The sequence below is a fragment of the Hyphomonas sp. BRH_c22 genome (genome assembly GCF_000961795.1).
Lineage (GTDB): Bacteria > Pseudomonadota > Alphaproteobacteria > Caulobacterales > Hyphomonadaceae > Hyphomonas.
The window spans coordinates 1-57671 of sequence record NZ_LADU01000059.1 but is presented as its reverse complement, the minus strand read 5'-3'; the positions used below and the strand labels follow the sequence as shown (position 1 = coordinate 57671).

Sequence of the window (57671 nt, the reverse complement as noted above, 5' to 3'; positions counted from 1 at the left end):
GCTGCGCAGGCTCGCCGCGCTCTCCAACGGGCAGGATCCGGCATGAGCACGGCCCTCGACCGCATTATCGGCTACAAGCGCGATGAAGTCGCCGCGCTCAAGCGAACCGAGACCTTAGAAAGCCTCTCCCGCCTCGCAAGCGAAGCCGGCCCGGTCCGAAACTTTGGCGCGGCGATGAGCCGGATCGCTGCGACTGACGAAAACGCCCTGATCTGCGAGCTGAAGCGCAAGAGCCCCTCGGCCGGAGACATCCTGCCCGGCGCCGATCCGGTCGCCATCGCGGCCGAGTATGAGACCGGCGGCGCGGCCTGCCTCTCGGTACTGACCGACGGCCCGAGCTTTGGCGGCTCCCTCGCAGACTTTGCCGCCATCCGCAGCGCCGTCAGCCTGCCCATGTTGCGCAAGGATTTCCTGATCGACCCGATCCAGGTCGCCGAATCCCGGGCGCATGGCGCCGATTGCATCCTCATCATCCTGTCGGCGGTCGATGACGCGCTTGCCGCCGAACTCCACGCGGCGGCAGACGATTTTGCGATGGATGTTCTCATCGAAACCCATGACGAGGCCGAGGTGGAACGGGCGCTCAAACTCGCCTCGCCCCTCATCGGCATCAATAATCGCGATCTGAAGCGCATGGTGACCGACCTGTCGACGACCGAGCGCCTCGCCCCGATGATCCCGGCCGGCCGTCACATCGTCGCCGAAAGCGGAATATCCACAACAGATCACGTCGCGCGTCTTCGACGGACGGGCACCCGCCGCTTCCTGATAGGCGAAAGCCTGATGAAAATGAACCAGATGCGCGAATCTGCCGTGACGCGGTTAAGAAACGCCCGTTCTGATTGACCCGAAACATGAACACATGTAGAACATAAGAGAACATAGATTCGGACGGAAGGAATCACCCGTGCTGACCAGTAAACAGAAAGAGCTGCTGCTCTTCATCAATGAGCGGATCAAGGAGACGGGTGTCTCCCCCTCGTTTGACGAAATGAAGGAAGCGCTCAATCTCGCCTCCAAGTCCGGCATTCACCGCCTTATCTCGGCGCTTGAGGAGCGTGGCTTCATCCGCCGCCTCGCGCACCGCGCCCGCGCATTGGAAGTGCTGAAAATGCCGGAATCGGCCATTCCCACGCCAAATATGCGTGGCCGGAAAGACTTCAGGCCCGCACTCGTGTCGACCGGCCTGCCGTCCGAATCCCGGGCACCGCGCGCCATCCCCATTCTGGGCCGCATCGCAGCCGGTGTGCCGATTTCGGCCATCCAGCAGGACAATGGCCATATCACCGCCCCGGACGACCTTGCCGAGGGCGAGGAGCATTTCGCCCTCGAAGTCAAAGGCGACTCGATGATCGAAGCCGGCATTCTCGAAGGCGATCTCGTTATCCTGCGCCGAACGGAAGCGGCGAATACGGGCGACATCGTCGTGGCCCTCATTGACGGTGAGGAAGCCACGCTCAAGCGCCTGCGCCGCAAAGGCGCGTCCGTTGCGCTCGAAGCGGCCAACCCGGCCTATGAGACCCGCATTTTCGGCCCCGACCGCGTTCAGGTTCAGGGCCGTCTCGTCGCGCTCGTCCGCCGCTACGACTGACAGGGCTTCCAGGGCCGGTTGCGGCACACCGCGCCGACCCGGATACCCACCCCGTCTTTTTCTTCATGTGCGGTCAAACCGTCTGCTGCGGCGACGTCTGACCAGACAAACGTATTCGAGCACGGGCCCGTCACCGGTGATCTCGATAGCGTGAGGACGATGCCGGGATCTGCCCGGCAGTCCGCGCGATCCGTCAGCGGGACCGTTCCGGCCGGTGTGTCGAAACGGCATGGCACGGCGCCGCAAGCTGAGGCCTCCAGCGTGCTGTAGCACAGCGGGGCAAGTCCGTCGCCATCGGCAAATTCCACCCGCTGCATGCCCCCGGCCCCCGTATTGACGAAAACGTCTCCCGACGCAGACCAGTGCACCAGTACCTGCGGGCGCGCTGTCCACAGATACACGGCGGGCGCAAACGCCAGTCCGCCCAGCCCGCCGCCAGCCATGTCGCGAAACACGCAAGAAGGCCCGGCTCATCGGGCACCAGAAAGTAGGTAGCCGCACCGGCGCCAAGCGAAAAGGCGAACAGCAGGGGCTGCGCATCAAGCGAGGCGAGCGACCACATCCCCGCCCACGCGCTGCGCAGGTCCCGGCCCGCCCCCTTGCCTTCAGGCGCAACCTTGTGTTTGTGCAACGCAGAAGCGATTTCGACCCGCATTTACGAGGAGCCCACCACCCTGATGACCGTTGTCACGCGATTTGCCCCCTCTCCCACCGGCATGTTGCACATTGGAGGGGCAAGGACCGCACTTTTCAATTACTTGTTTGCCCGCCGTCATGGTGGCCGTTTCCTCCTGCGTATCGAGGATACCGACAAGGCCCGCTCCACCGATGCAGCCACAGCGGCCATTCTCGAAGGCATGGCCTGGCTCGGACTGGAGGCGGATGAGCCGCCGCTGATGCAGTCGACCCGCGACGCGCGCCATGCCGAAGTGGCGAGCGAGATGCTCTTCCGAGGCACGGCGTTCAAATGCTACGCAACCCCTGAGGAACTCCAGGCCCGCCGTGATCTCGGCGAGGAAAAGCGCCAGGCCGCCAGGGCCGACAACCTGTCTGATTCTGAGCGCGCGGCGCTGCTGGGTGAGGCCAATGCGCTCCTCGCCCCCTTCCGGTCACCCTGGCGTGACGGGGCCCCAGCGCCGTCGCCTGACGCACCCTTCACGGTGCGCCTGCGGGCCCCGGATGAAGGCGAGCGGATCGTCGAGGACGCTGTCCAGGGCACAGTGAAAATCCAGGCGGACGAGATCGACGACCTGATCATGCTGCGCGCCGATGGCTCGCCTACCTACATGCTCGCTGTGGTTGTCGACGACCATGACATGAACATCACCCACGTCATCCGCGGCGACGATCACCTGCGCAACACGTTCCGTCAGGTGCCGATCTATGAAGCCATGGGCTGGCCCGTCCCGCAATTTGCCCATGTCTCGATGATCCACGGCAATGACGGTGCCAAGCTTTCGAAACGCCACGGCGCGCTATCGACACTTGCCTATCGCGAGATGGGCTACCTGCCGGAAGCCTTGACGGCCTACCTGCTGCGCCTCGGCTGGAGCCATGGCGACCAGGAAATTTTTACGCGGGAAGAAGCGATTGCGGCTTTCGATCTGGAAGGCATCGGCAAGGCGCCGGCGCGCCTCGATCTTGAAAAGCTCGGCCAGATCAATTCGCACTTCATGCGCCTGGCCGACGATGACCGCCTTCTCTGCCTGTTGCGGCCCATTCTTGAGGCCGACTCTCCCCTCGATGACGCGGAACTGGCGCGTATCGAACGGGCGCTCCCGCACATGAAAGACCGGGGAACCACTTTGGCAGAGCTGGCATCCGCTTTTGCATTCCTGAGGGTCAAACGGCCGCTCGATCTCAACAAGAACGCCAGAAAGGCCCTTTCCGCAGAGGGACTTGACCGACTGGCCGGACTGCGCGACGAACTGCGGCGCATATCGCAATGGACGGCGGATCGAATTTCGGAGACGATCTCTTCGTATTGCACCACAAATGACCTATCTATGGGGCAGGTAGGACAACCCCTCCGTGCTGCGCTGACTGGCGGCCTTCCCGCACCTGATATTGCACCGGTGCTCGAATGGCTTGGGCAGGAAGAAGCACTCGCGCGGATTGATGATCAACTGGCCGGGGCTGGCCACTGAGCCAGCCGGGCCGAACATGAACAAGAAGGGCAAGAGCTGATGGAAAATAAGACGAAGAACGCCGGAACCGCCAAGCTGGAAGTGGCCGGAAAAACCTACGACCTGCCCGTACTTTCAGGCACCCACGGTCCCAATGTCATTGATGTGCGCAAGGTTTACGCAGAGTCAGACCATTTCACGTTCGACCCGGGCTTTACGTCCACAGCGAGCTGCGAGAGCCAGATCACATTCATCGACGGTGACGAGGGCGTCCTGCTTCACCGCGGCTACCCGATCGGACAGCTCGCCGAGAAATCGACCTTTCCCGAAGTCTGCCATCTCATCCTGAAGGGTGAGCTTCCGAACAAGAGCGAACTTGCCGAGTTCAGCAGCGAGATCAAGCAGCATACGCTACTCCACACACAGATGGACCGCTTCTTTGATGGATTCCGGCGCGACAGCCATCCGATGGCCATGCTGACCGGTGCAGTCGGCGCGATGGCCTCCTTCTACCCGGGTGCCATGGACAGCGAAGACCCCGACGAACGCCACCTCAGCTCGATCCGGCTCGTCGCGAAAATGCCGACGCTTTGCGCCCGCATCCTGAAATACAACATGGGCCAGAAATTCGTCGATCCGCGCAACGAATTCACTTACGCCGAAAACTTCCTCAACATGTGCTTCTCGGTGTCAGCCGAAGACTACAAGGTCGACCCGAAAATCGCCAAGGCGATGGACCGGTTCTTCATCCTTCACGCCGATCACGAGCAGAACGCCTCGACATCGACTGTTCGCCTGGCCGGTTCCTCGGGTGCCCACCCGTTCGCGGCCGTCGCTGCAGGCGTCGCATGCCTCTGGGGACCAAGCCATGGCGGCGCCAACGAGGCCTGCCTGAACATGCTTCACGAAATCGGCTCGGTCGACCGGATCCCGGAATTTGTCGAGAAAGCCAAGGACAAGACAAGCGGCTTCCGCCTGATGGGTTTTGGCCACCGCGTTTACAAGAACTATGATCCGCGCGCGACAGTCATGCGCGAGTCCGCTCACGAAGTGCTCGACCTGCTCGGCCTCAAGGACCAGCCGATCCTGAAAGTGGCGATGGAACTGGAGCGTATCGCCCTCGAGGATGACTATTTCGTCGAGAAGAAGCTCTACCCGAACGTCGATTTCTATTCGGGCATCATCCTTGATGCCTTGGGCTTCCCGAAGCAGATGTTCACCGTGCTGTTCGCCCTCGCCCGCACGGTCGGCTGGGTCGCGCAGCTCAACGAGATGATCGAGGATCCGACACAGCGCATAGGCCGCCCCCGCCAGATATACACTGGCGCACCCCAGCGCGACTATGTGCCGATGGCCAACCGCTAGGCACCCGCTTCCTTCAGGATCACGTCGGCGGCTATTTCAGCCGCGTCCCGGTCGCCCTCTCTCATCCGGGAGAGGGCGATTTGCTGTGCGGCCCTCTGTTCCGCAAGAACGTCAGGGTTCGTCAGCCAGTAAAGCGCGCGCGCGGCGATCAGCTCCGGCTTCTGTTGGGTCTGGACGTATTCGGGGACGATTTCCTGGTCGTCGCTGATGATGTTGAGCAGCGTGATGTGCCGTTTCTGGTAGAGAAACCCGCGCGCCAGCGACCACGTTACCCATCCCGTCTTGTAGGCAACAATCATGGGCGTGCCCTGCATCGCCACTTCGCTGGTCACGGTGCCGGAACAGGCAAGCGCAAGATCGGCAGCCGCCATCGCGTCATAGCGTTCTGACGCATTCGTCGACACCGTTGCCCAGTCTGCGACATCGGGAAAGGCGTCCGCAAACTCCGCTGCAACGCTGGCGGCCGGCGCCATGATGATTTCGCGATCCGGGTCGGAATCCTTGAGGATGCGCGCCGCTTCGACCAGGGCAGGCGCTACCCGCTTGATTTCGCTGCGGCGGCTGCCGGGCAGGACAAGGATGGTCGGAGCCTCCGCCGGAATGCCGTGCGCACTGCGAAACTTTTCCGGCTCGCCCCATTGATGACGGGAGAGGGCCGGATTGCCGATCACCGTCGTCTTCAGGCCATACGGCTCGTAATACGGCGCTTCGATTTCATGCATGCACAACAGGTGATCGACGGTTGACGCAAGCGTCTTGGCGCGACCGGGCCGCGTTGCCCAGACCTGCGGCCCGATCAGCTTGACCAGCCGGATCTGCGGCGCCCGCTGACGCACCCGCTGGGCCACACGCAGCATGAAGCCCCAGGAATCGACCAGCACGACAACATCCGGCGCATCGGCGATTATGGAGTCGGCGGCAATGTCGGCGAGTTTCACGACCGTCGCATAGACCTTCACGCCTTCGAACAGTCCCAGTATCGACAAGGGGGAAATGTCGATCGGCGAGTCGATGCCAATCGACGCCATTTCGGCGCCACCGATTCCTGAGACATGAATATCCGGCTTTTTGGCTCGGATCCTGTCGATCACTTCCCGCGCAAGGAGGTCGCCTGAGGATTCCGCCGCGACGAAATAGAGACGCGGCGCGGTCATGTGCCTTGTCCGGGATCAAATCCAAAGATGAAAACGCCCAGCCGGTCGGCTGCCGCCTGCATCTCGGCGCGGCCGAGCATCAGGGCGCCGCCCGCTTCGACTGCGAGGCCCGCGAGACCCGCCGCCGCGAGCTTCTCAACTGTGGAGACCCCCACCGTTGGCAGGTCGATCCGGCGCTCCTGCGCAGGCTTCGGCCGCTTGACCAGAACGCCGCGCCTGGCAGCTGGCATCCCGCGAATGGTTGCCGGCAGGCTTGCGCAGCGCTCCAGCATTGCATCGGTGCCTTCCTGCGCTTCAACAGCCAGGACCAGGCCATCGCACACCACGCAGCCCTGGCCGATATCGAGATCGCCCAGCGCTGACACTACATGCGCGCCACGCGCAATATCGTCCATGGCCTGGCCAGACGGCGCCGGACCGGCGATATGGCCTGCCGGCGCCCGCAGGGCCGCGTGAGCCGCATCGGAGCCTATTACATTGAACCCCTGCTTCTCGATTTCGGCGACGAGCAGGCGAAGCAGGGCATCATCGCCCTTGCCGGCCTCTGCCAGCACTTTCGGCAACAGGGCTGCGCCGCGCATGTCCAGTTTGATGTCCTTGAAGTTCGGGCGCTTCACTATTCCCGCAAACAGCACGTCCCGGCAGCCTGCAGCCTCAAGCTTGGCGTAGAGTTTTCCGACCTCGCCTAGGCCGATCACCGTACCCGGATACTGCGCAAGCCGCGGCTCCTCAAAGCCTTTCAGACGCAGGACATAAACGCCCTGCCCTGTCGCAACGGCATTCTCCGCAATGGCAACAGGCAGGTCACCCAGTCCGGCAATGAGTCCCAGGGGCGCGGTCATGCGATGCTCACCCCGGCTTGCAGATCGGACGGTCGCCACCGGCGCGGATGAAGTCGATCATTTCCATGGCGAGTGGCTTGTCCCTGAACGTCACAGCCGCTGCAGCCAGCCTGTCCTTGAACAATCCCTCGCCCGTGAACACGGCCTTGTACGCGCTGCGCACTTCCTGAAGCTGGGCCTTGTCGAAGCCGCGCCGCTTCAGGCCGACCATGTTAAGCCCGGACAGTTTAGCATGATTGCCGACCACCGATCCGAACGGGATCACGTCTTCGACCAGGATTGCACCGCCGCCGATGAATGCGTTGCGACCAATCCGCGTGAACTGGTGAACGGCAGCCTGGCCCCCGAACCACACATTGTCGCCCACGGTGATATGGCCGGCCAGCGCGACATTGTTCGCCATGACGACGCTGTTGCCGATATGATTGTCATGCGCGATGTGGGCGCCGACCATCACGAAACAATTATTGCCTACCCGCGTCAGGCCGCCGGATTTCGGAACGCCGGTATGGACCGTCGTGAACTCGCGGAACGTGCAATCATTGCCGATCTCCAGGCGCGATTCATCCGTCTCCTGAAATCCGATCACCTGGGGTGGTCCGCCGATCACCGCGTGTGGATGCAGCTGGCAATTCTCGCCGAGCCTGGTGTGGCCGGTCACGACGGCGTGCGAACGCAGCTGCGTTCCCCTGCCCAGCACCGCATGCGGGCCAACATGACAGAAAGGTCCGATACGAACGCCCTCATCAAGTTCAGCCCCGGGCTCGACACAGGCGGTGGGATGAATTTCAACGGGCATAGAAGGGTCCAGACGCTGCAATGGAGGAATGATAGCGTAATCGGCAGCTTGTCAGGACGTTTTCTTCGGATTTGCGTTTTTCTGCAACCATGCGACTTCGCGCAGATACTGGCGGTGAGGCTTGGCCGGCGTGCCGCCCCATATCCCGCCATCATCGATATCCCGGAAAACGCCGGAGGCTGCCGCGAGACTGACGCCTTCGCCGATCCTGACGTGATCCGCAATGCCGACCCGGCCACCCATGCGGGTGCCGTCACCGATCTTCACAGAGCCTGATATGCCGCCAAAGGCCGCCATCACCACGCCCCGGCCGAACACGACATTGTGGGCAACCTGGCAGAGATTGTCGAATTTCGTGCGTTCTCCGATGATCGTATCATCGAAGACGCCGCGATCGATGCAGGTATTCGCGCCGATCGTGACATGGTCCTGCAGGATGACCCGGCCGAAATGCGGCGCGTCTTCCATGCCCGACGGTCCGCCCATGACGCCAAAGCCCGCCTCGCCAATCCGCGCGCCCGAGAGGAGCGTGACATTGTCTCCGAGGAGCGCGCAGAAGACGGACGCATTCGCCCCGATCCGGCACTTGCGGCCGATCTGGACGCCCGGGCCGATTACCGCATTCGCCCCGATCACGCTGCCTTCGCCGACCGTCGCGCCCGGCCCGATGACGGCGCCGGGGGACAGGATGACGCCTGCATGCACCTTCGCGTCAGGCGAGATCCGCTCATTGCCGCTCCAGACAAGGTGCCTGGGCTGGAACAGGGAAAATGCCACGAGGCCATGATCGTGGCGTGGCAGGTGTGTCACCAGGTAAGGGATGCCATCCGGAACGTGCTTGAGATTGGCTTCATTGACGATCAGCGCGGACACTTCGGGACTGACCGGGACGTCACCCTTGCCATCGCCATCCAGAAAGGAAAGGTCCCCGGCCCGGCCATTGGCCGAAGCGGAGACCCCCTTGATTTCAACAGACGCGTCTCCGTGGAGCGCTGCGCCGGTCAATTCGGCAATCTTTCCAAGCGTCAGGGCCCCCAGGGGCGCGTAGAAACGTGGATCGATCGTCACAGTGCGTTCCTACTGGGCGGGTTGCGCAGGCACGCGCTGGCGCGTGACGGCAATCGTCGGTGTCTTGGCGTCGAGCTTGCTGATCACAAGCCCCGTCACATCGACCGTGTCTGCACTGTAGATGACCTGTCCCTTGGACATGACAACCTGAGCCTTCTTCTCGTTCACGACTTCCATCAGCGCAGGCTCGATCGCGCGGTTGAAATCAACCAGCGCCTTGCGTTCCGTCAGCTGGAATTCCTGGCTGACGATCTGGCGCTTCTGGGCGAACTCATTGGCGCGCTTCTGGTACGCCGTCAGCTGGGCCACGAGTGCCGTGTCTGCTGCCACCGCTTCGCGGGTCTTGCCTTCGATTTTCGTCTGCAGCGCCTTGCCGTCCGTTTCGAGCGTGGCGCGTGTTGGCTCCAGCTCATTCTTCATCTGGGTTTCAAGGCTGCTCAGCTTGGTCTGGATATCCTTGCCGGCTTTGGATTCTGTCAGCAAGCGACCTTCATCGATCATGACGACTGTCGTGCCCTGCGCTGCGGCCGCCGGCACTGCGACGGCAGCCCCTGTAACCATAAGTGAAAGGGCGACTAGCATGTGTTTGAGTGGGGACATTGTCCGTCTCCTGTTTGGCGATTCTGGATCAGAACCGTGTAGAGGTTGAGAACCGGAAAGTTTCGGTTCGGTCGTAATCTTCCCTGCGCAGGATCTGCGAGAAGTCGAAGCGGATGGGGCCGAATGGCGAGTCCCAGAAAACGCTCAGGCCTGCAGATGCGCGCAGAGCGGTGGCATCCTTGGTGACACGCACGGCCGGCAAGCCGGTTTGCGGGTCAGTGAAGTAAACCGTCGGGCTGATGTCCGGGCCCCGAAGGGTTCCGAGGGCGCCGACATCGGCGAACAGGGCGCTCCTGATGCCGTACTCTTCCGGGAAGACGCTTGGCATGCTGAGCTCGAATGTGCCCTGGTAGTACGTGTTGCCCCCTTGCGAGTTCAGGCGGCGTGTTGCCACGATTTCGCCTGTTGTCGGATCGACAACCCGCACGACTTCGCGCGGGCCGAGGCCCGCGACATCAAAGCCGCGGAACGAGTTGCCACCGCGGAAAAAGCGGTTGTTGATCCGGATGCCCTGTCCATTTTCAAGCGGAAAAACATATCCCGCCGACAAACGCGCGCTCGCGACGACTTCCTTCCAGATGCCGCGATACATGGAGGCGCTGGTTTCAGTACGCAGGTATTTTACGTCGCCGCCGAGCCCGGCGGCTTCCTGGCTCCACCTGAAATCAAATCCGCGCGTTGGCGTGATCGGATCGTTCGTCCGGTCCCAGAAGAAGCTGTAACCGACAATGCTCGAAATCTCGCTGCGTTCAGACCGGCAGTTTGAATCGCGCAGCAGGTAAAGCGGGTCACACTGGTCGACGATGATTTCACCCGCGACAGCACCGTCGGCCGCCCGCGCGACGCGGAAGATGTCGTCAGTCGCATCATCCGGCGTTTCAGCGCCTGCAATCTGGATGGTGCGTGTCGATGTAAACCGCGTGGTCGTATCGAGAAGGACATCGAAGTCAGGGATCTGGACGTCATCCGACTGAAGCTTGTAGCTCAGGCCCAGCTGCATGCGTTCAGTAAGCGGGAAACCGACACGCAAGCCGGCACCGACCGTTTCCGCAGTGTAGCTGCCGAAATCCTTGAAATCCTGCTTGGTCGCATACAGGTCGACACCAGCCGACAGGTTGCGGTCGAGGAAGCGCGGCTCGGTGAACCGCAGATCGACAACCTGCTGGCGGCTGGAGGTCGATACGCGCGCGACGATCGACTGCCCCCGTCCGCGCAGGTTACGCTGTGAGGCGCTGAGGTCGAACAGGTAGGAGTCGACTGACGAGAAGCCGGCCGCGAACGAGAGTTCACCGGTTGGCTGCTCGGTAACCTTCACGTCCACGATGCTCTTGTCTGCGCCCTCGCCCGGCGTTTCGACGATTTCAACGTCCTTAAAGTAGCCAAGCGCCCGTACGCGGTTTTTCGACCGGTCCAGCAGGATGCGGTTGAACGCGTCGCCTTCCGAAATACGCAGCTCACGGCGGATAACGCGGTCAAGCGTTTGCGTGTTGCCGACAATGTTGATGCGCTCAATATAGACCCGCGGGCCTTCGTCCACGGCAAATGTGACGTCGATGCGCCCCGTGTCGGGGTTCACGTCCAGCTGGGGACGAATATCCACGAAGGCATAACCGGCGATACCGGCCGCATAGGTCAGCGTATCAATCGTCGTTTCGATCAGATTGCCCTTGAACAGGTCGCCTTCCTGGATCGGCACGGCGCGGCGCAGGGCTTCTGCGTCCAGCTTTTCGAGAGCTGTCTCGACCTTGACCTCACCAAAGTCATATTGACGACCTTCGTCGATCGTCATCGTGATGTAGAAATCCTTCTGGTCCGGCGTCAGTTCAGCAACGGCCGACGTCACGCGGAAATCGTAATACCCGTTGTTCTGGTAGAATTCGCGCAGCTTCTCACGGTCATATTCAAGGCGGCCGGGATCATAGTTGTCGTTCGAGCTGAAAAAGCGCCACAGGCGCGACTGGCGCGTGACGATCTCGCTGCGAAGGCGCGAGTCCGAATATTCCTTGTTGCCGATGAAATTGATCGACCGCACACCCGTGACCGGTCCCTCTGTGATCTCGAACACGAGGTCGACACGGTTTTGCTCAAGCGGCTTGTATTGCGGCTCCACCTTCGCGGCAAAACGGCCCGACTGGCGATACAGTTCGAGGATGCGCTGCACATCTGCCTGAACACGCGCTGCGGTGAAGATTCCGCGTGGCGCCGCCTGGATTTCTTCCTTGAACTTGTCGTCCTTGAGGGCCCTGTTGCCTTCGAAAATCACGCGGTTGATGATCGGGTTCTCGACCACGCGCACCAGCAGGTCGTCGCCATTCCGGTCAATCGAGACGTCCGCGAACAGGTTGGTGGCAAATAGTGTCTTCAGCGACAGGTCGATCCGCTCGGCATCGAACGCATCGCCCGGTTCCACGAGCAGGTAGGACTGAACGGTCCGGGCCTCGATCCGCTGGTTCCCTTCCACGAGAATTGACCGGATCGTACCGCCATAGCGGTTGTCTTCCTGCGCCTCTGCGGAATTGGTCAGGCCCGGCAGCGACACCGATGCAAAAACACTGGTCGCCATAAGGGTTGCTGCAAGGAACTTACGCATCGTGGAATGATCTCTCTGATTAGCCTCGGGTCAGCCGGGTTAGCCGCCCACTCCCCCGAACAAGCCGGTCTCGATGATGTCACCCCACGTGATCACCACCACCATCCCCAATAACAGGATCAGGCCGAATGTCAGGCTCATCTCCTGCACTTTTTCGGGCAGTTCCTTGCCCATCACCGCTTCATAAGCATGAAAGACAAGGTGTCCGCCATCCAGCACTGGCAGTGGCAGCAGGTTGAAAAAGCCGACGCCGACCGAGATTGCGGCGCAGATGCTGAGAAGCATCCAGAACAGTTGTTCCACGCGCTGGCCCGTTGTCAGCTCCGGCTGGCTCCAGACCTTGTTGACGACACGGCGGGAAATGTCGCCAATTCCCACCGGGCCTGTCATGGCGTTGAACGACATCTTGCCGGTCACGATTCGCGACAGCATGGTGACGGTCCGGTCGATGGTTGCGCCGGTTTCGACAACGCCCGCGCCCAGAGCCTCGACCGGATTGTATCTGGTCCGCTCGCCAAGCGCGACGCCAGCCAGCATGATCCCGGCCGTGCTCTGCGGCACCATCTGGCCGAACTCGTTTTCCCGCACCACTTCGTTAGGCGTTACCTTGAAGCTCATGGCCTCGCCGTTGCGCAATACGTCGAATGTCATTTCCTTGTTGGGATTGAGCAGGATCGGGATGGTCACGGTCTGCGCGTCGGTCACCGGCTTGCCGTTCACTGCAACGAAAACATCGCCGACAGCCAGACCGCCCTGCTCGGCAGGAGACCCTTCAACGACGCCGCCGACACCGACGGAATAGTTGGCCTTGCCATGCACGCCCAGGATCAGCGCGAAAATCAGGCTGGCCAGGACAAAATTCGCAACCGGGCCGGCAACGCTGACGAGGGCCCGCTGCCAGACGGCAAGATCCTTGTAGGCCTTGCCTTGCGGCCCCTGCTCGATCTTGCCGACATCGCCGGCAAGCTGGCTCTCGCCAACAAATTTCACGAAGCCGCCCAGGGGGATCCAGTTAACGCGCCAGCGCGTTCCGACCCGGTCCTTGCGTTCATACAGGGGTTTGCCGAAACCGATCGAAAACGATTCAACGGCAGCGCCATAGAAGCGGCCGACAAGGTAGTGACCCAATTCATGCACGATCACGACAATGCCCATCATGAAGATGAGGCATGCAATAAATAGCGGACCCTGGCTCAGAACCTGACCCAAACGACTTACCCTCCTGCCCGGCTCGGGGCCTTCTTCAGCAACTCGGCCGCCATTTCGCGTCCGAACCGGTCCAGATAAGCTATTTCTTCCAGCGTGTCACAGGCCATTGCGGCCAGGTCTGTGGATGAAAAGCGACTCAATACTTCGTCTACGGCCCAGCTTATGTCCAGAAAACCGCATTGGCCCGCAATAAATGCAGATACCGCAGCTTCATTAGCGCAATTTAATACGGTTGTGCCAGCAGAACCCAGCGCGATCGCGCGACGCGCGAGTTTGATCGCCGGAAAGCGCGTCGCATCGACTTCCGCGAAGTCCAGCCGCCCCAGGGTAGCGAGATCCAGCCGGGCCACATTCGTCGCCACCCGGTCAGGCCACCCCAGCGCGTAGGCAATCGGCGCGCGCATGTCCGGCGCGCTCAACTGCGCGATCACCGAACCGTCATTGAAGTGCGCCATGCCGTGAATGATCGACTGTGGATGCACCAGCACATCTATCCTGTCGGCCGGGACATCGAACAGATAGGCCGCCTCGATGAACTCGAGCGCCTTGTTCATCAGGGTCGCGCTGTCGATGGAATTCTTTATGCCCATGTCCCAATTGGGATGCGCAGCGGCTTCCGCAGGCGTAGCCGCTGCCATCTGCTCAAGCGTTGCCGTTCTGAACGGTCCGCCGGAGGCCGTAATCGTCAGTTTCTCGAGCGATTTGCCGTCGCCCAGGGCCTGGAAAATGCCGCTATGCTCGGAATCCACAGGCAGGATCCGCGCACCTGTCCTTGCCGCTTCCGACAGGATCAGCTTGCCGCCGCAGACAATGCTTTCCTTGTTGGCAATGGCCACATCGGTTCCTCGACGAATGGCCGCCAGCGTCGATGACAGCCCGGCCGCGCCGACAATGGCCGCCAGTACGCGGTCACATGGCCGTGTGGCGGCTTCCGTCACAGCTTCCAGCCCTCCGGCTGTCTCTATGCCCGTGCCCGCCAGCCGCTGCCTCAGGTCATCCAGTCTGGATTCGTCCGCAATGACGGCAATCTGCGGCCTGAAGGCTATGGCTTGCCGGGCGAGGGTCTCAGAATCGCTGCCAGCGGCGAGCGCGACGATTTCAAATGGCGTGTCGCCTGCCGCATTGGCCTGGGCGACGACGTCGAGTGCCGACGTGCCAATGGAACCGGTTGAGCCCATGATGGAGATACGGCGAACGGTCACGGCTTAGAACCCGAGCGCGCCTGAAAGGCCCGGAATGAAGAACAGGGCCAGCGACCCGAAAATGCCGACGGCGCCGAGGCCGTCCACACGGTCGAGAACACCGCCATGGCCTGGCAAAAGGGTGCCCGCATCCTTGACCTTGAAACGCCGCTTGAGGCCGCTTTCAAACAGGTCACCGCACTGCGCGACAACAGAAATCGCGACGGCCGTTGCGATCCACACCGGAAAAGAGGCCATTTCGATGTCCGCCCCGGCAAGTCCGCACAGGGCGCAGGCGGTGACAGCGCCCAGCGCGCCGCTCCATGTCTTGTTGGGGCTCTCGCTGGGCAAAAGCCGGGGACCGCCAAGGCCGCGCCCCGTGAAATAGGCAGCAGCGTCGGAAACCCAGACAAAGGACATGAAAAACAACGCGGCCGCGCGGCCATCCCAGGGGCCTTCGCGCAGGAAAAACAGGCCAGCGGCCATCGCCGTGACGTAAAACAGGCCAAAAGCTGCAGTCCAGCGCACGCGCAGGCCGCCGACGGCTGTCATCGCGCAGAAAGCCAGGCCCGCGACGATGACGAGTGTGCTGAGCCACAGCATCCCGAGCGGCAGGGTCAGGCAGAACGCGGCTGTGGCGAGCGCCATGGCCCGGCCACGGGGATAGGCGCTGATCTGGCTCCATTCCAGGGCCATCGCCGCCGCAAATACGGCGCAACCGATTGCCAGCCACCAGCCGCCAGCCCAGACCATTCCAATGGCAACCGGTATCAGGACCAGAGCCGATATCAGCCGCAGCCCGAGTTCCGAGAAACGCTGGTCGCGCGGCGTCCAGTCTCCCATTACACGGCCCCTGGCAGAACAGCACCGAAGCGGCGTTCGCGCTCTCGATACTTGGTCAATGCGTCTTCCAGGCATGCCTGGTCAAAGTCCGGCCAGAGTACGTCCATGAAGACCAGTTCCGAATAGGCGCACTGCCAGAGAAGGAAATTGCTGAGCCGGTATTCACCACTCGTGCGGATCAGAAGATCGGGATCGGGCATTCCGTCCGTGTCCAGGAAGCCGCTGAACGTTGCCTCGGTCACCTCCTCCGCCTTCATTCGGCCCTCGGCCACCGCCTCGGCCACGCCGCGCGCCGCCCGGGCAATCTCTTCACGGCCGCCGTAATTGAACGCGATGGTCAGGAAAAACGTGTCATTCGCGGCGGTCTCCCGCTCCGCCTTGTCGACCAGAGCGGCCACGTCCGCCGGCAGGCCGTCCCTGAGGCCGATGATGCGGACCCGGACCCCTTCCCGCTTCAGGCGCGACAGGTCGCGCTGCACATAGGCCTTCAACAGGCTGAACAGCGCATTCACTTCAGCCGCAGGACGCCGCCAGTTCTCCGTCGAGAATGAAAATACGGTGAGATAGCGGATGCCCAGGTTGCCTGCGGCCTCCACCGTGCGCCTCAGGGCCTCGACCCCCCGCTCATGACCGGCCGCACGCGGCAGGCCGCGCGCCTTGGCCCAGCGGCCATTGCCATCCATGATGATCGCGACATGCGAAAGTCCAGGCTGCTGCCCCGACACAACATTTGTGACATCAGAGGCGGGCCCGGCAGACATCAGACTTGCATGATCTCCGCTTCTTTGGCTTTCAGCGCGTCATCGACACGGCCTACGAAGGCGTCAGTCAGCTTCTGGACTTCATCGGAGAGGCTGTGGAGGCGGTCTTCGCTGATCTCGCCGTCCTTTTCCATCTTCTTCAGGCTGTCCATGCCGTCGCGCCGGATGTTGCGCACGGCCACCTTGGCGGCTTCGGCATATTTGCCGGCAATCTTTGTCAGCTCGACACGGCGCTCTTCATTCAGCGGCGGGATCGGGATGCGCAGGGTCTGGCCGTCCATGACAGGGTTGAGGCCAAGACCCGACTCCCGGATCGCCCGGTCAGTGGCGCCGACGACGGTCTTGTCCCAGACGTTGACCGACAGCATGCGCATGTCGGTCACCGAAACCGAGGCGACCTGCGACAGGGGAACAGTCGATCCGTAGGCCGGAACCTGGATCGCATCGAGCAAGTTCACTGACGCGCGGCCGGTGCGCAGGCCGCTGAATTCCGTAGAGAGTGACGACAGCGCGCCTTCCATCCGGCGTTCGAGATCTTTCTTGCTATAGGTCATTTCGCGACCCCTCCCTTGTTGGAAATCGTGGTTGAGGTACCCCGCCCGTGCAGCACGTTCAGCAGCGACCCCTCCTCTTTCAACGAGAAGACCACAATCGGAATATTGTTGTCACGCATCAGGCTGACCGCAGAGGAGTCCATGACGCGGAGATCCTTCACCAAGAGCTCCTGGTAGGCAATCTCGTCATAGCGCATGGCGTTCTTGTCGAGCTTGGGATCCGCCGTGTAGACGCCGTCGACCTGCGTGCCCTTGAGCAGCGCGTCGCAATTCATCTCGATGGCCCGCAGCGCGGCGCCGGTGTCTGTCGTGAAGAACGGATTGCCGATGCCTGCGGCAAAGATCACGACGCGCCCTTTTTCCATGTGGCGCTGCGCCCGGCGGCGAATATAGGGTTCGCAGATCTGGTCCATCGCGATGGCAGACTGGACCCGCGTCGGCACGCCCTGGCTTTCAAGGACACTTTGCATTGCCAGCGCATTCATCACGGTGGCAAGCATGCCCATGCTGTCGGCCTGCGCGCGTTCCATGCCCTTGGCGGCCCCTGCCATGCCCCGGAAGATGTTCCCGCCCCCTATCACAAGGCATATTTCTGCGCCGGCCGTGCGCGCATTCGCAATCGCGCGGGCAAATTGTTCAACAGTGGGGATGTCGATGCCGAACTGGCCGGGTCCCATCAGGGCCTCGCCAGACAGTTTCAGGAGCACGCGCTTGTATTTCAGCGGGCTCGTCTCCGGATTCTCGCCTGGCATAGCTTTCTCCGTCAGTTGAAGCCCTGAATAGAGCTCCTAAAAGATTCCCGGCTGCCTGTCATGGGCAGCCGGGATGTTTAAGGCCTCAGGACGGGCCAATGGCAAGCCTGTTCAGCTGCCTTTTGTCAGGGAAGCCACTTCATCTGCGAAGTTATCCGCAGCTTTTTCGATGCCTTCGCCCAACTTGAAGTGAACAAAACCGTTCAGCGTTGCGCCTTCGCCCTTGAGATATTCTGCAACCGTCTGGTCAGGGTTCATCACGAATGGCTGTTCCAGCAGGACAACCTCCTTGAAGAACTTCTGCATCCGGCCCTTGATCATGCCTTCGATGATATTGTCAGGCTTGCCGCTTTCGCGCGCCTGTTCGGTCAGAACGCGCTTTTCGGTCTCGACCAGGTTCGGATCGAGCTCTGCCGTGGTAGCGGCAGCTGGCGATGTCGCAGCGATGTGCATCGCAATCTTGCGGCCGATATCTTCCAGATCACCCGAACCAGAGAGCGCAACCAGGACGCCAACCTTGCCCATGCCGGCCGTTTCGGCGTTGTGAATATAGGAAGCCACCTTGTCAGCCGACACCTTGGCCGAACGGCGAAGGGTCATGTTCTCGCCGATCGTGGCGATCATGCGCTTGATCATGTCGTCAACGCTGCCCTGGCCATCAGGCGCCGGCGCAGCCGCGAGGGCCTCAAGCGATCCGTCGGTTTCAAGCGCCGCTTTCGCGATGCCGGACAGGGCTTTCTGGAAGCCCTCGTTACGCGCCACGAAGTCCGTTTCAGCGTTCAGTTCGACAATCGCGCCCGACTTTCCGTCAGCCGATACCTGAACAGCCACGAGGCCGTCAGCAGCAGTACGTCCGGATTTCTTGGCGGCCTTGGACAGGCCTTTGGCGCGGAGCCATTCGATAGCGGCGTCTTCGTCGCCATCATTCTCGACGAGGGCCTTTTTCGCATCCATCATGCCTGCGCCGGTTTTCTCGCGCAGTTGCTTGACGAGCGCAGCTGTAATCTGGGCCATTGCGGTTATCCTTCAGTGTAAAAGTTCAATACCGAGGGCGATCAGGCGCCCGTTGCATCTTCCTTGGTTTCGCCATCGGCTGCAGCGACATCCGCCTCAACCATGCCTTCGAGGTCTTCAAGGGCACCGAGATCCACGCCTAGACCTGCAGTCGACTCTGCGAGGCCATCAAGCACCGCATCAGCGAACAGGTTGCAGTAGAGCGAAATCGCGCGGGCCGCGTCGTCATTGCCGGCGAAGCCGTAATCGGCATCGGACGGATCACAATTCGTATCCAGCACGGCGACGACAGGGATGCCCAGCTTGCGGGCTTCCATGACCGCGATGGCTTCCTTGTTCGTGTCGATCACGATCATTGCAGCCGGCAGGCCGCCCATGTCTGCGATCCCGCCGAGTGCGCGCTGCAGCTTGTCGCGGCGGCGATGCAGGTCGAGCAGTTCTTTCTTGGTGAGGCCTTCGCCGCCACCGGAATCGAACATCGCGTTGAGCTCTTTGAGCTGCTTGATCGACTTGGACACCGTGGTCCAGTTGGTCAGCGTGCCGCCAAGCCAGCGATGGTTCATGTAGTATTGTGCGCAGCGCTGCGCAGCTTCTGCAACAGGATCAGCCGCCTGGCGCTTGGTGCCGACGAACAGGACGCGGCCACCCTTGGCAACCGAGTCGCGCACGAATACGAGCGCCTGGTGCAGGGCCGGGACGGTCTGGGACAGGTCCATGATGTGGATGCCGGAACGCTCGCCGTAGATGTACGGCTTCATGCGGGGATTCCAGCGGTGGGTCTGGTGACCGAAGTGTACGCCAGCCTCAAGCAGCTCACGCATCGTGAAGTCAGGTAGTGCCATCTTTTTTCTCCATCCGGTTAGCCTTCGCAGGTGGAACGTTGGGCCAAAAAGGCTTTCCGCACCGGATGCACCCGCGAAATGGTTTCAGGAAAGGCGGCTTATACAGAATTCCGCCGGGTCGGCAAGCCGCCCGGATCGCCTTTTGTCAGGCGGCTTTCATCGGCTCAACCCGCTCCACGCCCGGCGCATCCTTCAGCGCCCTCTGGGCCTTGAGTCCGATCGTGTAATTGTCGGCCAGACGCAGGATCACGGTCCGGCCATCCTCGAGCGGCATTTCGATCAGGATCGCCCCCCGCTCGTGGTCCTGCAGGCGCCCCAGATGGCCGACAATGCCGGCAATGTCGTCGGTGTTCGCGCCAACCGCCAGGCGCACCTTGAGCGCTCCCATCGATTTCGACAGGCGAGCCGATTCCAGCTGCACGATCCGCTCCGCGTTCAGCTTGATCTCGTCGCCTGTACGCTTGACCCCGACAGTAATGGCCACGGCATTGCCGACCTGCAGCAGGTCGTAGCTCTGCTGCAGTGTTTCCGGAAACACCATCATCTCGACCTCGCCAGTCGGGTCCGACAGCGTGAGGAAGGCGAACTTGCCGCCATTGCGCGCGGGTTTCTCGTTGCGCATCCGCACCACGCCGATCAGCTCGAGCGGCTTGCCATCGCTGGCGCGTTCCTCGATCTCGATTGCCAGCGTCACCCGGTCCCGGTCGATTCCCTCCAGCACGTCGTCGAGCGGATGGCCGGAGAAGTAGAAGCCAATCGATTTGAACTCCTCGTCCAGTTTCTGCTGCCCGTTCCAGACCTTGCTGGTCGGCAGCGCCGGCCGCAGGGCCGGTTCGGCATCCCCGAACAGCCCGCCCTGCCCGCCCTGCCGGTCCTCGGCCGATTTGTTCGCCACCTGCGCAAGGATCGGCGCTGCAGCCAGCACTTTCGCGCGGTTGGTATCCAGGCCATCCAGCGCGCCGGATTTCGCCAGCGACTCGAAGGCCTTCTTGTTGATGTGGCGCGGATCGACGCGCTCGGCAAAATCGTAAAGGTCCGAAAACGGCCCGTCACGCTCACGCAGCGCCACGACATGCCGCATCGCCTCCAGCCCGACCCCCTTGAGCGCCCCCAAGGCATACACAACCGCGCCGTCACGGACATCGAAATCGGCCGTGGACGTATTCACGTCGGGCGCCAGAACCGGAATCCTGAGCCGCCGCGCCTCCTGGAAGAAGGCGGCCAGCTTGTCGGTATTGCCGAGGTCCAGGCTCATCGACGCGGCAAGGAACTCCACCGGGAAGTGGCATTTCAGGTAACCCGTCTGGTAGCCAATCAGCGCATAGGCTGCCGCGTGCGACTTGTTGAAACCATAGCCAGCGAACTTCTCCATCGTGTCGAAGATCACGTTGGCGAGCGGCTCGTCCATCTGCTTGGTCGCGGCCGCGCCTTCAACGAAGCGCTTGCGCTGGGCGATCATCTCTTCGAGTTTCTTCTTGCCCATTGCCCGGCGCAACAGGTCGGCCTCGCCGAGCGAATAGCCCGCGATCTCCTGCGCCATCCGCATGACCTGTTCCTGATAGACGGGCACACCATAGGTGGCCTCCAGGACAGGTTTCAGGTCAGGGTGCGCATATTGCACGCCGCCCGGATTTTCCTTGCCCTGCACGTAGACAGGAATGTTCTCCATCGGGCCCGGCCGGTAGAGCGAAATGATGGCAATCACGTCTTCAATATTGTTCGGGCGCACCTTGCGCAGCGTGTCCCGCATGCCGGCGCCTTCCAGCTGGAACACGCCGAGCGTGTCGCCGCTCGCCATCAGGTCATAGGTCGCCTTGTCGTCCAGCCCTTCCCATTCGGGGCCGACATCGCGTCCGCTGCGCCGGATCAGTTTCAGGGCGCGGTCGATGACTGTCAGGGTCTTGAGACCGAGGAAGTCGAACTTCACGAGGCCAGCCATTTCGGCGTACTTCATGTTGAACTGGGAGGCCGGCAGGTCGGCGCGCGGATCATTGTAAAGCGGTGCAATCTCGACCAGCGGACGGTCCCCGATCACCACGCCAGCCGCGTGCGTGCCCGCATTCCTGTAGAGCCCCTCCAGCGCCAGCGCGATCTTGATCAGTTCGCCAACGCGGGGATCTGCCTCGATCTCCTCGTCAAACTTCGGCTCGTCGTCGATGGCTTCCTGCAGCTTGGGCGGCTTGGCCGGGTTGAACGGGATCAGTTTCGCAAGCCGGTCGACCTGGAAATACGGCATCTGCATGACCCGGCCGACATCGCGCACCACAGCCTTGGCCTGCAACGTACCGAACGTGATGATCATCGCCACGCTGTCGGCGCCATACTTGTCGCGGACGTATCGGATAACCTCGCTGCGCCGCTCCTGGCAGAAGTCGATATCGAAGTCGGGCATCGACACGCGTTCGGGGTTCAGGAAGCGTTCGAACAGAAGGTCAAAGCGCAGCGGGTCGAGGTCCGTAATCAACAGGGACCAGGCCACGAGCGAGCCTGCACCGGAGCCCCGGCCCGGGCCGACAGGAATATCCTGCTCTTTTGCCCACTTGATGAAGTCCGACACGATCAGGAAGTAGCCGGGAAAGCCCATGCGCTCGATCACGCCGAGTTCGTAGTCCAGCCGTTCGAAATAGGTCTCGCGTTCCGCGTAGAGCTTGCTGGCAGCCGTGAGGCGGCCTTTCAGGCCTTCAGTGGCCTGCAGTCGCAATTCCTCGATTTCTGAGCGGCCTTCACTGCTGAAGGATGGCAGGATCGGATCACGCGTCACCGATCGCACCGAGCAGCGCCGGGCGATTTCCGATGTGCTAGCCAGGGCTTCGGGCAGGTCTGCGAAGAGTTCCCCCATCTCGGCCTGCGTTTTCAGGTATTGAGACGGACTGACGCGCTTGCGGTCTTCCTGGCCAAGGTATTCCCCGTTTGCGATACACATCAGCGCGTCATGCGCCGTCGCGTCGGATGGCTTCATGAAGCGGGCGTCATGCGTCGCCACGAGCGGCAAGCCGAGTTCATAGGCCAGATCGATCAGGCCCGCTTCTGTAGCGATCTCGTCCGGCGTTCCGTGGCGCGTAATCTCGACATAGCATCGCCCCGGATAGGCGCTGGCCAGAGTCGACAATTCGGTGCGCGCATCGGCGGCACGGCCCTTGAGCAGGTGGCGCGCCACTTCACCTTCGGCCCCGCCGGTCAACAGGATCAGGCCGTCCGTGTTTTCCAGAACAAGATCGCGGTGCAGCTTGGGCACGCCGTCATCCGCGTCGAGGTAGGCTCGCGATGACAGCAGCATCAGCCGCTGGTAGCCTGTCTCGTCCTGCGCATAGAGCGTCAGGCGGGTCGGTTCGCTGCGATGGGCGCCATCAGTGACATCGAAGCAGCAGGCCATGATCGGCTGGATTCCCGCCTCGGACATGGTGAGCGAGACTTCGAGCGCGCCGAAGAGGTTGTTCCGGTCCGTCACCGCGACGGCGGGCATGCCGTGCTCCAGCAGCCAGCCCTTCAGGCCCTTGGGCGTGATCATGCTTTCAAGCAACGAATAGCTCGACCGCACGGCCAGATGGATGAATGGCGACTCAGACAATGCTTGTTCTCCTGCGGGGAGAATACCCTGCCGTTCCGGCTGGTGCCAGACCACCCGTCAGTGGCGGCCTTCCACAGCTTATTCCGCTGTATAATCGACCAGTTGGCCGTCTTTCAGGGTCAGGACACGGTCCATGTGCTGCGTCAGGGAGAAATTGTGGGTCGCCACAAGTACCGCAGCGCCTTCATTGCGTACCATCTTGATGAGCGTCGCGAAAACGCGCTCGGTGGTCACCGGGTCGAGGTTTCCGGTCGGCTCATCTGCGATGACCAGACGCGGATCATTCGCCAGCGCCCGGGCAATCGCCACGCGCTGCTGTTCGCCGCCTGACATCTGGCCCGGCTGGTGGTGCCCCCTGTCAGCCAGTCCCATGACCTCGAGCAACTCGGCCGCCTTGGCCCGCGCGGCCTTCTTCTTCACGCCTGCAATCATCAGCGGCATGGCAATATTGTCCTCTGCGTTGAACTCCGGCAGCAAATGGTGGAACTGGTAGACGAAACCGATCTTTGCGCGGCGGATGGCCGTGCGGCCCTTGTCGTCCAGCGACAGGCAATCAATGCCGTCGAGCATCACCTTACCGGCCTCCGGCCGCTCCAGCAGGCCGGCCGTGTGCAGCAGGGTCGACTTGCCCGACCCCGAAGGCCCCACAAGCCCCACCAGTTCACCCGCATTGAGGCGCAGGTCCGTCCCCTTCAGCACGGGCAGTTCGCCTGCAGCGGTACGGTAGGTCCGGTTGATGCCGATCAGTTCGAGAACGGGGCCGCTCATTATTCGAACCTCAGCGCGCTGACCGGATCCTGGCGGGATGCCCACCAGGCCGGAATGAGTGATACGCCCATCGACATGAACAGGGCATATAGCCCGGTCTGGATCACTTCCTTCCAGTCGAGGATCGCCGGAAGGCCTTCAAGGCCATAGGTTTCGGCATCAAACACTTCGCCTTCCACGAACAGATTGATGAAGGCTTCGACCGTGTCGATGTTCATCACGACCAGCACGCCCACCAGCACGCCCAGCAAGGCTCCCAGCGTGCCAAGCACCGTCCCGACCAGCAGGAACACCCTGAGCACACCGTTTCGCCCCAGCCCGATCGTGCGCAGGATCGCAATATCCCGCGACTTGTTCTTTACCAGCATCACGACGCCGACAATGATATTCAGGGTTGCAATCGCCATGATCACCATGACCAGCAGGCGCACCATGGTCCGCTCCACCTGCAGCGCGTTGAGATAGCTTTGACGCTGGCTTTTCCAGTCGAATGTGTAGAGCGCATTGCCCGTCGCGCTCGCGATCGCGGTCATGGCTTGGTGCGTTTTTTCCGGGTCCTTCAGGCGGATATCCAGCATGCTGTAATGCCCCTTGGACTGGAACAGGATCTGCGCCTGCTCCATCGGCATGAACACGTACAGGCTGTCCAGCTCGACACTGCCCGTCTTGAAAATGTCCCCGACCGTATAGGACTTGCTGCGCGGCGTTCCGCCCATCGGGCCCGCCGTCTGCTGCGAGGTGACAATCTCCACCTTGTCGCCCGGTCGAACGCCCAGCCCCTCCCGGCCGGCCGCCAGGAACGCGCCAAGCATGACGACATTGCCGCCATTCTTGCCCTCGCCAAATCCCGCCGCAATCGCCGAATCTCCGCCATCCTTCAGGAAGGGCAGTGTCGCGAGGTCTTCGGTTCGGATGGCCCGAACAGCGGCGCCGGTCTTGCGCCCGTTCGCAGTAATCAGGACATATTCCTCGATATAGGGCGTCACGCTCGACACACCGTCCACGGTGCGGATCGTGTCGGCCAAAGTATTGGCTTCATCTTCGGTATAACTGCTGACGACACCGTAGACATGCGGCTGTCCGCCCAGCAGCGCGTCCAGCAATGTCGCCCGGAACCCGCTCATCACCGACATGGTGATGATCAGGGCGGCCACGGCGAAGAAAATGCCCACGAAGGAAATGATCGAAATGAGCGACGCCCCGCCATGCTCGCGCTTGGCTCTCAGGTAGCGCCAGGCCAGCGTCCGCTCCAGCTTGCCGAACGGCGCGGCCACATGCCCGAAGTCACTCATTTGGGTGTCACTTTCCTGAGCGCGTCAGCAAACGGCATTTCTGTCTTTTCACCACTCTTGCGGTTCTTGACCTCGACAACGCCATTTTCGACCCCGCGCGGCCCGATCACGATCTGCCATGGCAGCCCGATCAGGTCCATGCGGGCAAATTTGCCGCCGGCACGCTCATCCGTATCGTCGTACAGCACGTCCATTCCGGCCCCGGTCAGCGCCGCATAGGCGTCGGCACAGGCTGCCTCACAGGCTGCGTCACCCACCCGCATATTGATCAGCCCGACATGCCACGGCGCCACGGATTCCGGCCAGACAATGCCGTTCTCGTCATGGCAGGCCTCAATGATGCCGCCGACAAGCCGGGATACGCCAATGCCATAACTGCCCATCTGGACGGGCACCATCTGGCCATCAGCTGATTGCACAACTGCATTCATCGGCACCGAGTACTTGGTCCCGAAGTTGAAAATATGGCCAACTTCAATGCCGCGTGCCGAAACCTGCCGTTCGGCCGGAATGGCAGCGAATGCTGCCGCGTCATGCATCTCTTCAGTCGCCGCATAGTATTGCGTGCGCTTTTCGACCTCTGCGTTCAGGTCAGCGTCGAAATCGAGATCCAGCCCCGGCGGGGGCAGGTCCAGCAGCATCCTGTCACAGAATACCGCGCTTTCGCCCGTATCGGCGAGGATGATGAATTCATGGCTCATGTCACCCCCGATCGGACCAGTATCGGCCCGCATGGGAATGGCAGTCAGGCCCATCCGGTCGAAAGCATTGAGATAGGCGCAGAACATCTTGCGATAGGAAACGCGCGCCTGCTCGTCCGTCAGGTCGAAGGAATAGGCATCCTTCATCAGGAACTCACGCCCGCGCATCACGCCGAAGCGCGGGCGCACTTCATCGCGAAACTTCCACTGCTGGTGATACAGGTTCAGCGGCAGCTGCTTGTAGCTTTTGACATAGGTACGGAACACATCGGTGATGAGTTCCTCATTTGTCGGGCCATACAGCATGTCCCGATCATGCCGGTCCGTGATGCGCAGCATTTCCTTGCCATAGTCATCGTAACGGCCGGACTCGCGCCAGAGGTCCGCCTGTTGCAGCGTTGGCATCAGCATCTCGATGGCGCCGGCGCGGTTCATTTCCTCGCGCACGATCTGCTCGATCTTCTTCAGCACGATAAAGCCCATAGGCAGCCAGGAATAAATGCCCGCGCCATTCTGGCGGATCATGCCGGTGCGCAGCATCAGCTTGTGCGAGGCAATGGCCGCATCTGCCGGTGCGTCCTTGGTTACCGGCAGAAAAAATTTGGAAAGACGCATGGATTCCCCGCTATCGCTGATTTTGGCGCCCAACTAGCCGCAGCCGCCCCTAGTTCGCAAGGAGTAGCGGCACAACCAATGCCGCAATTGCGGTCAGGATGACGGCACCAATGGTCGCCCAGATTACCTTCTTGAGCAGCATCGGCTGGGAAGGTGCGCCTTCTTCCGTACCAGGTGTCGGCTCGCCGTCCTCGAATTGGCCGCGCACACCGATCGGCAGGACCGCAAAGAAGCAGACCCACCAGACCATGACGAAAACGACAATCGTGCCGCCGATGGTCATCAGTGGGCGCCTTTGGGTGTTTCCATGAGTTCGATCAGGACACCATTGGAATTCTTTGGGTGGACGAAAATGATCATCGTGCCATGCGCCCCGATGCGGGGCTTGCCGAGGACAGTCGCCCCGCGCTTGCCCATCTCCTCAACGGCCTGGTTGATGTCTTCAACCTCGAAGCATACGTGATGCTGCCCGCCCTTGGGGTTCTTGGCGATGAAGTTTGCAATCGGCGACTCCGCGTTCAGCGGTTCGATCAGTTCGATCTGCGCGTTCGGCAGGTTCACGAAACAGACCTTCACACCCTGCTCGGGCATGTCGAAGGGGGTCGTAATATCCGTTGCATTGTACAGGTTGCGATAGGTGTCGCACGCCTCTTCAATATCGGGAACGGCGACGCCGACATGGTTCAGCGGGCCAAGTTTGAATTCGCTCATCTCAGGTCAACTCCTCAATACTGTCACATCAATCATGGGGCGGCGCCCGAACACCGACTCGCAGGCCTTGCGCAATGCGCGGCCAACTTCGCGCTCAACCATTTCATCATCGAGGCGATTCTTGCGCTTCATCTTTGTCACAGCCGCGTCTGCCGCCTCGTCCAGTTCATCAAGGCTCTCATCAGCCAGCCGGCCGTCTGTTTCAGAGAAGCCACGTACAACCACGACGGGGCCGTCGATCACGTCTCCGGCCTCGTCGATCACGACACTGGCCAGCACAACACCGTTTTCCGCCAGCTTGCGGCGCTCATTCAGGCCCTGCGCGCCCTCCGGGATCAGGAATTTCCCGTCGAGCAGGAGCCGGCCCGCCGGAACGAGATCGATAATCTCGGCATCGCCCGGCGCCAGACGGACCAGGCTGCCGTTGCGGGGTGCAATCGTTTGCGGCACCTGCAAGGTCTTGGCATAGGCGGCGTGCTCCATGATGTGCCGGCGCTCACCATGCACAGGCACGGCTATCTTCGGACGCACCCATTGGTACATGCGCTGCAATTCGCCTCGGCAAGGGTGCCCCGAAACGTGGATCGGCGCCTTGACCATGCGCGGCGTAATGACCCTGACTCCCTGATCGGCCAGTGAATTCTGCATCGCAAAGATTTCGCGCTCATTGCCGGGAATGATCCGTGACGAGAAAATCACGCAATCGCCTTCGCCCAGCGAGACATTGCGATGGTCGTTCCGGGCAATCCGCGCCAGGGCCGCGCGGTCCTCGCCCTGGCTGCCGGTGCATAGGTACAGGATGTTTTCTGACGGCATGGTCTTGGCATCAGATTCGTCCACGAATTCCAGATTGCGCGACAGGATGCCCACCGCCTTCGCCGCATCCGTGATACGGTGCATGCTGCGGCCGACGAGGCAAACACTGCGCCCCGCATGCTCGGCGGCTTCAATGATCGACTTCACCCGCGCGACATTGGACGCGAAGGTCGTGACAGCCACAGCTTGCTTCTGCTCGCCGATCAGGTCGATCAGGCCTTGCTTCACGCTCTCTTCCGACCCCGCCTCGCCGTCCTCGAAGACGTTCGTGGAGTCGCAAACCATGGCGAGCACGCCCCGGTCGCCCAGCGCGGTGAGTGCCTTGATGTCCGTGGGGCCGCCAATCTGCGGATCCGGGTCGATCTTCCAGTCACCAGTGTGCAGGATGATACCGGCTGGCGTCTCGATGGCGAGCGCGTTGGGCTCGGGAATGGAATGGGTCAGCGTGACATAGGTGACCGAGAACGGCCCTGCGACAACCGTCCCTCCCAGTGCGACCGGCTTCAGCCACCGGGGATCGACACCCCGTTCAATCATCTTCGAACGCACGAGTTCCGTCGTGAAGGGAGTCGCATAAATAGGCGCCTTGGTCTTCAGGCGCGGATAGAGCAGTCCGACAGCGCCAATATGGTCTTCATGGGCATGTGTCAGGAAGATCGCGTCAATGTGCTCGCCCACGAGATATTCGGGATCAGCACAAATCAGGTCGATTCCCGGTGTATCGAGCCCGCCAAAAGTCACGCCGACATCAACCAGAATCCAACGGCGCGCATGGGGGGGACCATACCCATAGGCGTTCAGGTTCATGCCGATTTCTTCGCATCCCCCGAGTGGCAGGAAAACGAGTTCGTCGGAAAGGTGTGCTGAATCGGCCATAAGGTCCTATTTGTTACGTTTGTAGATTTCGAGAAGTCCCGAGATGAGGATATCCGGGTCATAGTGGTCAATTGTTTCGCTGGCACCCTCGAACAGGGAGGCAACGCCGCCGGTGGCGACCACTTTCATGGGCTTTCCATACTCGGCCTTGATCCGGCGCACCAGCCCGTCAATCAGGTCGATATAACCCCAGAACACACCAGACTGCATGGCACTGATCGTATCCTGGCCGATAACCTGGCTCGGACGCTGGATCGCGATGCGCGGCAACTGGGCCGCCGCGTCATGCAGCGCGCTGACCGAAAGGTTGATCCCGGGCGAGATGATACCGCCCTCAAAACCGCCATCAGCCGCAACGATGTCGAAGGTCGTGGCCGTGCCACTATCAATGACGATCAGGTTGCCGGGGTAGGAAACATGCGCGCCCAATGCGCTGACGATACGGTCAGCGCCGACCTGCTCAGGCCGGTGAATGCGGATCTCGACGCCTGTCTTCAGGTTCGCGTCACCAATGAACATCGGCTCGACGTTTAGATAGCGCCGCGCAAGGTTGCGAAAGTTGAATACGGCCTGTGGCACCACCGTGGAAATCACGCAGCCGTTAATCTGGCTCAGGTCCATGCCGTGCATGTCGGCCAGCCGCCACAACCAGGCGGCGTGGTCGTCGGCCGTCTTGCGCGCCTCTGTGGCGCTGCGCCACTGTACCACCCAGTCAGTGCCGTCATGGACAGCGAACAGGGTATTGGTGTTACCGACGTCTATCGCAAGCAGCATGGCGCTCAAACTCTCCCTATCAGATCAACATCTCCGGCCCTTATGGTCTGCCGGGCGCCATCGGGCAATCTGAGGACGAGTGCCCCAGACATGTCCATATCCTCGAATACGCCCTCAACGGGCGTGCCGGACGCTGTCACGCGAACAGTCCCGCCCAGGCCTTCGGCCCGCTCCAGCCAGTTCCTGCGCAAACCGTCGAAGCCCTCGTGGGACTGGATCAGACGCTGGGCAAACGCCTTGCGCAATGCTTCCAGCACCATGTCTGTTGTGACGGCCAGATCGCCGCGAAGTGTTGAAATGCTTGCCGCGCGCTGGCCCGCAGCGTCCGGTGCATGCATGACATTGATGCCGATACCGGCTGCCACCCATGTCTCCGCCCCTGAGCCGCCTGTTTCGATGAGAATGCCTGAAAGTTTGGCACCATCGATCCGCACATCGTTCGGCCACTTTAGGCGCACATCGGCTTCTGGCGCAAACAGCAGGGCCACGTCGCTAACGGCAAGCGCCGATGCGAACGGCATCCGGGATGCAACCACCAACCCGCCGGGTTCCCGGAACAGTGCAGTCGCAAACAGATTGCCGGCCGGCGATACCCAGCTCTTCTGCAAGCGGCCCCGCCCGGACGACTGTGACTCGGCAACCAGCCAGCAATCAACGAACGCGCCAGTGGCGACGCGTCGTTTGGCTTCACTGTTCGTGCTATCCGTCGCTCCGAGCTGGTAGACGGGCCAGGCCAGACTCAAGAGGCCAGTCCCAGCGCGGCACCATTGGCCCAGTCAGCCAGTTGGTTGATGAAGACAAGGAACAGGATGCCGGCCACAAAGGCGGAAATCAGAACCGTGAGAGTGACGGATCCATCGATCGGCTCGAAGCGCTCTTTCGGCTCATCAAACCACATGATTTTTACGATGCGCAGATAGTAGCCAAGCGACACGACCGATGCGACAACAAGAATGATCGCCAGGGGCAGCAGGCCCGCATTTAGGCCCGCGTTGAACACTTCCCACTTGCCGAAGAACCCGCCGAATGGCGGCAGGCCAGCGATCGAGAAAATCAGGATCGACAAGGCGATCGCGAGCCATGGGCGGGTGCTCATCAGCCCGCCAAATTCATCGATGCTTTCAACCATCCCGCCGCGACGGCGCATCGCGAGAACACCGGCAAAGAGCCCGAGGGATGAAATCACGTAGAGCGTCATGAAAATCAGCAACGCCCCTGCCCCGCTCGCCTGTCCTGCCGCGACAGCAACAAGCGCATAACCGACATTGGCGATGGACGAATAACCGAGCAGGCGCTTGATATTGGTTTGCGTCAGAGCACCGAACGACCCAACAAGCATCGAGAGGCCGGAAATGATCGCAATGATCATCTGCCAGTCATCCATGACGCTTCCGAAAGCCGTAAACATCACGTTCGCGAACACGACCATCGATGCCATTTTCGGAGCCGAGGCGAAGAAAGCACCAACAGGAGTCGGGGCGCCTTCATAGACGTCCGGCGTCCAGACGTGCATCGGGGCCGCCGATACCTTGAATGCTAGTCCCACGATCATCAGGACCATGCCGAACATCAGGCCGATCGAGGGGGCTGCGCTGGAAATGCCCGCATAATTGGTCGTGCCAGCAAAGCCGTAAACGAGCGATGCGCCATACAAGAGCATCCCTGACGCCAGCGCTCCGAGTACGAAATATTTCAGGCCAGCCTCCGACGACCGGGCCGAATCCCGATGAAACGCCGCGAGCACGTAAGACGACAGGCTGAGCGTCTCGATACCCATGTAGAGAGTCATCAGATCCGCGGCGGACAGGATGATACCCATGCCCAGGCTCGCAAAAATGGTCAGCAGGACGTACTCGTAACGGATTGTGTCATGCCGCCTCAGGAATCCCTCAGACATGATCAGTGCAAAACCACCCACTGAGAAGCTGACGAACTTGGCGAAGTTCACGAACGTGTTTGTGCGCACCAGGCCGCCAAAGGCTTCACCGCCCTGATAGAACAGCAGCGATAGAGCCGCGGCGCCGAACAATGCCAGCGCGCCATATTTGAACGAGAGACCATTGAACCGGTCTTTCAACATCGCACCGAGCAGCACGCCCACAAGGCCAGCAGCCGCAAGCCAGAGCTCCGGACCGATAGCAAGGATCATGGCAGTATAGTCGAGCATGGGCCGTCAGCCTCCGACCATCAGGGACAGCACACGGTTGGTCGCCCCTTCAGTAATGTGAAAAATCAGGTTGGGTGCGAGACCGAACAAAATGGTGAGCAAGGCCAGCGGCACGATGCAGACCAGTTCGACAAGATTCATGTCGCGGATGTCATTGAGCTTAGGGTTCGTCACCTCGCCGAAAACGGTCCGGCGATACAGGGTCAGCATGTAGACCGCTGAGAAGATCACGCCGAGTGCGGCGCCAGCTGCAGCCCAGGTCGATGCCTGGAAGCCCCCAACCATGGTGAGTATCTCGCCGACGAACCCGCTTGTGCCCGGCAAGCCGACATTCGCCATGGTGAACAGCATGAACAGAGCCGCATAGACAGGCATACGGTTGACCAGCCCGCCATAGGCCGCGATTTCCCGTGTATGCATCCGGTCGTAGACGACGCCGACGATGAGGAACAGCGCGCCTGAAATCAGGCCGTGGCTCAACATCTGGAAGATCGCGCCCTGCACGCCCGTTTCGTTGAACGAGAAGATGCCGAGTGTCACGAAGCCCATATGCGCGACGGACGAATATGCGATGAGCTTCTTCATGTCCGTCTGGCGCCAGGCCACCAGCGACGTGTAGACGATCGCGATCACGGCCAGTGCAAACATCGCAGGCTGGAACAACTGGCTCGCGTCGGGGAACATGGGTAGCGAGAATCGCAGGAATCCGTAGCCGCCCATTTTCAGCAACACGCCGGCAAGAATGACTGAGCCAGCCGTCGGCGCCTGTACGTGAGCGTCGGGCAACCAGGTATGGAACGGCCACATGGGCAATTTCACGGCAAAGGAGGCCGCAAATGCCAGCCATAGCCATGTCTGCACTTCAGGTGCGAAGGCATATTTCTCAAGGACTTCAATGTCAGAAGACCCTGCGACCTGGAACATGTACACGACCGCTACCAGCATGAGCAATGAACCCAAGAGCGTGTACAGGAAGAACTTGAAGGCCGCGTAGATCTTGTCCTTGCCGCCCCAAATGCCGATGATGAGGAACATCGGGATAAGGCCTGCTTCGAAGAAGATGTAGAAGAGAACAATGTCGAGCGCGGCGAACACGCCGAGCATGAATGTCTCAAGCACGAGAAACGCGACGACGTACTCGGTCACACGCGTATGAATCGAATTCCAGCTGGCCAGCAGGCAGATCGGCGTGAGGAAGGTCGTCAGCAGGATGAGCGGCATCGACAGGCCGTCCACACCCACCTTGTACGTGATCGCGCCGTACCAGGCATACTGCTCAACCAGCTGGTAACCTGCCGTCGTTGCATCGAACGTCAGGAACGCCGCGACGGACGCGACGAATGTCGCACCGGATATGATCAGGCCCGCAAGCAAGGCTGCGCGGCTGTCCTTGCCGGCCTCTTCCTTGCTGAAGCTGCCTGCCGTAGCGGTCCGCACACCCATGATTATGAGCGCACCGATCAGGGGCAGCAGGATGACTGCCGAAAGAATGGGAAACCCGCCCATCAGTTTACTCCTCCGGCCCGCAGCCACATGATGGCGCCAAAGACCAGCGCAGCACCAATGATCACGAACGCATAATGATACAGGTAGCCTGTGTGCATGGCCGACAGGCGCCGTGCACTCCAGCGGGTCACGGACGCGGCGCCATCAGGCCCCACGCCATCGATGATTTTCTTGTCCGCTTTCCAGAATATCTCCCCCAGAAATGCGGAGCCCTTGATGAGGGTCGCATTGTAGAGTTCGTCGAAATACCATTTGTTCGAGAACAGCGTATGCAGCGGCCCGCCACTGTCGGCGATACGCTTTCCGAATCCGCGATTGAAGAAATAGGTCATGGTTGCGATCAGGAAACCGGCCATTGTAACAGCGAGCGGCGCCCAGAGGACCCATTCGGGCACATTGTGCCGGTCATGGAGCACGTGGTTTTCGGCGGCAGAATAGATCGATCCGCCCCAGAATGCCGTTTCCTGATTCCCGACAAACCAGTCGTGGAAATAGAAACCGGCAAACATGGCACCCAGGCTGAGCAGTCCGAGCGGGATCAGCATAACTGCCGGGCTTTCATGCGGCTCATGCGCATGCGCGTCGTGACCATGAGCATGATCCTCTGCGGCCGCATGCCCGTGACCATCATCATGGTGTTCTGCTGAGGCCCTCGGGCCATGGAAGGTCATGTAGATCAGACGCCACGAATAGAAGCTGGTGAGCAGCGCAGCGACGATGCCAAACCAGAATGCAACCTGGCCAAACATCACGTGATGTTCACCTGCTGCAAACGCGCTCTCCAGAATGGCATCCTTGGAGAAGAAGCCCGAGAAGCCGATAAGCGTGTGCGGAATGCCAAGACCGATAATGGCAATCGTACCGATCATCATCGCGGCATAGGTCAGCGGCATGTATTTCGCCAGACCGCCCATGCGCCGCATGTCCTGCTCGTGGTGCATGCCGTGAATGACCGACCCCGCACCGAGGAAGAGAAGCGCCTTGAAGAAGGCGTGCGTGAAGAGATGGAACATGGCCGCTTCATAGGCACCGATACCTGCCGCGAAGAACATGTAACCGAGTTGGGAACAGGTCGAATACGCAATCACGCGCTTGATATCATTCTGCGCCATGCCAACCGTGGCGGCGTACAAGGCCGTGACGGCACCGATAATCGTGACCATGCCTGCCGCGTAGAGCGTGTGCTCATACAGAGGCGACATGAGGCACACGAGGTAGACCCCTGCCGTCACCATGGTGGCCGCGTGGATGAGGGCCGAGACGGGCGTCGGGCCCTCCATGGCATCCGGCAGCCAGACGTGAAGGAAGAATTGCGCCGACTTGCCCATCGCGCCGATGAAAAGAAGGATGCCGATCAGTTCAAGCGCATAGACGCGCTGGCCAAGGAACTCGACGACCGCTTCGCGCGCAGGTGCGGCTTCTCCGAAAGCCAGAGGCGTGACAATCGCATTCTCGCGTATGGCGGACAGAACCGGCTCGAACTCGACGGAGCCGAACACCATGAATACGGCCATGATGCCCAGCGCCAGACCGAAATCGCCGACGCGATTGGTCACGAACGCCTTGATCGACGCATCGTTTGGCGCCTTCTTCGTGTACCAGAAACCGATCAGCAGATACGATGCAAGGCCGACGCCTTCCCAGCCGAAGAACAGCTGCAGGAAATTGTCTGCCACCACGAGTGACAGCATCGCGAACGTGAACAGCGAGAGGTAGGCAAAGAAACGCGACCGATGAGGATCTTCGCTCATATATCCCCACGAATAGAGATGAACGAGACCCGAGACGCCCGTGATGACGGCCATCATCACGATGGACAGCGTATCGATCCGGATCGCCCAATTGGCCTGGAAGTCTCCGACATTGATCCACGGCATCAGCGTAATGATATGCGCGCCATTGGCTGCAACCGCTTCAGCTGCATGGCCGAGGTCTTCCCCATGGGTCTCGGCTCCGCCAATCCCGGCGACGTAGGCAAACAACTGGAACAGCGAAAGGGCGCCGGCCAGGAGAACGGTTCCTGTCGTCAGGAACATCACAGGCCCGTCGCCGATCTGCTTGTGCACCAGCCCCGTCAAGGCGACGATTCCAGGTGCTAGAACGATGAATAGAATGAAAATGTCCGGCAGCATCAGCCTCTAACCTTTCATCAGGTCGACATTCTCGACCGCAATATCGCCGCGATTGCGGAAATAGACGACGAGAATGGCGAGGCCGACAGCGGCTTCAGCGGCCGCGACGGTCAAGACGAGCATGGCGAAGATCTGACCGGCGATATCGCCGTTGAAGACTGAAAATGCGATCAGGTTCAGGTTCACGGACAGCAAGATCAATTCAATCGCCATCAGGATGACGATGATGTTCTTCCGGTTCACGAAGATGCCCACGACTCCAATCGTGAACAGGGCCGCCGAGACGGCGAGGTAGTGGGAAAGTCCAAGGTCCATGATGTCAGATCCCCTGCCCGGAGCTCGGGTCCTTCAATTCGAACGCGTCTGAACGGCGACGCGCTGTCTGTTTGGCGATGCTCTGCCGTTTGGTTTCGGGCCTGTGTCGCAATGTCAGGACGATGGCGCCGATCATGGCGACGAGCAGGACGATGCCGGCGAGCTGGAACAGCAGCATGTATTGGGTGTACATGACCTGCCCGATGGCCTCGGCATTGGTTTCGGCGCCGGGCGATGCGTCAAACGCCCCGACATGGTTCTCAAGGCCCGCAAAGGATGCGAGGACGATCTCGGCGAGGAATACGGCGCCCACAAACAGTCCGAACGGCAGATAGCTCAGAAAGCCCTGTTTCAATTCCACAAAGTCGACATCCAGCATCATGACGACAAACAGGAACAACACGGCCACGGCGCCGACATAAACGACGACAAGTAGCATGGCCAGGAACTCTGCCCCGATGAGGACAAGCAAGCCTGCCGACGTGAAGAAGGCGAGGATCAGGAACAGGACTGAGTGCACGGGATTGCGCGCTGCAATCACCATGACCGCAGACAGGACCACGATCGCGGCCAGTATCCAGAATGCATAAACTGCCAAAGCCCTCTAAGCCCCTATCTGGTGGAGCGAGCGAGGCCCATTGGCCTCTCCGCTCCGGTTTAATCTCTCTGCCGTCGTGCCCTATCGATAGGGCGCGTCCAGCTCCAGGTTCTTTGCGATAAGGCGTTCCCAGCGGTCGCCATTCGCCAGCAGGCGGTCCTTGTCATAGAACAATTCTTCCCGCGTCTCTGTCGCGAATTCAAAATTCGGCCCTTCGACGATCGCATCTACCGGGCATGCTTCCTGGCAAAAGCCGCAATAGATGCACTTCACCATGTCGATGTCGTAGCGCGTGGTACGCCTCGCGCCGTCTGCGCGTGGCTCCGCTTCGATCGTGATCGCCTGCGCCGGGCACACCGCTTCGCACAGTTTGCAGGCAATGCAACGCTCTTCGCCGCTGGCATACCGGCGCAGAGCATGCTCCCCGCGGAATCGCGGGCTCAGCGGGTTCTTCTCGAACGGATAGTTCACGGTCGCCTTGCGGCGGAACATTTCCCGCAGGGCCGACCAGAACGCTCCAATGAAATCCGTCAGCAGCGCGCCGCGAATGGTCTGCGCAATGCTCATGACTGTACTCCGGTATAGGCGACGTAACCCGCGACGATCAAAACGGCGGCGAGCGACGTGGGCAGAAAGATCTTCCAGCCGAGACGCATCAACTGGTCATAGCGATACCGGGGCACAATCGCCTTCACCATCGCGAACATGAAGAAGAAGAACAGGATCTTCAGCATGAACCAGAACAGGCCCGACAGGCTCAGCAGCAATGGCGGCCAGTCCTGGACCGCATCACCCAGTGCAAATGGCCCGTGCCAGCCGCCCAGGAAAAGGATGGTCATCATGGCGCACATCAGGACGATGTTCAGGTACTCGCCCAACATGAAAAGCAGGTAGGGCGTCGAGCCGTATTCGACCTGGTAGCCCGCGACGAGTTCGGATTCAGCCTCCGGCAGGTCGAACGGTGGACGGTTGGTTTCCGCTAGCGCCGAGATGAAGAACATCACGAACATCGGGAACATGACGAAGATCAGCGGGAAATACTGCAGGCTGAACGCGTGCCAGTTCCAGAAACCGCCTGACTGGTTCTCAACAATCACGCTGAGATTCATGGATCCCGTCAGCAGGATGACCGTGACGATGATGAAGCCGATCGACACCTCGTAAGACACCATCTGGGCGGCAGACCGCAACGCACCGAGGAACGGGTATTTGGAGTTCGATGCCCAGCCACCCATGATGATGCCGTAGACACCAAGCGAACTGATGGCGAAGAGATAGAGCACGCCGACATTGAGGTTCGAGACGACCCAGCTCGTGCCCGATACGGTTCCAGGCGCGACCGGAATGGCGGCCCAGGCAACGAAGGCCAACGTACAGGTGAGGATTGGGGCGATCAGGAACACTGTCTTGTTGGCCCCGGCCGGAATGACAATTTCCTTGAGCAGGAACTTCCCGAAATCTGCAAAGGACTGAAGCAGGCCGAACGGGCCGACCACGTTCGGGCCCTTGCGCATCATCACGCCAGCCCAGATCTTGCGATCCAGAAGAAGCAGGAATGCGATGGACAGCAACAGAACCAGGGTGAACAGGCCAATCTGGCCAAGCACCATCCAGAAGCCGGTGAAATCGCCGAAAGACTCGATGAGATTGCTCATGCCGCCGCCCTACTCCGCCGCTACCGGAGTGTCTAGGCCCGTGCTGAGCGCTGAACACTCCGCCATGGTCCTGGATGCGCGGGTGATAGGATTTGTCAGGTAAAAATCTTCGATAACCGACTTGAAAGCATCCGCCTTGATGGATCCGCCGGTTTCAGAACTGACAGTCTGAAGCGCAGAGACGCCGCGAGCCCCAGGCGCAAATCCCAAGCCTGAAAACGCCGTATTCTTGCCATCCGCTCCGCGCAGGTTCGCACGCAGGGCGTCGGCTGTGTCATAAGGCAGCGCCTTCCAGATCACCTCGGACAGGGCGCGGAAGATCGCCCAGCCTTCACGGGCCTCGCCCTTCGGCTGTACCGCGCGCGTGGTCATCTGGACCCGGCCTTCCGTATTCACATAGGTCGCATCCATTTCGGTGTAGGTGGCGCAAGGCAGGATGATGTCTGCGCGGGCAGCGCCCGCATCGCCATGCGAACCGACATAGATCACCGTTGCGCCGCCAAGAGCCGAAAGACCGGCTTCGTCTGCGCCAAGCAGGACAACCGTATCCATGCCGCCGCCAAGGATTTCCGATGTTGTTTTGCCGTTCTCACCGGGAACGAAACCCGCATCCAGTGCGCCGACACGCCCTGCAGCATTGTGCAGAACGCCAAAACCGGCCCAGCCGTCTGAGACTGCGCCGACGTCCAGAGCGAGTTGCTGCGCTGCCGCCAGGATCGCCTGGCCATCTTCGCGGCACAGAGCGCCTTCCCCGACCACGACCAGCGGACGCTTTGCGTCTTTCAGAACCTTGTAGAAACCGCTGTCAGCAACATTGGTGAGTGCATCGCCACCTGCGCCCAGATGGTCATAATCATAAGTCAGATCGGCCGCTTGTCCGATCACGCCAACCTTGAGATCGCCCCAGAGCCAGGACTTGCGGATGCGCGCGTTCCAGACCGCTGCTTCAACGCGCGGGTTTGTGCCGATCAGCAACAGGGCATCAGCCTCTTCCACACCCATCAGCGTCGGGTTGAGGATATAGCGCTCGCGCACGCCGTCAGTGCCGTATGCGGCGCCGACAGGACGGCAGTCGGTATTCTGGACGCCCATAGCCCGGAACATGTCGAGGGCGGCTTTCGCCTGCTCGACTTCGATCAGGTCACCCGCAATGACGCCAATCTTGTCGGCTGGCACCGAGAGCGCGGTCTTGGCAGCGGCGAATGCATCACCCCATGTTGCCGGGACGAGCTTGCCGTTCACGCGAACGTAAGGCCGGTCCAGTCGCTGGCGGGCAAGGCCGTCCCACACGAAGCGGGTTTTGTCGGAAATCCACTCTTCGTTCACTTCCTCGTTGGTTTCCGGAAGGATGCGCATCACACCAGCGCCCTTGGCGTCAACGCGGATCGCGGCTCCCATGGCATCCATCACGTCGATCGAGGATGTCTTGCGCAGCTCCCAGGGGCGCGCATTGAACGCATAGGGTTTAGAGGTCAGGGCGCCCACCGGGCAGAGGTCGATCACGTTGCCGGACAATTCCGATGTCAGCGACTTTTCGAGATAGGTCGTGATCTCGGCATTCTCGCCGCGAGAGATCATGCCGATCTCTTCCACGCCCGCCACCTCAGCCACGAAGCGGACGCAGCGTGTGCACTGGATGCAGCGGGTCATGATCGTCTTGACCAATGGGCCCATGTACTTGTCGTCAACGGCGCGCTTGTTTTCTTCATAGCGGCTACCGCCCCGGCCATAAGCCATGGCCTGATCCTGCAGGTCGCATTCACCACCCTGGTCGCAAATCGGGCAATCGAGCGGGTGATTGATCAGCAGGAATTCCATCACGCCATTGCGGGCTTTCTGGACATAGTCACCCTTGGTGCGCACGTTCGGCGCAGAACCATCCCGGTTGGGGCGCATGTCGCCCACCGTCTGGGCACAGGAGGCAATCGGCTTAGGCGCGCCTTCCCACTCGACAAGGCACATGCGGCAATTGCCGGCCACCGACAGGCGCTCATGGTAGCAGAAGCGCGGAATCTCGGCGCCCGCTTCCTCACACGCCTGCATCAGCGTGTAGTGCTTCGGGACCTCAATGTCCTGGCCGTCGATATTGAGTTTGAACGTGTCGGACATGTCTTCCTACTCCGCCGCAATCACAGCGCCCTGCACCATGGCGCGGGGCAAGCGATACTGGTTGATGCGGTCTTCGATTTCGGGCCGGAAATGGCGGATCAGGCCCTGGATGGGCCAGGCCGCTGCGTCGCCAAGCGCGCAGATCGTGTGGCCTTCGACCTGTTTGGTCACGTCGAGCAGCGTGTCGATCTCGTCATGCTCGGCCTCGCCCTTCACCATGCGCTCCATCACGCGCCACATCCAGCCGGTGCCTTCACGGCATGGCGTGCACTGGCCACAGGATTCGTGCTTGTAGAAATAGGCAAGCCGCGCGATCGCCTTGATCAGGTCGGTGTCCTTGTCCATCACGATGACAGCGGCCGTGCCGAGACCTGACTTCAGGTCACGCAGCGTGTCGAAATCCATATAGGCGTCCATGATCTGTTCGGCCGGTACCATCGGTACGGACGAGCCACCGGGGATCACGGCTTTCAGATTGTCCCAGCCGCCGCGAATGCCGCCGCAATGCGTATCGATCAGGTCACGGAACGTGATCGACATCTCTTCTTCCACATTGCATGGCTTGTTCACGTGGCCGGATATGCAGAACAGCTTGGTGCCCGCATTGTTCGGACGGCCAAAACCGGCAAACCATTCGGCGCCGCGCCGCAGGATTGTCGGCGCAACAGCGATGGATTCCACATTGTTCACGGTTGTCGGGCAGCCATAAAGGCCTGCATTGGCCGGGAATGGCGGCTTCATGCGCGGCTGGCCCTTCTTGCCCTCAAGGCTTTCGAGCAAGGCTGTTTCTTCCCCGCAGATATAGGCGCCGGCGCCGTGGTGGACGTAGATGTCGAAATCCCATCCGTTGACATTGTTGTCGCCAATCAGCTTGGCCTCATAGGCTTCCTTGATCGCGGCTTCCATGGCGTGGCGCTCGGCAATGTATTCGCCGCGTAGGTAGACGTAGCATTTGTGGGCACGCATAGCGCGGCTGGCCACCATGCATCCTTCGATCAGCAGGTGCGGGTCGTGCCGCAGGATCTCGCGGTCCTTGCAAGTGCCCGGCTCGGATTCGTCGGCGTTCACAACGAGATAGTGAGGACGTTCACGCACTTCCTTGGGCATGAAGGTCCACTTCAGGCCTGTGGGAAAGCCAGCGCCGCCACGCCCACGCAGGCCGCTCGCCTTGATCTGGTCGCAAATCCAGTCAGGCCCGAGCGCGAGCATTTCGCGCGTCAGGTGCCACGCGCCACGCTGCCTGGCTGCCTCCAGCCCCGGCGAGTGAAGTCCGTAGAGATTTGTGAAGATCCGGTCCTTGTCCTGCAACATGTCCTAGTCCTCATCGCCTTTTTTGGCAGTCGTTTCATCGCGCTTGGGCAGCAGGGTTGTCTTGCCACTCGTACCCGTTTCCGGCGTTTCACGCTTGGTGTTCGTTGGTGCATCTTCCTTGGGCATGCCCTTGGCTTCCGCATTAGCATCTTCGGGGGGCACCGGCAGGTTTGGCAGGGCCGAGATATTGTTCCGGCTGCCATCAAACAGGTGCGGTTCTGTGAGGAGGGTTGTTCCGCCTTCGGGACCGCTATTGACCCTGTCAATCTGCGGACCCGCCTGCGCTTCAGCACCATTCTTGAGTTTCGAGATGATCTTGCTGAAACTGTCCGCCGACAGGTCCTCATAATAGTCATCGTTGATCTGAGCCATCGGTGCGTTCACACACGCGCCCAGACACTCAACCTCTTCCCAGGACAGGCGCTTGTCGTCGGTGACATACATCGCCGGGCCGATTTCCTTTTTGCAGACATCCTTCAGCTTTTCCGCGCCACGCAGCATGCAGGGCGTCGTACCACACAGCTGGATGTGAAACTTGCCCACCGGCTGCATCCGGAACATCGTGTAGAATGTCGCCACTTCATAGACGCGGATATACGGCATCTCGAGACGGTCAGCGACTTCGCGCATCGCCGGCTCTGACAGCCAGCCATTATTGTCCTTCTGCGCCAGCCACAGCATCGGGATCACAGCCGAGCGCTGGCGGTCCGCCGGATACTTGGCGCGCCAGAAGGCGATCTTGTCTTCTGTTTCAGGCTTGAAAGCGAACGTATCGCCACCCGCCTCGATATCGAACCGGCGCAATGCCATCTAAACGTCCTCCATGGAGGGCAGCACCACGCGGCCTGCCTCGTCCAATGTCCAAAATGGGTTGTACGCGACTTCCCAGGCGTTGCCTTCGGGGTCGGTGAAATACCCCGAGTAACCGCCCCAGAACGCCTTATGAGGCGGCGTTGTGATGGTCACGCCCGCACTGGCAAGCTCAGCGAAAATGCCATCAACCTCGTCGATGGAACGTGCATTGTATGCCAGCGCAAGGGCCTTGAAGTCGCCCGTCCGGTTGTTGGGCAATCCGGCATCGTCAGCCAGTTTGTCTTCTTCCCAAAGGCCGAGAATGAACCCGCCCATATCAAACATGGTCATGCCGTCCGGGCCGACATTCTTGAAGCCGAGGACGGTTTCATAGAAGCCGGTCAGGGCCGCGCGATCCCGCACGCCAATTGTGACAATTGAAAGCCTGTGCTCCGGAAAGGCTGCCATATCTCAGGCGCCCCGCGCGAAATCAACGCGGGCAATCCTGCCATCGCGGATTGTGTAGATTGCGGCCACTTCAAAGTGCTCGCCGCCCGGCATGCGCTCAACCCGCTCGTGGTCGATCACTGTTGATCCAAGGTCTATCCGGTTGGCCAGCTCCGCACGGTTCTGCGGGTGCTGTGCGAACAGGTCCAGATGGCGCGCCCGGATGGCGTCATGCCCCGTTTGTGTGACAGCGCCATTCAGGCCAGCCAGCAGGGCGTCTTCCGCATAGCATGCCATAAACGCTTCAATGTCCTGCGCATTGTAAGCATCGAGCTGGCGCTGGATGAGGTCGGCAGACACACTCACCGGTCCACCTCCCCGAACACGATATCGAGTGAGCCGAGGATTGCCGAAACATCGGCCAGCTGGTGGCCCTTGGACAGGTGGTCCATCGCCTGAAGATGAGGGAACCCTGGTGCGCGAACCTTGGCCCTGTAGGGCTTGTTGGTGCCGTCAGACACGAGATACACGCCAAATTCGCCTTTTGGCGCTTCGATGGCGGCGTAACATTCGCCCTCCGGCACGTGGAAACCTTCTGTATAGAGTTTGAAGTGATGGATAAGGGCCTCCATCGAGTTCTTCATCTCAGCACGTCGCGGTGGCGCCAGCTTGGAATCGCGCGGCAGAACGGGTCCTGGACCTTCCTTTGCAAGCAATTCGATGCATTGCTGGATGATCTTGGTCGACTCCTTCATCTCCTCCATGCGGCAGACATAGCGATCATAATTGTCGCCGTTCCGGCCAACCGGAACCTTGAAGTCCAGCTCGTCGTAGCATTCATAAGGCTGCGCACGGCGCAGGTCCCAGGTGAGGCCCGAGCCGCGCACCATCACGCCGGTAAATCCCCAGTCCATGATCGTCTTCACATCAACGACGCCAATATCGGCATTACGTTGCTTGAAGATACGGTTCTCGGTGATCAGCGACTCGAGACGGTTCATGGCCACCGGGAAATGCAGGCACCATTCGGCGATATCATCGATCAGGGCTTGCGGCAGGTCCTGATGAACCCCGCCCGGCCGGAAATAGGCCGCGTGCATCCGGCTTCCCGACGCGCGCTCATAGAAGACGCACAGTTTCTCGCGCTCTTCAAAGCCCCAGGTGATCGGCGTCAGCGCGCCGCAATCCATGGCCTGTGTCGTCACGTTCAGGATGTGCGACATGATCCGGCCGATCTCGGAGAACATGACCCGGATCAGGCTGGCCCGGCGCGGCACCTTGATGCCCATCAGCTTTTCGATGGCGAGACACCAGGCATGCTCCTGGTTCATTGGCGAGCAGTAATCGAGCCGGTCAAAATAAGGCAGCCCCTGCAGGAACGTCTTGTATTCCAAAAGCTTCTCAGTGCCGCGATGCAACAGGCCGATATGGCTGTCGATGCGCATCACGACCTCGCCATCCAGATCCATGATCATGCGAAGCACGCCGTGCGCAGCCGGATGCTGCGGGCCAAAATTCAGCGTGAACTTGCGTTCGTCCTCGATGGAAGTGTGGATCGTATCAGCCATTACTCGGGAGCCTCCTCGGAGACGGCTTTCTCATCGCCGGGCATCTCGCTGGTCATGCCTTCCCAGGGCGAGAGGAAATCGAAGTTCCTGTATTCCTGCGTCAGCTGGACCGGTTCGTAGACAACCCGCTTTTCCAGATCATCGTAGCGAACCTCATAATTCCCGGTCAGAGGAAAATCCTTGCGCAGCGGATAGCCCTCGAAACCATAGTCGGTGAGGATCCTGCGCAGGTCCGGATGATCGGCAAACTGGATTCCATACATGTCGAACGCTTCACGCTCGAACCAGTTCGCAGCCGGCCAGATGGCCGTTGCGCTTGGCACGGGCGCCTCTTCATCGGTGCGGATACGCACACGAATGCGATGGTTCATGCGCATCGACAGCAGGTGGTAGACCACCTCGAAACGGTCCGACCGCTCTGGATAATCAACGCCGCAGATATCGATCAGCGTCTCGAAATTGCACTGCTGGTCGTCACGCAGGAAACGCAACAGGCGAACGACATGATCGCGCTCGGCGAACAATGTAAGTTCGCCGACCACGATCTGCGACGCACGCACGGCATCGGCCTGCGTCGTTTCAATATGGGCTGCGAGATCTCTTAGCGCTTCGATACTCATCCTGGGTCCCCTAGCGCTCAATCGAGCCTTCGCGCCGAATTTTCTTCTGCAATTGAAGGAAACCGTAGACGAGCGCCTCAGCTGTCGGCGGACAACCCGGCACATAGATATCGACCGGCACGATGCGGTCACAACCGCGCACAACGGAGTAACTGTAGTGATAGTATCCGCCGCCATTTGCGCAGCTGCCCATGGAAATCACGTAGCGGGGCTCAGGCATCTGATCGTAGACCTTGCGCAAGGCTGGCGCCATCTTGTTGGTCAGCGTGCCGGCAACGATCATCACGTCAGACTGGCGGGGCGAACCCCGCGGCGCCATGCCGAACCGTTCCAGGTCATAACGCGGGTTGCCGGCATGCATCATTTCGACCGCGCAGCACGCCAAGCCAAACGTCATCCACATGAGCGATCCGGTGCGGGCCCAGGTAATCAGGTCATCCGCCGCTGCGGTGAAATAACCCTTGTCGGCGAGCTCGTCGGACAAGCCGTTATAGAACGGGTCATCGGCTCTGGGGACGAAACCCCCTTCAACGCCCGCACGTGCGCTCCCAAGCGCGTACTTCTTGAAACCGTCGTCTACCACTATTCCCACTCCAGCGCGCCACGGCGCCATTCGTAGATAAATCCTACGGTGAGCACGCCAAGGAAGACCACCATTGACCAGAAACCCAAAAGACCGATTGTGCCAAGTGAGATGGCCCACGGAAACAGGAACGCCACCTCAAGATCGAAGATGATGAAAAGAATGGCGACGAGGTAGAACCTCACGTCAAACTTCATGCGCGCGTCGTCGAATGCGTTGAATCCGCACTCATAAGCCGAGTTTTTCTCAGGGTCAGGATTCGACGGCGCCAGCAGGAATGTGCCGACGATGAATAGACCTGAAATCGCCGCGCCAATCACCAGGAATATGATCACTGGAAGGTAATCCAGTGCGAGCCGTTCAATCTCGGTCATGTTCAGTGTCTCCTGACCTTGTCTGGCGCCGGATTAGGACGGTTTTGGCTGCCACGCAACAGACAGTCACATTATATCGATGGGACTGACTTTATCGCTTCAAATACCTTAATTCACGCCTAAGCGACTGCGGCGGTGCGTCACGGAGAGGCGCTTTCCACCTGCATACATGTCATATCGGGCTCCTCGAATGGTCGAGGTGCCTGAACTTTGGCCGCGAATGCCTGAAATCCGTCTCTGGCAGGTTCAGAGCGCGGCGAGGGCCACCCGCGCCTTTGCGCTGATTCCTTTCCAGTCTTCCGCCGCAATATCCGCTCCGGTCGCGATCCACGAACCGCCCGCTGCGAACACATTGGGAAGCGCCAGATACTTTCCGACGTCATTTTCCGTGATCCCGCCCGTCGGCATGAACCGAAGGTGCGGAAGTGGGGCACCCATAGCCTTCAGGGCAGCGACCCCGCCTACAATCGAGGCAGGGAACAGCTTCAGCAGATCGAATCCTTCCTCGTGCCGCGCCATGGCCTCACTCGCTGATGCCACACCGGGAATCATCAGGCGCCTGCGACCGCCGAGTCCGGCCAGCAGCTTGGGCGACATGCCGGGAGACACCAGAAAGTCAGATCCTGCCGACAGCGCATTTTCTGCATCCGCTTCCGTCAGTACCGTTCCCGCTCCCACTTTCAGGCCGGGTTCAGCTGTCTTCATCTCTTCAATCACGCCCAGACCAGAAGGGGTGCGCAATGTGACCTCAGCGATGGTGAGTCCGCCATCGACCAGTGCGCGGGCCAAAGGTGCCGCGACCTCGATGCGATCGACAACCAGAACCGGAACGATCGGCGCCTTGCTCGCAGCTTCCACGAGGGATTTCAGGGGGAACGTCATTGCTGGATCTCCTGTTCATGGAAGGCTGCCGCACCGATGAGCGGGGCTTCCGGGTCACGCATCAGCCAAACAGGACAGCCGCGCAAGTAATTGCTAAGTGGTCCCCGCTGAACGAATCTTTCGCGCGCTTCGGTCGATGTCAGGAAGTCGGTGATGCGCTCGCTGACGCCCCCGGCCAGCACGACACCACCGAGCGCTCCATTTGCAAGCACGAGGTCGCCCACGGCGCTCATCACGGTATTTGCGCGAATCTGGATCAGAGATCGAAACATGGCATCGCCTGCATCCGCCAATCGACGCATCTCCCCAGGGCTCGTTTCCTCATAGGCGCGTCCATGGATTTCGCAGAGTGCCTCATGGACCGCGTTGAGCCCGCTGCCGGATGCGACCAGTTCGTTCGAAACGTATCCATGCCGGCTGAGCAGGACTCTCGCCAGCTCCATCTCGTCAAGATCACGCGGAGAGAACGCCATGTGCCCGCCCTCCCCGTTTAACACATGCCAGCCGGTTTTATCGGATCCAAACAGGGTCGCCACGCCAAAACCGGTCCCGGGGCCAGCGACAAGGATCGGTGCGCCTGGGACCGGGCTACCATCGATGATCGTGTCGAAAGTCGCCCGGTCGAGTTCCGGCACCGCCCGGGCCATGCCCGCGAAGTCATTGATGAGGTGCACTTGCGCAATATTGAACCGGCGTGAAATGCCATGCGCCGACACATGCCAAGGCCGGTTGGTTAGCTTGACTTCCCCGTTCATGACGGGACCAGCCAAAGCGAAGCAGGCATGATCCGGAGCTGATCCCAAATCGTTCAGATAGCGCGCCAGCGCGTCATCGAACGAATCGAAATCATCGCCTTCGAATTTTTCAAACCGGTCGATCAGGAACCGGCCATTTTGACGGTGCGCGATCCCGAAGCGAACATTGGTGCCGCCGACGTCTCCCACCATCATTTCATTCGAAGCCACTCAGCTACCCTCGCCGAGAAACGCAAACTGGCTGGCACCGGTATCCGCCGTCCCAGCCATTTGCCGGAAATAGGAAAACATTTCCCTTCCCAGCCCCATGGCAGATTCATTCGGGCGGAATGCCGCAGGCTCTCTCGCCTGGAACGTGGCGTTATCGACCTGGATGTCCAGCGTGCCTTTCTCCGAATCAAATGTGATGATGTCGCCGTCCCGCACACGCGCCAGCGGCCCGCCGCGAGCCGCTTCGGGGCTCATGTGAATTGCCGAGGGGATCTTCCCGCTGGCACCAGACATGCGTCCGTCCGTGACCAGTGCGATCTTGTATCCCCTGTCCTGCAGAATGCCTAGCACGGGCGTGAGCCCGTGCAGTTCGGGCATGCCATTGGCTGCCGGGCCCTGGAAACGCACGACGGCCACAAAATCCCGGTCCAGTTTCCCGGCCTCGAACGCGGCTTTCAACGCCCCTTGCGTCTCAAACACGATCGCGGGCGCTTCCAGTACGCGATTGGCCGGCTTGACGGCTGACACCTTGCTGACCCCGCGCCCGAGGCGCCCGTCCATCAGGCGAAGTCCGCCATCCCTGGAGAACGGATCAGACGCCGGACGCAGAATGTCGAGGTCGGCGCTGTGCGACGGCGCGTTTCGCCACACGAGTTTGCCCTCGTCGAAGACGGGTTCGCGATCATAGCCAGAGATCGGCCCTGCCACGCCTACAGCGTCGCCATGCATGAGGCCCGCACCGAGAAGTTCCTTGACCAGGAAGCTCATACCTCCAGCGGCATGGAAATGGTTCACGTCGGAAGGCCCGTTTGGATAGATGCGGGCCAATAGCGGCGTGATAGAACTGATGTCGGCAAAGTCTTCCAGTGACACCTGAATGCCTGCGGCAGCCGCCATGGCGGGAATGTGAAGCGCGTGGTTGGTGGAACCGCCTGTCGCCATCAGGCCGACAATCCCGTTGACGATAGACCGCGCGTCGATCAGTTCCCCGGCAGGCCTGTAGTCTTCACCCTGCGCCGTGATCGCGGCAGCACGGGCGGTCGCCGCGCGCGTCAGCGCCTCGCGCAACGGAGTCCCTGGATTGGTGAACGCCGCGCCGGGAAGATGGAAACCCATCACTTCCATCAGCATCTGGTTCGAATTGGCCGTACCGTAGAATGTGCAGGTTCCCTGCGTATGATAGCTCTCAGCCTCGGCACGCAGCAATTCTTCCCGTCCGACCTTGCCTTCAGCGAAGAGTTGGCGAATGCGAACCTTTTCGGGGTTCGGCAAACCGGAAGGCATCGGACCTGCGGGCACGAAGACAGAGGGAATCCAGCCAAATCGCAGCGCCGCGATAACCAGCCCCGGCACGATCTTGTCGCACACACCAAGGTGCAAGGCCGCATCGAACACATCATGGCTCAGCCCGATAGCGGATGACATCGCAATCACGTCACGCGAAAAGAGCGAAAGCTCCATGCCTTCCTGGCCTTGCGTGACCCCGTCGCACATGGCGGGCACACCTCCGGCGACCTGCGCGATTGCACCGGCCTCCCGCGCCGCACTCCGAATGATATCAGGATAGTTCTCGAAAGGCGCATGTGCGGACAGCATGTCATTATAGGACGTGATGATCCCGATGTTCGGCCAGCCTCCGCCCAGCAATTCTGCCTTTTCCATGACGGCGCAGCCGGCCGACGCGTGCGCCAGGTTGCCTTCCGTCATCTTCATCCGGGCATACCCTTGCGGACGACGCGACCTTATCATTTCAAGATAGGCAGCGCGTGTGTCCGCAGAACGCAGACGAATGCGGTCCGTGACGGCGGCGATGGTCGGGTGCAGTGCAGGCATCATGGGGCCCATATGACCGTGAGCCGGGGGCCAAGTCCATCGACAGCAAAGCGGATCGGCTTTTCAGCCGGATCAGATTTCAGCGCGGCCTCGAACACGTCGCGTTTGTCGGCGCCGAACATTAGCAGGATCGCGGCATCTGAATCGACAATGGCCGGCCCTGTCAGAGTCAGGCGATACGGCATGCTGCCTGCGACCGGGCAACCTGTCGCATCTACGGCAGCGACGATGACGCCTGCCTCCGCATGCATGGCCTGCTTGAGGCCTTTCGAGCCCGGAAACCAACTCGCGGTATGCCCGTCATTGCCCATGCCCAGGAGGATCAGGTCAATCGGGTCGCAATGAGGCTTGTACGCCATTGCCCTGTCAGCCACAGCCTCGCTTGCGGTTGGTGCGTCTGTCTTCATCGGCACGAAGCCGGCGGCTCCCGCCTTTCCCGTGAGCAGGTGGTGGCGCACAAGGCGTTCGTTCGATCCGGCGTCAACCGGACTGACCCAGCGCTCGTCCACCAGGCCGACCGTTACCCGGTCCCAAGCCAATCGGGTATTCGCCAATCGATCAAACAGCGGGACGGGCGTTGATCCACCCGACACGAGCAAGCTGGCTCTGCCCGAATCCTCGATCGCCGTCTCCAGCACGCCTGCTGCCATTCCGGCAGCAAAGACTACAGCTTCCTCTCGGGTCGCGTGGGTCAGGAACTCGTGCTTCATCTTTCCTAAGTCCCCTCGAACCATTCGCGACCATCCCGGTCCATCATCATCGCGGCAGCCAGCGGGCCATTGCTTCCAGCAGTATACAAATCCGGCGCATCTCCCGACTGGTCCCAGGCATCGATCAATCCATCCACCCAGGTCCAGGCAGCCTCTACTTCGTCGCGGCGCATGAACAGCGAAAGGTTGCCCCTGACCACATCCATCAGCAACCGCTCATAGGCGTCCGGATACCGCACGGTGAAGCTCTCGGCATAGGACAGGTTGAGCGGCAGGGACTTGACCCGCAGCCCGCCGGGACCCGGTTCCTTGATCTGGACATAAAGCCTCACACCCTCATCCGGCTGCAGGCGAATGACCAGACGATTGACGGCGTCATTGCCTTCGCCGAACAGCGAGTGCGGCGTGGGCTTGAACTGGATCACGATATCGGAATGGCGTATTGGCAGGCGCTTGCCCGTGCGCAGATAAAACGGAACGCCAGCCCAGCGCCAGTTGTCGACCGAGGCTTTGATCGCAACGAACGTCTCAGTCGTACTTTTGGAACCTCCGCTCAGTTCGTCAACATACCCTTTGACAGGTTCGTCGCCGCGCACGCGGGCCTTGTACTGGCCGCGGACCGTCAGTCGCCGCGCTGCCTCGCCCGAGATCGGTGCCAGCGCATTGAGCACCTTGATCTTCTCGGTTCGTATATCGTCGTCGTCGAGATGGTTTGGCGGCTCCATGGCCGTCAGGCAAAGCAGCTGCAGCATGTGGTTCTGCACCATATCGCGCAGCGCGCCGGATTTGTCATAGTAATCAGCGCGGCCCTCAAGCCCGAGATCTTCGGCGACTGTAATCTGGACGTGATCGACATAATTGCGCGACCAGAGTGGCTCGAACAGCATGTTGGCAAACCGAAGCACCAGCAGGTTCTGAACGGTTTCTTTCCCCAGATAGTGGTCAATCCGGAAAACCTGCCGCTCTGCGAATACAGCCCCGACACCATCATTGATCTCGCGGGCAGACTCAAGATCCGTCCCGATGGGCTTTTCAAGAACCACGCGCGCCTGCTCTGTCGCGAGGCCAACCCGTCCGAGCGCCTCGGAGATACCGACATAGAGACGGGGAGACGTCGCCAGATAGAAAACGCATGGCCGTTTGGCCTCGCCGGACAGTTTGGACTTGAGGGTCGGCCAGTCAGCCTTTTCGTCCGTCGCGTCGATGGATACGTATTCAATCAGGTTTTCGAACGATTTCCACGCATCTGAATCCCAGTTCTTTCCGGAAGCGGACTCGCACGCTTCCTGCGCCATGGCGCGGTATGCCCTGGTCGACATTTCGGTTCTCGCGGTTCCAATAATCCGGCTCGTCTCGGGTATCTGGCCATCGACCCAGCGATGATAAAGCGCTGGCAGGAGCTTGCGACGCGACAGGTCTCCAGTGCCCCCGAAAATCACGATGTCAAAGGGTTCGACCGGAATGAATTTGGCCATACCTGTTACTCCGGGCGCTATGGAATTCAGAAATTCTGCAGGAATCGGCTCCCTCCTATCCTATTTCGTCAGCGTTGCCAAAGATGTAATTGGTGCAAAAAGCCGATCCGTTTGGCTCCCCTCACCAGGCCTGGCTGACCCAGCGTTAATGCAGGTCAGGTGCGGCCGATCCAAACGGAGTATTCCGGTATGCTGCCTGAGGGGTTTTCGGCCCAGCCGGACTCTGCCAGAGCCGTCGCGCCCGATGGCAGGTATCCGGGGCGCTGGATCGGCATTCCTCCGAGATTGAATACGCACAGCACGCTCTCGTCACGGCTCATGCGACGGAACGCCAATAAGGGCGCCTGCGCATCGAAAAAAGCGATCTCTCCCAGCATCAAGGCTGGTGATTCTCTTCGGATGCTCAGAACTTTCCGCGTGAAGTTCAGCACCGACCTGGCATCGTCGTTCTGCTGATCGACAGCCGCATCGGCGTGCCCCTGCCCGATCGGAAGCCAGGGACGACCTGTTGTGAAGCCCGCCTCGGCAGCGTCCTTGACCCATGGCATGGGCGTTCGCGCGCCATCCCGGCCAAGTGTAAGCGGCCAGTTCGCGATGGCTTCTGGATCCTGCAATGCCTCGAACGCGATCTCCGCCTGAGGCAATCCAAGCTCTTCGCCCTGATACAGGATCGGATTCCCCCGGAGGCAGAGCAGCAGCGCGTTGGTCAATCTGGCAAACCGGTTACGATCACTCCCATCATACCAGCGCGATACACATCGCGGCGCGTCATGGTTGGAGAACGCCCAGGACGGCCAGCCGCGTTCAAAGCCGTCCATCCAGTTCGATTGAGCACGACGAACACGTCCCGGTGTCAATGACGATGCATAGAGAAAGTCAAAGCTATAGGCTGAATTCAGCCGCCCATCGCCTGCAGTGAATGCTTTCATCTCCGGCAGCGGGTCAGGCCCGGCGACCTCCGCCACTGTGAAGACTGCGCCGTACTCGTCCGTCAATGCCCGCACACGTTCCAGGAATTTCGGGATATCCGGATGGGATTGATTGTGGACGTGATGCTGCAGGTCGTGCGGCCGGGTGATTGTGCGGCTGCCGGCTTCCCTTGCCGGATTGTCGGTAAAATTGGGGTCGAACATCGAAAAATTGATTGCATCCAGCCTGAACCCGTCCACGCCCCGGTCCAGCCAGAAGCGAGAAGTCGCGAGTAATGCGTCCTGAACCTCGCGATTGTGGAGGTTGAGTTGTGGCTGACTGCTCAGGAAATTGTGCATGTAGTACTGCTGTCGGCGCGCATCCCAGGTCCATGCAGCGCCAACAAAAACAGCTTGCCAGTTGTTCGGTGGAGATCCGTCCGGCCTTGCGTCCTGCCACACATACCAGTCAGCTTTCGGATTCTTGCGGCTGGCGCGACTCTCGCCGAACCACGCGTGCTCATCCGAAGTGTGGGACATCACCTGGTCAATGATGACGCGCAATCCTTTTGCATGCGCAACCTCGACCAGTCGATCAAAGTCATCAAGCGTTCCGAAAATCGGATCGACACCGCAATAGTCGGACACGTCATATCCGAAATCCTTCATTGGCGACGTGAAGAATGGCGATATCCATAGTCCAGCGACGCCGAGCGATGAGATATATCCGAGCTTTTCCGTGATGCCCGGCAAGTCACCGACGCCGTCGCCATTGGTGTCCAGATAGCTGCGCGGGTAGACTTGGTATATCGCTGCCCCGCGCCACCACGGCGGAACTGTACTGCCGGTCGACGCCAGTTGCGCATTCTTGGAACCCGTCATTTCAAGGAAGCCCTTCGTTAGGATTGCCACGCCAATTCAATTGCATACCATCATCGGCTCAACTTGCGAGGAAGATGGGATTTCAACTTTGCCTCGCCGCAGATGCAGCCTAGATGGACAGATATGGAATTCGACAACCGCTCTTTCCGGGACGCACTCGGTCTGTTCGTCACGGGCGTGACGATCATAACGGCCCGAAACGAAGACGGCGAACCCTTCGGCGTGACCGCAAACAGCTTCAATTCGGTATCTATGAATCCGCCATTGATACTCTGGTCGCTGAACCGCGCGTCGCGCAATGTCAGGGCCTTTCAGAGGGCCGGTCATTTCTGTGTCCATATCCTGCGCGAGGATCAGTCGGAACTGGCGCGCCATTTCTCCAGAAGCAATGCCGCAAAATTCGAAGGCATCGAGTTCGAACCGGGCGAAGGTGGCGTGCCAATACTTCCCCGCAGCGCAGCCCGGCTAGAATGCCGAACCTATGCCCAACATGATGGCGGGGACCACATCATCTTCCTCGGTGAGGTGATTCGCATTTCGGCAGATCTCAATGCGCGGCCGCTCTTGTTTCATGGCGGGCGCTATGCGGTTTTATCCGATACGGTCGAAAACTAGGACGCTGAGATCCGGTTGCCTGAGCCTTTGCATGGCAGGCCGCAACCACGACCTGGAATAGTCGATCAGGTATTTTCGCGGGCCGGCTCAGACGTCTCGCGCTCGGTTGCCGATACGCAGCGACTTGGCGGGATCACCAGGAAGGCGCTCGTACCGCGGCCGTCCTGGCTGTCGAGCAGAACGTCGCCGTCATGCTGACGGGCGAGTTTACGGCTGACCGTCAAGCCGAGACCGACGCCTCGGCCATCTTTCATTTCATTCGTCCGCGAACTCTGGAAGAATGGCTCGAACGCCTGCTCGACATCGCTCTTCGTCATACCAAGGCCGCGATCCCTCACCATCAGCAGAATACCGCGTCCGACAATCCGCGATACCTTCACGGTGATGGCGGATGCAGAACCATGCTCGAATGCGTTCGTTACCAGGTTCTGGACGATGCGCTCCAGCGCTGTACGGTCATAATATACATTGGGCAGCCCAGGTTCGATGCTGATCTGTAGCGGTACGTCTGCATATCCGGGGGATGCGAGCCGAACCCGACTGACAGCGCTGTTGACGATTTCCGCCAGCTCCACGACCTCTTCCTCGGCCGTCACCGTTTCGCGGTTCAGCTTCGAGAAACTGATGATCTGATCGATAATTCCGCTAAGATAGGAGGCGTGTTTGCGGATCTGGTCTGCGTAGCCACGGAATTCGCGCTCGTCGAATGGAATGTTGGAATCACTTCCCATCAGTCCGGAACACCCGACGATCACATCCAGGGGCACCTTGAGCTCTCGGCTCATGGAATTCAGGAACCGGGTCTTGGCCGCGTCGGCGGTCTCCGCTTCTTCCTTGGCGACTTCCAGGTCGCGCTTACTTTGTTCGAGGCTTGTCACGTCGGTGTGAAGAATCACGTGCCCGCCGTTCGGAACCGATTCAACTGATTTCTGCCAGTAGCGGTCACCGGCCCTTGGCAGGCGACGGGATCCTGTGGTCAGGTCGCTTTCCGTGCCGGAGAAGAAGGCCTTGTGAAGGTCATTCTGGACGAGAACCTTTCCCTTGGCATCGAGATACGCAAACGCCTGCCCGCTGGCATTCAGAGCTCCGATGAGAATCTCGTGCGACTCAGTCGCCCTGATTCGCGACTCAACGTTGGACACAAATGTCTGGTACGTCCGCTTCATGCCGAAATACACAGCAAACGTGAAAACCAGCACCATGACTGAAATCACAAGACTCGACTTGGCCGAGGATATCGCGGCGTAGAGCAGCAACATGAAAACGGCCGTGGCTGAGTATCGCATGACGACTCTCGGCACAGCAGGCAACAGCGCCGACATGCCGGCGATCATCGGTAGGATCAGCAACGCGGCATAGATGACCGCCATGTATTCATCGCCATTGATGAAAAACGGCAACGAGCCCCAGGCACCCCCAAACGCATAGGCGAGCCACTCGGAACGGCGTAAATACCGGCCGCTTACAGCCGTCGGACGCGATAGTCCGCGCTTGAGGAATGCGTCGATAACGAGGACGACGGCCAGGGCCCAATTCAGGAAGAGCCAATAGCGCATTGACGTATCTGCGACGCTGCGTTCGATCAGTATCATTGTCGCAGTAGAATTGATCAGCATTACAACCGCCATGGTGGCTGCATGGCTCGCAAAAGCCAAATGTTGCTCCAACAACACCACCCGATCCACGGCTGTGGCGATCGGGTGCTTGCGTTGCAGCAAGTACTTCAGGAACGAATTCTGTGACCCAGTCGTCGGCATAGGGGCTGAATACCGCCATAAGATGAAAATGAGCCTTGTCACCAAAGGCTAACTTTATGAGACTGGCGATGATTTCGTTAATAAATAGAGTTCATGGAACCGATATTGAAAAATTCGGATCGATACAGGATAGCGATTATCGGTGCCGGGCCGGCAGGCCTAAGCGCAGCGCGTTTCTTGCAGGAACAGGGTGTTCGGCCCGTCGTCTTCGAGGCGAATGACCGGATCGGCGGCAAGTCGTTTTCGATCCTTAATGGCGACAATCTGAACGAGATGGGCACGTGCTATACGACTCGCGCGCACACCATGATCAAAGGCTGGATGAAGGAAAACGCCATCACGCTGAAGCGATTGGGTGAGGCCCGCTTCGACGGGCAATCTGTCTTCAACTATGTCAAGCAGGGCCCCGGCGCTCCCCTCCCCATCCAGGTGACCCGCTTTATTCGTAAGGCTGGCGCGCTTCGCAGGGCCATCCGCGATCATCCCGATGATCCCGCGACCATGCAGGAGGCCTCTCTTTCGACAATCGACTGGGTGCGCCGCCTTAACATCCCGAAAATCGAACTGGCGATGCATCGAATCCAGACGACGCAAGGCTATGGCTATGTCGACGAAGCCACCATCGGCCAGACCGTCCAGTGGTGCGACCTTCAGTACCTGCTTTCTGGCGTCCTCAATGACCTGCACATGCCGGAACAGGGCTGGAGCACATTCTGGGAACGTTTTGCCCGCCCGTTTGACATCCGCCTCGGCGCGGCTGTCACCGGATTGGACCGCTCCGGACCTCAGCCGGTGATTCACACGCGCGGCACCGAAGAGGTCTTTGATGCGGTGATTTCTACAATCCCGATGCAGTTATTCACGAACATCGCCAAGGCGAGCGAGCTGGAGCAGCGCGTCGCCGACAGTATCAACTGGAAAAACTACACGACGACGCTGATCGCGTCGAATGACTGGTTCACCGGGCACCAGGTGATCGGATATTCAAGGGCATCCAGGAGCAGTGAACTCCGCGGAGCGATCCTCGGTGGCCGCGCGGAGGGCGAAAGCTCCGATCTCGGGGGCCGGCTCTATGTGACCGGTCAGTTCTCAGACGGCCTCACGCCCGACGAACTTCGCGAAATCCTGTTTGCCGACGCGGCATTGCATGGCTTTACGATCAACAACGTAATCCTGCAAAAAACGTGGCAGTATTTCCCGCAGTATCGGGCCGATGCCGTCGGATCCGGCCTTTTCGGCGACCTGCGGCGCGTTCAAGGCCACAACGGCACATGGTTCAGCGGGTCGACCTTTTCCCATGAGCTGGTCTCAAGCGTCGTTTCGCGCAGTCAAGCCGTCGTTCGTGACATGCTGGTTTCGCTGAAAACAAGCAGGTGGAGCTTGCCTGACCATTCTGCGGCAGGCGGCCAAAACGTTCGATTTGCTGAATGAATGAGCGGCTCGAGACATAGGTGACAGATTGTACCGGACACATGGGTAACACTTTCCGCTTTGGCGGGAGGTTACGATGCCATGGAAGGAACAATCGAAAATGGACGAGAGACTGCGCTTTGTCGCCCGCCGGCTGGAGGGTGAATCGATGACGGATCTTTGCCGGGAGTTCGGAATTTCGCGCAAGACCGGCTACAAGATCTTCAATCGTTACAAGGAAGAGGGGCTGATTGCCCTTGAGGATCGCTCCCGACGGCCGGTGCGGTATGCCAACCAGCTGCCGGTGCCCATCGAGCGGGCGATCATCGATGCCAAAAAGGACAAGCCCCACTGGGGCGCCCGCAAGATCAGGGAGCTCCTGGTGCGGCGCCTGGCAGGTGACGTGCGCATTCCCGCCCGCTCGACCATTCATGCTGTCCTTGACCGCTACGGCCTTGTGAAGCGGGCAGGCAAGAGGCGCCAGAGGGCATTGGGAACCTCCCTTTCATCCGGATCGGTTCCCAATGCCCTCTGGTGTGTCGACTTCAAGGGAGAGTTCCGTCTCGGTAATCAGGCCTACTGTTACCCGTTGACCGTGACCGACCATGCTTCGCGCTTCATCCTGGCCTGCGAGGCATTGGAGGG

Annotated in this window: 55 protein-coding genes (1 of these 55 running past the window's edge); 8 read left to right on the top strand and 47 right to left on the bottom strand. The window is 60.4% G+C overall.

Features of this window, described 5'->3' with window-relative positions; all coding sequences use genetic code 11:
• From trpD to lexA, 3 genes are all read left to right on the top strand, one after another.
• On the top strand, nucleotides 1-46 hold the final stretch of the coding sequence (trpD, locus tag VR74_RS07770) for an anthranilate phosphoribosyltransferase (protein ID WP_299949871.1). 986 nt of this gene lie to the left of the window's left edge; only the last 46 of its 1032 coding nucleotides appear in the window; the start codon falls outside the window, past its left edge; its stop codon occupies nucleotides 44-46.
• Nucleotides 43-846: an indole-3-glycerol phosphate synthase TrpC gene (gene trpC, locus VR74_RS07765; RefSeq protein ID WP_045695687.1), complete on the top strand. Its 804-nt coding sequence runs from the start codon at nucleotides 43-45 to the stop codon at nucleotides 844-846. Before trpD ends, trpC begins: the two co-directional genes overlap by 4 nt.
• 61 nt (nucleotides 847-907) lie before the next feature.
• Nucleotides 908-1591, top strand: coding sequence for a transcriptional repressor LexA (lexA, locus tag VR74_RS07760; protein WP_045695686.1), 684 nt, complete (start codon nucleotides 908-910; stop codon nucleotides 1589-1591).
• Here the strand turns inward: lexA and VR74_RS07755 are convergent.
• Complete coding sequence (locus VR74_RS07755; protein WP_299949870.1) at nucleotides 1582-2046, bottom strand: hypothetical protein; 465 nt, start codon at nucleotides 2044-2046, stop codon at nucleotides 1582-1584. The genes lexA and VR74_RS07755 overlap by 10 nt on opposite strands.
• 222 nt (nucleotides 2047-2268) lie before the next feature.
• Here VR74_RS07755 and gltX point away from each other — a divergent pair, with 222 nt between their 5' ends.
• Both gltX and gltA read left to right on the top strand, forming a co-directional pair.
• On the top strand, nucleotides 2269-3738 hold the full coding sequence (gltX, locus tag VR74_RS07750) for a glutamate--tRNA ligase (RefSeq protein WP_045695738.1): 1470 nt from the start codon (nucleotides 2269-2271) through the stop codon (nucleotides 3736-3738).
• A gap of 39 nt (nucleotides 3739-3777) precedes the next feature.
• Nucleotides 3778-5082, top strand: coding sequence for a citrate synthase (gene gltA / locus VR74_RS07745; protein ID WP_045695684.1), 1305 nt, complete (start codon nucleotides 3778-3780; stop codon nucleotides 5080-5082).
• Here gltA and VR74_RS07740 read toward each other — a convergent pair.
• The 45 genes from VR74_RS07740 to VR74_RS07520 all read right to left on the bottom strand — a co-directional run bounded on the left by VR74_RS07740 (nucleotide 5079) and on the right by VR74_RS07520 (nucleotide 53244).
• Nucleotides 5079-6236 carry a lipid-A-disaccharide synthase gene (locus tag VR74_RS07740; protein ID WP_045695682.1) on the bottom strand — a complete coding sequence of 386 codons (1158 nt, stop codon included), beginning with the start codon at nucleotides 6234-6236 and terminating at the stop codon, nucleotides 5079-5081. The two genes, gltA and VR74_RS07740, sit on opposite strands and share 4 nt — an antisense overlap.
• Entirely contained in the window at nucleotides 6233-7078 is an 846-nt protein-coding gene (gene lpxI, locus VR74_RS07735) for a UDP-2,3-diacylglucosamine diphosphatase LpxI (protein WP_045695680.1), read from the bottom strand. Before lpxI ends, VR74_RS07740 begins: the two co-directional genes overlap by 4 nt.
• Before the next feature lie 7 nt (nucleotides 7079-7085).
• Entirely contained in the window at nucleotides 7086-7877 is a 792-nt protein-coding gene (lpxA, locus tag VR74_RS07730; RefSeq protein WP_045695679.1) for an acyl-ACP--UDP-N-acetylglucosamine O-acyltransferase, read from the bottom strand.
• A gap of 51 nt (nucleotides 7878-7928) precedes the next feature.
• Nucleotides 7929-8945, bottom strand: coding sequence for a UDP-3-O-(3-hydroxymyristoyl)glucosamine N-acyltransferase (gene lpxD, locus VR74_RS07725; protein ID WP_045695677.1), 1017 nt, complete (start codon nucleotides 8943-8945; stop codon nucleotides 7929-7931).
• 9 nt (nucleotides 8946-8954) lie between these two features.
• Nucleotides 8955-9545 (bottom strand): OmpH family outer membrane protein, encoded by a 591-nt coding sequence (locus tag VR74_RS07720; protein WP_045695676.1) that lies wholly within the window; start codon nucleotides 9543-9545, stop codon nucleotides 8955-8957.
• A gap of 28 nt (nucleotides 9546-9573) precedes the next feature.
• Entirely contained in the window at nucleotides 9574-12135 is a 2562-nt protein-coding gene (gene bamA, locus VR74_RS07715; RefSeq protein ID WP_045695674.1) for an outer membrane protein assembly factor BamA, read from the bottom strand.
• 39 nt (nucleotides 12136-12174) lie between these two features.
• Entirely contained in the window at nucleotides 12175-13293 is a 1119-nt protein-coding gene (locus VR74_RS07710; protein WP_299949868.1) for a M50 family metallopeptidase, read from the bottom strand.
• Nucleotides 13294-13349: 56 nt separating this feature from the next.
• The gene (gene dxr / locus VR74_RS07705) at nucleotides 13350-14546 is read right to left on the bottom strand and encodes a 1-deoxy-D-xylulose-5-phosphate reductoisomerase (protein ID WP_299949866.1); all 1197 of its coding nucleotides are present in this window, start codon (nucleotides 14544-14546) and stop codon (nucleotides 13350-13352) included.
• 3 nt (nucleotides 14547-14549) lie between these two features.
• The gene (locus tag VR74_RS07700; RefSeq protein ID WP_045695671.1) at nucleotides 14550-15368 is read right to left on the bottom strand and encodes a phosphatidate cytidylyltransferase; all 819 of its coding nucleotides are present in this window, start codon (nucleotides 15366-15368) and stop codon (nucleotides 14550-14552) included.
• Nucleotides 15368-16129 carry an isoprenyl transferase gene (locus VR74_RS07695; RefSeq protein WP_045695670.1) on the bottom strand — a complete coding sequence of 254 codons (762 nt, stop codon included), beginning with the start codon at nucleotides 16127-16129 and terminating at the stop codon, nucleotides 15368-15370. The genes VR74_RS07700 and VR74_RS07695 overlap by 1 nt, the downstream gene beginning before the upstream one ends.
• Nucleotides 16129-16683, bottom strand: coding sequence for a ribosome recycling factor (gene frr, locus VR74_RS07690; protein ID WP_045695668.1), 555 nt, complete (start codon nucleotides 16681-16683; stop codon nucleotides 16129-16131). The genes VR74_RS07695 and frr overlap by 1 nt, the downstream gene beginning before the upstream one ends.
• The gene (gene pyrH / locus VR74_RS07685; protein WP_045695667.1) at nucleotides 16680-17435 is read right to left on the bottom strand and encodes a UMP kinase; all 756 of its coding nucleotides are present in this window, start codon (nucleotides 17433-17435) and stop codon (nucleotides 16680-16682) included. The genes frr and pyrH overlap by 4 nt, the downstream gene beginning before the upstream one ends.
• A gap of 111 nt (nucleotides 17436-17546) precedes the next feature.
• Nucleotides 17547-18449 carry a translation elongation factor Ts gene (gene tsf / locus VR74_RS07680; RefSeq protein WP_045695665.1) on the bottom strand — a complete coding sequence of 301 codons (903 nt, stop codon included), beginning with the start codon at nucleotides 18447-18449 and terminating at the stop codon, nucleotides 17547-17549.
• 41 nt (nucleotides 18450-18490) lie between these two features.
• A complete protein-coding gene (gene rpsB / locus VR74_RS07675) occupies nucleotides 18491-19291 on the bottom strand; it encodes a 30S ribosomal protein S2 (protein ID WP_045695664.1) in 801 nt (266 codons plus the stop codon).
• 145 nt (nucleotides 19292-19436) lie between these two features.
• A complete protein-coding gene (gene dnaE, locus VR74_RS07670; protein ID WP_299949864.1) occupies nucleotides 19437-22859 on the bottom strand; it encodes a DNA polymerase III subunit alpha in 3423 nt (1140 codons plus the stop codon).
• Nucleotides 22860-22937: 78 nt separating this feature from the next.
• Complete coding sequence (locus VR74_RS07665) at nucleotides 22938-23627, bottom strand: ABC transporter ATP-binding protein (RefSeq protein ID WP_045695662.1); 690 nt, start codon at nucleotides 23625-23627, stop codon at nucleotides 22938-22940.
• Nucleotides 23627-24919 (bottom strand): ABC transporter permease, encoded by a 1293-nt coding sequence (locus VR74_RS07660; RefSeq protein ID WP_045695661.1) that lies wholly within the window; start codon nucleotides 24917-24919, stop codon nucleotides 23627-23629. The genes VR74_RS07665 and VR74_RS07660 overlap by 1 nt, the downstream gene beginning before the upstream one ends.
• Nucleotides 24916-26235, bottom strand: a complete 1320-nt coding sequence (gene proS, locus VR74_RS07655; protein WP_045695734.1) for a proline--tRNA ligase — start codon at nucleotides 26233-26235, stop codon at nucleotides 24916-24918. Before proS ends, VR74_RS07660 begins: the two co-directional genes overlap by 4 nt.
• Before the next feature lie 49 nt (nucleotides 26236-26284).
• Nucleotides 26285-26518 (bottom strand): DUF1467 family protein, encoded by a 234-nt coding sequence (locus VR74_RS07650; protein ID WP_045695659.1) that lies wholly within the window; start codon nucleotides 26516-26518, stop codon nucleotides 26285-26287.
• A complete protein-coding gene (gene mce, locus VR74_RS07645; RefSeq protein WP_045695657.1) occupies nucleotides 26518-26946 on the bottom strand; it encodes a methylmalonyl-CoA epimerase in 429 nt (142 codons plus the stop codon). The genes VR74_RS07650 and mce overlap by 1 nt, the downstream gene beginning before the upstream one ends.
• Nucleotides 26947-26952: 6 nt before the next feature.
• Nucleotides 26953-28638 carry a ribonuclease J gene (locus VR74_RS07640; RefSeq protein WP_045695656.1) on the bottom strand — a complete coding sequence of 562 codons (1686 nt, stop codon included), beginning with the start codon at nucleotides 28636-28638 and terminating at the stop codon, nucleotides 26953-26955.
• Between the two features lie 6 nt (nucleotides 28639-28644).
• On the bottom strand, nucleotides 28645-29412 hold the full coding sequence (locus VR74_RS07635; protein WP_045695654.1) for a type III pantothenate kinase: 768 nt from the start codon (nucleotides 29410-29412) through the stop codon (nucleotides 28645-28647).
• Nucleotides 29413-29417: 5 nt separating this feature from the next.
• Nucleotides 29418-30155, bottom strand: a complete 738-nt coding sequence (locus tag VR74_RS07630) for a biotin--[acetyl-CoA-carboxylase] ligase (protein ID WP_045695653.1) — start codon at nucleotides 30153-30155, stop codon at nucleotides 29418-29420.
• Nucleotides 30152-31579 carry an NADH-quinone oxidoreductase subunit NuoN gene (gene nuoN / locus VR74_RS07625; RefSeq protein WP_045695652.1) on the bottom strand — a complete coding sequence of 476 codons (1428 nt, stop codon included), beginning with the start codon at nucleotides 31577-31579 and terminating at the stop codon, nucleotides 30152-30154. The genes VR74_RS07630 and nuoN overlap by 4 nt, the downstream gene beginning before the upstream one ends.
• 6 nt (nucleotides 31580-31585) lie before the next feature.
• Entirely contained in the window at nucleotides 31586-33085 is a 1500-nt protein-coding gene (locus VR74_RS07620) for an NADH-quinone oxidoreductase subunit M (RefSeq protein ID WP_045695650.1), read from the bottom strand.
• Nucleotides 33085-35217 carry an NADH-quinone oxidoreductase subunit L gene (gene nuoL / locus VR74_RS07615; RefSeq protein ID WP_045695648.1) on the bottom strand — a complete coding sequence of 711 codons (2133 nt, stop codon included), beginning with the start codon at nucleotides 35215-35217 and terminating at the stop codon, nucleotides 33085-33087. The genes VR74_RS07620 and nuoL overlap by 1 nt, the downstream gene beginning before the upstream one ends.
• A 6-nt stretch (nucleotides 35218-35223) precedes the next feature.
• A complete protein-coding gene (gene nuoK / locus VR74_RS07610; RefSeq protein ID WP_045695647.1) occupies nucleotides 35224-35532 on the bottom strand; it encodes an NADH-quinone oxidoreductase subunit NuoK in 309 nt (102 codons plus the stop codon).
• 4 nt (nucleotides 35533-35536) lie between these two features.
• Entirely contained in the window at nucleotides 35537-36130 is a 594-nt protein-coding gene (locus VR74_RS07605; RefSeq protein ID WP_299949862.1) for an NADH-quinone oxidoreductase subunit J, read from the bottom strand.
• A gap of 81 nt (nucleotides 36131-36211) precedes the next feature.
• Nucleotides 36212-36697, bottom strand: coding sequence for an NADH-quinone oxidoreductase subunit NuoI (nuoI, locus tag VR74_RS07600; protein WP_045695645.1), 486 nt, complete (start codon nucleotides 36695-36697; stop codon nucleotides 36212-36214).
• Nucleotides 36694-37785, bottom strand: a complete 1092-nt coding sequence (nuoH, locus tag VR74_RS07595) for an NADH-quinone oxidoreductase subunit NuoH (protein ID WP_045695643.1) — start codon at nucleotides 37783-37785, stop codon at nucleotides 36694-36696. The genes nuoI and nuoH overlap by 4 nt, the downstream gene beginning before the upstream one ends.
• A 9-nt stretch (nucleotides 37786-37794) precedes the next feature.
• The gene (gene nuoG / locus VR74_RS07590; protein WP_045695642.1) at nucleotides 37795-39894 is read right to left on the bottom strand and encodes an NADH-quinone oxidoreductase subunit NuoG; all 2100 of its coding nucleotides are present in this window, start codon (nucleotides 39892-39894) and stop codon (nucleotides 37795-37797) included.
• A 6-nt stretch (nucleotides 39895-39900) separates the two neighbouring features.
• Nucleotides 39901-41205, bottom strand: coding sequence for an NADH-quinone oxidoreductase subunit NuoF (gene nuoF / locus VR74_RS07585; RefSeq protein WP_045695641.1), 1305 nt, complete (start codon nucleotides 41203-41205; stop codon nucleotides 39901-39903).
• 3 nt (nucleotides 41206-41208) lie between these two features.
• Complete coding sequence (gene nuoE, locus VR74_RS07580; RefSeq protein ID WP_299949861.1) at nucleotides 41209-42015, bottom strand: NADH-quinone oxidoreductase subunit NuoE; 807 nt, start codon at nucleotides 42013-42015, stop codon at nucleotides 41209-41211.
• A complete protein-coding gene (locus VR74_RS07575; protein WP_045695639.1) occupies nucleotides 42016-42465 on the bottom strand; it encodes a VOC family protein in 450 nt (149 codons plus the stop codon). It abuts the gene before it with no gap.
• 3 nt (nucleotides 42466-42468) lie between these two features.
• Nucleotides 42469-42810: an SgcJ/EcaC family oxidoreductase gene (locus VR74_RS07570; RefSeq protein WP_045695638.1), complete on the bottom strand. Its 342-nt coding sequence runs from the start codon at nucleotides 42808-42810 to the stop codon at nucleotides 42469-42471.
• Nucleotides 42807-44012 (bottom strand): NADH-quinone oxidoreductase subunit D, encoded by a 1206-nt coding sequence (locus VR74_RS07565; RefSeq protein WP_045695636.1) that lies wholly within the window; start codon nucleotides 44010-44012, stop codon nucleotides 42807-42809. Before VR74_RS07565 ends, VR74_RS07570 begins: the two co-directional genes overlap by 4 nt.
• Complete coding sequence (locus tag VR74_RS07560) at nucleotides 44012-44632, bottom strand: NADH-quinone oxidoreductase subunit C (protein WP_045695635.1); 621 nt, start codon at nucleotides 44630-44632, stop codon at nucleotides 44012-44014. Before VR74_RS07560 ends, VR74_RS07565 begins: the two co-directional genes overlap by 1 nt.
• Before the next feature lie 10 nt (nucleotides 44633-44642).
• Nucleotides 44643-45245, bottom strand: a complete 603-nt coding sequence (locus tag VR74_RS07555) for an NADH-quinone oxidoreductase subunit B (RefSeq protein WP_045695633.1) — start codon at nucleotides 45243-45245, stop codon at nucleotides 44643-44645.
• Nucleotides 45215-45589, bottom strand: a complete 375-nt coding sequence (locus tag VR74_RS07550) for an NADH-quinone oxidoreductase subunit A (protein ID WP_045695632.1) — start codon at nucleotides 45587-45589, stop codon at nucleotides 45215-45217. The genes VR74_RS07555 and VR74_RS07550 overlap by 31 nt, the downstream gene beginning before the upstream one ends.
• Nucleotides 45590-45835: 246 nt before the next feature.
• Entirely contained in the window at nucleotides 45836-46471 is a 636-nt protein-coding gene (eda, locus tag VR74_RS07545; protein WP_045695630.1) for a bifunctional 4-hydroxy-2-oxoglutarate aldolase/2-dehydro-3-deoxy-phosphogluconate aldolase, read from the bottom strand.
• Nucleotides 46468-47436, bottom strand: coding sequence for a glucokinase (locus VR74_RS07540; protein ID WP_299949857.1), 969 nt, complete (start codon nucleotides 47434-47436; stop codon nucleotides 46468-46470). Before VR74_RS07540 ends, eda begins: the two co-directional genes overlap by 4 nt.
• Entirely contained in the window at nucleotides 47437-49269 is a 1833-nt protein-coding gene (edd, locus tag VR74_RS07535; protein ID WP_045695730.1) for a phosphogluconate dehydratase, read from the bottom strand. It abuts the gene before it with no gap.
• Nucleotides 49269-49979 (bottom strand): 6-phosphogluconolactonase, encoded by a 711-nt coding sequence (gene pgl / locus VR74_RS07530; RefSeq protein WP_299949853.1) that lies wholly within the window; start codon nucleotides 49977-49979, stop codon nucleotides 49269-49271. The genes edd and pgl overlap by 1 nt, the downstream gene beginning before the upstream one ends.
• A 5-nt stretch (nucleotides 49980-49984) precedes the next feature.
• Complete coding sequence (gene zwf / locus VR74_RS07525; protein ID WP_045695628.1) at nucleotides 49985-51454, bottom strand: glucose-6-phosphate dehydrogenase; 1470 nt, start codon at nucleotides 51452-51454, stop codon at nucleotides 49985-49987.
• Between the two features lie 155 nt (nucleotides 51455-51609).
• The gene (locus VR74_RS07520; RefSeq protein ID WP_045695727.1) at nucleotides 51610-53244 is read right to left on the bottom strand and encodes an alpha-amylase family glycosyl hydrolase; all 1635 of its coding nucleotides are present in this window, start codon (nucleotides 53242-53244) and stop codon (nucleotides 51610-51612) included.
• A gap of 123 nt (nucleotides 53245-53367) precedes the next feature.
• Here VR74_RS07520 and VR74_RS07515 point away from each other — a divergent pair, with 123 nt between their 5' ends.
• A complete protein-coding gene (locus VR74_RS07515) occupies nucleotides 53368-53859 on the top strand; it encodes a flavin reductase family protein (RefSeq protein WP_299949849.1) in 492 nt (163 codons plus the stop codon).
• Nucleotides 53860-53924: 65 nt separating this feature from the next.
• On the opposite strand, the gene VR74_RS07510 is transcribed toward VR74_RS07515, so the two are convergent.
• Nucleotides 53925-55475: a HAMP domain-containing sensor histidine kinase gene (locus VR74_RS07510; RefSeq protein ID WP_299949847.1), complete on the bottom strand. Its 1551-nt coding sequence runs from the start codon at nucleotides 55473-55475 to the stop codon at nucleotides 53925-53927.
• A gap of 246 nt (nucleotides 55476-55721) precedes the next feature.
• Here VR74_RS07510 and VR74_RS07505 point away from each other — a divergent pair, with 246 nt between their 5' ends.
• Both VR74_RS07505 and VR74_RS07500 read left to right on the top strand, forming a co-directional pair.
• A complete protein-coding gene (locus VR74_RS07505; RefSeq protein ID WP_299949845.1) occupies nucleotides 55722-57047 on the top strand; it encodes an FAD-dependent oxidoreductase in 1326 nt (441 codons plus the stop codon).
• Between the two features lie 76 nt (nucleotides 57048-57123).
• On the top strand, nucleotides 57124-57671 hold a 548-nt coding region (locus VR74_RS07500; protein ID WP_045695726.1), incomplete at its 3' end, for a helix-turn-helix domain-containing protein.

Excerpts from the sequence above, each read along its gene's own strand:
- VR74_RS07620 (WP_045695650.1), bottom strand. The coding sequence starts at position 33,085 with ATGGGCGGGTTTCCCATTCTTTCGGCAGTCATCCTGCTGCCCCTGATC.
- nuoL (WP_045695648.1), bottom strand. The coding sequence starts at position 35,217 with ATGCTGCCGGACATTTTCATTCTATTCATCGTTCTAGCACCTGGAATC.
- nuoK (WP_045695647.1), bottom strand. The coding sequence starts at position 35,532 with ATGGACCTTGGACTTTCCCACTACCTCGCCGTCTCGGCGGCCCTGTTC.
- VR74_RS07520 (WP_045695727.1), bottom strand. The coding sequence starts at position 53,244 with ATGACGGGTTCCAAGAATGCGCAACTGGCGTCGACCGGCAGTACAGTT.
- proS (WP_045695734.1), bottom strand. The coding sequence starts at position 26,235 with ATGCGTCTTTCCAAATTTTTTCTGCCGGTAACCAAGGACGCACCGGCA.
- VR74_RS07695 (WP_045695670.1), bottom strand. The coding sequence starts at position 16,129 with ATGTCTGCCGGGCCCGCCTCTGATGTCACAAATGTTGTGTCGGGGCAG.
- VR74_RS07565 (WP_045695636.1), bottom strand. The coding sequence starts at position 44,012 with ATGGCTGATACGATCCACACTTCCATCGAGGACGAACGCAAGTTCACG.
- zwf (WP_045695628.1), bottom strand. The coding sequence starts at position 51,454 with ATGGCCAAATTCATTCCGGTCGAACCCTTTGACATCGTGATTTTCGGG.
- VR74_RS07720 (WP_045695676.1), bottom strand. The coding sequence starts at position 9,545 with ATGTCCCCACTCAAACACATGCTAGTCGCCCTTTCACTTATGGTTACA.
- nuoF (WP_045695641.1), bottom strand. The coding sequence starts at position 41,205 with ATGTTGCAGGACAAGGACCGGATCTTCACAAATCTCTACGGACTTCAC.
- VR74_RS07635 (WP_045695654.1), bottom strand. The coding sequence starts at position 29,412 with ATGCTGCTTGCGATAGACGTCGGTAACACCAATACCCTGTTCGCTGTC.
- VR74_RS07700 (WP_045695671.1), bottom strand. The coding sequence starts at position 15,368 with ATGGGAGACTGGACGCCGCGCGACCAGCGTTTCTCGGAACTCGGGCTG.
- tsf (WP_045695665.1), bottom strand. The coding sequence starts at position 18,449 with ATGGCCCAGATTACAGCTGCGCTCGTCAAGCAACTGCGCGAGAAAACC.
- lpxI (WP_045695680.1), bottom strand. The coding sequence starts at position 7,078 with ATGACCGCGCCCCTGGGACTCATTGCCGGACTGGGTGACCTGCCTGTT.
- VR74_RS07515 (WP_299949849.1), top strand. The coding sequence starts at position 53,368 with ATGGAATTCGACAACCGCTCTTTCCGGGACGCACTCGGTCTGTTCGTC.
- frr (WP_045695668.1), bottom strand. The coding sequence starts at position 16,683 with ATGACCTATAGCAAGAAAGATCTCGAACGCCGGATGGAAGGCGCGCTG.
- VR74_RS07560 (WP_045695635.1), bottom strand. The coding sequence starts at position 44,632 with ATGAGTATCGAAGCGCTAAGAGATCTCGCAGCCCATATTGAAACGACG.
- nuoI (WP_045695645.1), bottom strand. The coding sequence starts at position 36,697 with ATGAGCATTGCGCAGACCATTCGCGGCGCGCTGCTGACGGATTTCATT.
- gltA (WP_045695684.1), top strand. The coding sequence starts at position 3,778 with ATGGAAAATAAGACGAAGAACGCCGGAACCGCCAAGCTGGAAGTGGCC.
- rpsB (WP_045695664.1), bottom strand. The coding sequence starts at position 19,291 with ATGGCACTACCTGACTTCACGATGCGTGAGCTGCTTGAGGCTGGCGTA.
- VR74_RS07550 (WP_045695632.1), bottom strand. The coding sequence starts at position 45,589 with ATGACCGAGATTGAACGGCTCGCACTGGATTACCTTCCAGTGATCATA.
- mce (WP_045695657.1), bottom strand. The coding sequence starts at position 26,946 with ATGAGCGAATTCAAACTTGGCCCGCTGAACCATGTCGGCGTCGCCGTT.
- VR74_RS07660 (WP_045695661.1), bottom strand. The coding sequence starts at position 24,919 with ATGAGTGACTTCGGGCATGTGGCCGCGCCGTTCGGCAAGCTGGAGCGG.
- VR74_RS07555 (WP_045695633.1), bottom strand. The coding sequence starts at position 45,245 with ATGGCGCCGTGGCGCGCTGGAGTGGGAATAGTGGTAGACGACGGTTTC.
- edd (WP_045695730.1), bottom strand. The coding sequence starts at position 49,269 with ATGCCTGCACTGCACCCGACCATCGCCGCCGTCACGGACCGCATTCGT.
- nuoN (WP_045695652.1), bottom strand. The coding sequence starts at position 31,579 with ATGCTCGACTATACTGCCATGATCCTTGCTATCGGTCCGGAGCTCTGG.
- pyrH (WP_045695667.1), bottom strand. The coding sequence starts at position 17,435 with ATGCCAGGCGAGAATCCGGAGACGAGCCCGCTGAAATACAAGCGCGTG.
- nuoG (WP_045695642.1), bottom strand. The coding sequence starts at position 39,894 with ATGTCCGACACGTTCAAACTCAATATCGACGGCCAGGACATTGAGGTC.
- bamA (WP_045695674.1), bottom strand. The coding sequence starts at position 12,135 with ATGCGTAAGTTCCTTGCAGCAACCCTTATGGCGACCAGTGTTTTTGCA.
- VR74_RS07510 (WP_299949847.1), bottom strand. The coding sequence starts at position 55,475 with ATGCTGATCAATTCTACTGCGACAATGATACTGATCGAACGCAGCGTC.
- pgl (WP_299949853.1), bottom strand. The coding sequence starts at position 49,979 with ATGAAGCACGAGTTCCTGACCCACGCGACCCGAGAGGAAGCTGTAGTC.
- VR74_RS07575 (WP_045695639.1), bottom strand. The coding sequence starts at position 42,465 with ATGGCAGCCTTTCCGGAGCACAGGCTTTCAATTGTCACAATTGGCGTG.
- eda (WP_045695630.1), bottom strand. The coding sequence starts at position 46,471 with ATGACGTTCCCCCTGAAATCCCTCGTGGAAGCTGCGAGCAAGGCGCCG.
- VR74_RS07665 (WP_045695662.1), bottom strand. The coding sequence starts at position 23,627 with ATGAGCGGCCCCGTTCTCGAACTGATCGGCATCAACCGGACCTACCGT.
- VR74_RS07650 (WP_045695659.1), bottom strand. The coding sequence starts at position 26,518 with ATGACCATCGGCGGCACGATTGTCGTTTTCGTCATGGTCTGGTGGGTC.
- VR74_RS07740 (WP_045695682.1), bottom strand. The coding sequence starts at position 6,236 with ATGACCGCGCCGCGTCTCTATTTCGTCGCGGCGGAATCCTCAGGCGAC.
- trpC (WP_045695687.1), top strand. The coding sequence starts at position 43 with ATGAGCACGGCCCTCGACCGCATTATCGGCTACAAGCGCGATGAAGTC.
- lpxA (WP_045695679.1), bottom strand. The coding sequence starts at position 7,877 with ATGCCCGTTGAAATTCATCCCACCGCCTGTGTCGAGCCCGGGGCTGAA.
- VR74_RS07640 (WP_045695656.1), bottom strand. The coding sequence starts at position 28,638 with ATGGCCGATTCAGCACACCTTTCCGACGAACTCGTTTTCCTGCCACTC.
- nuoH (WP_045695643.1), bottom strand. The coding sequence starts at position 37,785 with ATGAGCAATCTCATCGAGTCTTTCGGCGATTTCACCGGCTTCTGGATG.
- VR74_RS07710 (WP_299949868.1), bottom strand. The coding sequence starts at position 13,293 with ATGATGGGCATTGTCGTGATCGTGCATGAATTGGGTCACTACCTTGTC.
- nuoE (WP_299949861.1), bottom strand. The coding sequence starts at position 42,015 with ATGGCATTGCGCCGGTTCGATATCGAGGCGGGTGGCGATACGTTCGCT.
- gltX (WP_045695738.1), top strand. The coding sequence starts at position 2,269 with ATGACCGTTGTCACGCGATTTGCCCCCTCTCCCACCGGCATGTTGCAC.